Source organism: Bizionia argentinensis JUB59 (assembly GCF_000224335.1).
GTDB lineage: Bacteria > Bacteroidota > Bacteroidia > Flavobacteriales > Flavobacteriaceae > Algorimicrobium > Algorimicrobium argentinense.
In genome coordinates, this window is sequence record NZ_AFXZ01000032.1 from 1 (window position 1) to 57,671 (window position 57,671).

A 57,671-nucleotide genomic window follows, 5' to 3' on the forward strand; every position below is an offset into this window, starting at 1 on the left:
TGCGCTAAAATAGTCCACTGGACTATTTTTTAACGCTTGATCGCCCTTCAACTGAAGGGCGGAGCTAAATTGTTATTGTTTTTAAAACTAGAAACTAACTGGAAATCTTCCCATGTTCAAATTACTAAAATAGAAGTGAAAAAAGAGCGTGTCTGCTACTAGGCAGAAAACCAACTCCGCAACATTAAGAAGTCCCCTTTCTGGATTTAAGGGATTTTCCCTAAAGTCGCTTTAAAAATTCCTTAATCTTAAACATAAACCCTTTCTTCCCATCATCATGATAAGCATTTCCATAAACCCCATAGCCATAACCATAGCCGTAACCGTAGCCATAACCGTAACTCTGATTCGATTTATGCTTGTAGAAGTTTAATACAAAATTGATATTCTTAATTTCACCGGCGCGATACTTCGCATTAATCAATTGCAACATGCCTTTTTTAGTGTAGTCCAAACGCACCATAAAAATGGAGGTATCGGCATATTTTACCAATTCCAAAGCATCAGTAACTAATCCTAATGGCGGCGTATCTAAAACAATAATATCATAGGTTTGGCGAAGTTCGGCTATCAGCGATTCCAAATTGCCACTCATCAACAATTCCGATGGATTTGGAGGAATAGGGCCTGCTGGTACGACATCCAAATTATCAATATGAGTGTGATTTACTATAGACTCGAAATCAGCTTCACCAATAAAATAATTAACCATCCCAGTCTCATTAGTTAAGTTGAAATCGTCAAATATTTTAGGTTTACGTAAATCCAAGCCTAGTAAAAGGGTTTTCTTACCACTCAACGCATAAACAGTAGCTATATTAATAGAATAAAAGGTTTTCCCTTCTCCACTCACCGAAGAAGTCACCAATATAGTCCGCCCACCTGCTTGCGGGTTTTTATTAAGAATAAACTGTAGACTAGATCTTATAGAGCGAAACGACTCGGCAACAGCAGATTTCGGCTTTTCAAAAACCACCAAGTTATTATGGTAGCGGTATTTACCAATAAGTCCTAAAATAGGAATTTTGGATAGACGCTCCACCTCATCGGAGCCGTGAATGGTATGATCTAATATGAAGATGATGAAAATAAGAAACATGGGAATAAAAAATCCGAGCATCAACCCCATCATATAATTAAGCGATTTGTCCGGACCAATTAAGCCGCCTCCAATATCTTTAGCTTCGTCTACAATACTGATATCCGATACATTTGCTGCCTTTACAATAGCTGCCTCACTACGTTTATCCATATACAGATTGTAGGCTTCCTGGCTAATATCTAGCTTTCTTTGAATCTTTAAAAATTCCTGCTGATTCTCTGGTAAACTACTTAATTTCGATTCCAAATTGGCAATACTTCTGCTTAATGCGTTAACCAGAATTCTAATAGTACTTTTAGTTGCACTAATTGTTTCTAATAATACATTTTTTTCAGCATCAATCTGTCGATCTAAATCCTTAATGTTTTCAGATCCCTCTCGAAGCGTATATTCCTTACTTTGCCGCTCAATAGCCAAACCGGTAATTTTGGCAACACTACTTTGTATATTCGGTTCTTCAATTCCTACGGAAGTTGGTGCGGCAATACTGGTATAATCTTTTTTAGTGCGAAGGTAATTCTCTAAAGCATCCAAATAATTAAGCTTGGTTGATTCTGCTTCCTTCTGAAATTCCAAATCCTTGAGTTTAGTAGAAACATCTGTCATTTCTGTAGAAACATCAAAAACTTTATTCTCCTTTCTGAACGTATTCATTTCATCAGAAAAGTCTTTTAAGCTCGTATTTACTGCATGTAAACTACTGTCAATAAATTTAATCGTATTGGTGGCATATAAGTTTTTACGCTCCAATTCCGTTTCACTTAAAATAATAGCTGTTTTATTGAGATAATCGACTATTTTAGACTTGTTATTTCCCACTAAACTCAAGCGCAATACCGAGGCAGATGCATTACTAAAAGGGGCAACACCAATGCCATTTTTATATCCGTTAACCACGCCATCAAAATTACGAAACTGCATATAAAATTCTTGTCCCGCTTTTACAGTTCGGTTGTTTCGTAGATTAACAATACCATGAAAAAAAGGTAAGTTAATAACGGCACCAACTTTAAATTCATTTTGAAAAGGACCTAGCGGTAACGTAACTGGCATGCGCTCTTTAGTATCGTAACGTTGACCTGATCCGTTTTCCGATTCGAATGCCGTAAACACCTCAAAAGTCGTTTCAGATAAAAATCGAATCCCTATAAAATGACCAAGTACTTGTGGTTGCTCCAAATCGGGTTCAAAAACAAAAGGAGCATCTTTGTAAATATCAATTTTACGATACTTTCCTTCCTTAAAATAATTCATGTAGGATTTCAAGGAGTCTACAACCTTCTCATTATGTGTTCGCGTTTGTAATGTGGTAATAGTTTTACCCATTTTACCGGATACGCCACCCCAGTTAAAAGAAATACTGGTATTGGCTGTAAAAAAAGGATTTTGATCGGTTTCTACAGAAATAAGCGACTCCAGCTTATACACGTTCTGCTTTCTAACATTAATAAAATAAGCGATTATTAACGCGGCACCAATGCAGGCAATTACAAATTTCCAAAGATTGAGTGCTTTAAATAAATACCCTTTAAAGTCGAAGTTAATGCCAAAACCTTCACTTTGTTCGCTATCGTCATATTCGTATTCTGCCATAATTTACAACCTATTTATAAGTAATAAAGTGGTAGTAACTAAAGACAATGCCGTAACAATAGTTCCAATAGTTTGTATACCCGTTACACCGGTTCCCCATGATTTTTGCTTCAAAGGTTTGACATAAATAATATCATTCATCTGAATATAATAATAGGGAGAGTCCATAACCGCAACATCTAGTAAATTTAAATGATGGATTTGCTGCCCTTGCGGGTATTGCCGAATTATAGTAACATCTTTCCGATCACCTGTTACTAAAATATCACCAGCATTTGCTAGTGCCTCAAAAATATTAACACGCGGTTGGTAAAGGGTTTGCGTTCCCGTTCCTCCTACTTCCCCTGTTACCGTAAAACGTAAACCGGTAAGTTTAACCGTTACAAATATATTGGCTGCTTCTTTAAATTCTTCAGCGAGAATCCTGGTTTCTATTAGCTTCTCAATTTCTTCGGTAGTATAACCCAACACATTAATCTCCCCTAAAACAGGAATACGAATATTACCGTGCAAATCAACAGTAAAACCATCGAAAAAAGCTCTTTGATCTCCAGAGGCATTCAAATCACCTTCCCCAGCAGGGTTATAAATCTGTACACTTTCTTGATCCAATGCCTTTACTCGAATATTTAAAATATCATTTATTTGAACACGATATGGTTTTTGTTTTTCAGTAAGTACTTGAGTAGAATCGCTAGCTGCTTCTATATTCTGCAGATACACCAATTCCTTATTGGAAATACAAGACACAGAAAGCAAGACTAGTAAACCAACTAAAATATTATTTAAATGCTTCATTGGAGGGCGCGAGTTTCTTCACAAATATAGCTTTTCAGCAGGAATATCAAAACTTATCGTATAAAATTTGGTATTTTTGCGCTCTATTTAAAAATATACACGTTGAACTACCTTACTGTTGAAAATATATCGAAATCTTATGGCGAATTAACGCTATTTGAAAACCTGTCTTTTAGTATCCATAAAGATCAGAAAATTGCCTTCGTGGCTAAAAATGGAACGGGAAAAACGTCTATTTTAAATATGCTTGCGGGAAAAGACACACCCGATTCAGGACAGATCATTTACAGAAAAGGTATTACCGTTGCTGTGCTTTCTCAAGATCCTGATCTTAATCAAGAATTAACGGTTGAAGAGGCTATTTTTGACACCTCCAACCCCATTTTAGATATTATTAAAGATTATGAAAAAGCTCTAGAAAATCCTGAAGACGCAGACGCTTACCAAAAAGCGTTTGAGAAAATGGATGTCCATGAGGCTTGGGATTTTGAAACGCAATACAAACTGATTTTATCACAGTTAAAATTGGATAACCTCAACCAAAAAGTAAGTTCTTTATCTGGTGGACAGAAAAAACGTTTGGCTTTAGCCAACGCACTTCTTAAAAAACCGGATCTTTTAATTTTAGATGAACCGACCAACCATTTGGATTTAGAAATGATTGAGTGGTTAGAAGATTTCTTTGCAAAGGGGCAGATAACGTTATTTATGGTTACACACGACCGTTATTTTTTAGAACGTGTTTGTAATGAAATTATCGAGCTAGACCACGGACAGTTACATACCTACAAAGGTAATTACTCCTATTACTTGGAGAAAAGAGAAGCTAGAATTGAAAACGAAGCCACTGAAACCGGCAAAGCGAAGCAGCTCTTTAAAAAAGAATTAGACTGGATGCGGAAGCAGCCAAAAGCGCGTACCACCAAATCTAAGTCGCGAATTGAAGATTTTCACGATATAAAACACCGTGCCAATCAACGCCGACAAGATCACGAAATACAATTAGAGCTTAATATGGAGCGCTTGGGAAGCAAAATATTAGAGCTTAACAAGGTTAGTAAAAGCTATAAAGACAAAGTCATTTTAGATAAGTTTGAATATACGTTTAAAAAAGGCGAACGTATTGGTATTATTGGAAAAAATGGAACGGGTAAATCCACATTTTTAAATCTCATTACCCAATTGCAAGAACCAGATTCTGGAAAAGTGGTGATTGGTGAAACCGTGAAGTTTGGTTATTATACCCAATCAGGAATTACTATAAAACCCGATCAAAAAGTTATTGATGTTATTAAGGAATTCGGTGAGTATATTCCATTAAAAAAAGGGAAACAAATTAGTGCAGGACAACTGTTAGAACGCTTTTTATTTAGTAGAAAAAAGCAATATGATTTTGTTGAAAAATTAAGTGGTGGCGAAAGAAAACGTCTTTATTTATGTACGGTATTAATTCAGAATCCAAACTTTTTAATTCTGGATGAGCCCACCAACGATTTGGATATTGTAACACTTAACGTCCTAGAAAGTTTTCTATTGGATTTTCCAGGTTGCTTAATGGTGGTTTCTCACGACAGGTATTTTATGGATAAGATTGTGGATCACTTATTGGTGTTCCGAGGTGAAGGTGTTATTGAAGACTTCCCTGGAAACTACTCCGATTTCAGAACCTATGAAGACAGCCAAGAGCCAGAATCCAAAGACGATGATAAGAAGGAAAAAAAACAATGGAAAAAAGATGAAAGTCCAAAACTAACTTATAACGAACAAAAGGAATATAAAAATATTGAAAGTAAAATAAGTAGTTTAGAGCATGATAAGGTTACATTAGAAAAGCAATTCCTAAATCCTGAATTAGCGCCAGATGAAATTAATGCCCTTTCAGAAAAACTACAAAAAATACTTGACGAGATAGAGGAAAAAGAAATGCGCTGGTTTGAATTAAGTTCGAAACTGGAAGAATAGAGTTCGTTGTCAGTTTTCAGTATTGACAAATAAAACCACTTTAATCTTAAAATAAAAGCAAAATTATCAAATAACATGGAGTCATTGCGAGTGAGGCACGAACGCGGCACAACCTCATCAAATAAAGATTAGTTTTATTAAACTATTTTAATGCTAGTTGAAAATTGAATACGGATTAACGATTGTTGACAACAGACAACAGACAACAGACAACCAAACACCAAACCTTGTACCAACAAAAGCAATATATAAAATTCCTTTCTAAATCATCCAACCAACACGGAGTCCACTCCCCTTTTGTTTACAATCTCATAACAAAATGTTTTTATGACACGAAAAAAAAACCAGCTTATACAGCGTTAAAAAGTTACAGACAACAGCTTCTTAAAAACAAGCAGGAAATAAACATAACCGATTTAGGCGAAGGTTCTAAAAAAACAAAAAGTAATCAACGTCGCATTGCTGAAATAGCTAAAACATCCGGAACCCCTTTAAAACGATCCAAATTATGGTTTCGTTTAGTTCAGTATTTTAAACCACAAAACATATTAGAGCTTGGCACCTCATTAGGTCTTGCCACGCAAGCCATGCATTTAGGAAATCCTAAAGCGGAAATAACTACCATTGAAGGCTGTCCAAATATCTCGGCATTTACGCAAAAATCTTTATCGGCTTATAAAAACATCAACTTCTTAACGGGCGATTTCTTTCAGCATTTAAAAAACGGCGACCACCAATCTTGGGATCTTGTTTTTTTTGATGGCAACCATACCAAGGAAGCTACCTTAAGTTATTTTGAAACCCTTTTACCAACAACTCACAACGACTCCATTTTTATTTTTGATGACATCTACTGGTCAGAAGGCATGACAGAAGCCTGGGAAACCATTAAAAATCATCCAGATGTCACCGTAACAATTGATACTTTTTTCTGGGGTTTTGTGTTTTTCAGAAAAGAACAAGGCAAGGAACATTTTACGGTTCGGGTTTAGACACTGGCACTCTGCACATATTGTCACATTGAGCGCAGTCGGAAACTCGGTACGAAGTGTTTTAAAAATAATATCTCACGCGAAGGCTCGAAGGCGTTGAGTTGTTTGTTTTGTAATATTTAGTTGTGAGCCAAATTGATAAAATTTATGAAAGTTAGGCAGCTAATAAACTATGTGTATTTAGAATCTAATAGAATTTCCTGTTGTATATAATTATTACCAAACCTTAATTAATCATCACTTTTCAGCTCCTCCCTTTAGTTAAAGGGCGATTAAGCGTTGGATTTAATGCTAGATGGAGGGTTTGTTTTAATCCATCATTTAATCTATTAGCAAACTCCACTTTCTTTTTTAATTCAGTTAATTTTATAGCGAATTTCATCGCTATTCTACAAACTCCCCGTCCAAACTCTGTATGTCCACCCCTCTTCAACTGAAGAGTGGAGCTGGGAGCTGGAAGCTAAACAGTTAATGTTCCTATTAATATAACATATTTCCCAAAACCCACAACCTACTACCAACTACCTACTACCTACTACCCTCTAAAAAACAAACCAAAAAAATTCCTTTGCCCAATCCTCCATAACCTGTAACTTTGGTAAACAAATACAGTATTATGAAAATCTATACAAAAACAGGCGACAAAGGCACTACCGCATTATTTGGTGGTACTCGCGTACCAAAACACCACATACGTATTGACAGTTACGGAACCGTAGATGAACTTAATTCGCACCTAGGACTCATACGCGACCAAGAAATCGATACGCATTATAAAGAGATGCTTATGCACATTCAAGACCGTTTATTCACCGTTGGCGCTATTTTGGCCACCGATCCGAAAAAAGCCGTTTTAAAAAGTGGAAAAGAGCGTTTAAATATCCCTAAAATTTCCGAAGAAAATATAGAACGCCTCGAGCAGGAAATTGACAATATGAATGCAGACTTGCCACCTATGACAAATTTTGTATTACCAGGCGGACATCAAACCGTGTCATTCTGTCACATTGCTCGCTGTGTATGCCGTCGTGCGGAACGTTTATCTTCTGCCTTAAACGATTTAGAACCGATAGATCCGTTGGCTCTGACATATTTAAATCGTTTATCTGACTATCTTTTTGTATTGGCACGAAAATTGTCTTTCGAGTTGGACGCAGATGAAGTGAAGTGGATTCCTGAAAAGCAGTAAACATTTCAAAAATCCTGTAATTACCCTTTAAATTAAGTAAAACAACCATTTTAAGGGACGTTCTTGAATTTAATGTGTAATTAATTGATTTTTTTCTTGTGTATCTAAATTAAAAATTTATTTTTGCAAAAAATTAAAACGAATTACAGATGTATTGGACATTAGAATTAGCGTCATATTTAAGTGATGCACCTTGGCCAGCGACTAAAGACGAGCTTATTGATTATTCAATTAGAACGGGAGCGCCATTAGAAGTTGTTGAGAATTTACAATCTATTGAAGATGAGGGTGACTCTTATGAGTCTATTCAAGAAATCTGGCCGGATTATCCAACAGACGAAGATTACCTCTGGAATGAGGACGAATATTAATAATATTAAAATTTAAAAAGTCTCGTCTAGAGGCTTTTTTTATACATTATTATTTAAAAACTCCAACAAAAAAACGTTTTTTTGTAATCCGAAAGAACAAAACATATATTTAATATTAGTCAAAGTACTAATAGAACCATAAACACCTATCAGATGAGTTTTTTAGATTCAGTCCTTAAGGTTTTTGTTGGCGACAAGTCGAAACAAGACGTCAAAGCCATCATGCCCATAGTTGAGAAAATTAAAACATACGAAGCCGCTATTGAGAAGTTATCTCACGATGAGCTTCGTGCTAAAACGGCCTTCTTCAAAGAAAAAATAGCGGAAGCTAGAAAACCGCTGAATACAGAAATTGAAGATCTGCGTAAAAAAGCCGATGAAACCGAGGATATTGATCAGCGTGAAGATATGTATCTTGAAATTGATAAAATCAAGGATACCATTTATACAGTAACAGAAAATGTACTGAATGAAATTCTTCCTGAAGCCTTTGCTGTGGTTAAAGAAACAGCAAAACGTTTTGTTCATAATACAAGCATATCTGTTACAGCAAATACGTTTGATCGTGAAATTTCAGGTAGTAAAGACTATGTAACCCTTGAAAATGATCAAGCAGTTTGGGCAAACTCATGGGATGCTGCTGGAAAACCAATTACTTGGGACATGATTCATTATGATGTTCAGTTAATTGGTGGTGTTGCTATGCACCAAGGTAAAATTGCCGAAATGCATACAGGTGAAGGTAAAACGTTAGTGGCAACACTTCCCGTTTACCTAAATGCACTTGCTGAAAAAGGTGTGCATTTAGTAACGGTTAACGATTACCTTGCAAAACGTGATAGCGCGTGGATGGCTCCTATTTTTGAATTCCACGGTATGCGTGTGGATTGTATAGATTATCACCAGCCAAATTCTGCTGCACGTAAAGCTGCTTATTTAGCTGATGTTACTTACGGAACAAATAACGAATTTGGTTTCGATTATTTACGTGATAACATGGCACATTCACCAGACGATTTAGTGCAACGTCCGCATCATTTTGCAATTGTGGATGAGGTGGATTCTGTTTTAATTGATGATGCGCGTACGCCATTAATTATTTCTGGTCCAATTCCTCAAGGGGATCGTCATGAATTTACAGAATTAAAACCAAAAGTAGATAGTATTGTTTCCGTGCAACGTAAATACTTAACAGGTGTTTTAGCCGATGCAAAAAAACTAATTGCTGAAGGAGATACAAAAGAAGGTGGTTTCCAATTATTACGTGCTTACAGAGGTATTCCTAAAAATAAAGCGCTAATAAAGTTTTTAAGTGAAGAAGGAATTAAATTACTACTTCAAAAAACAGAAAACCATTACATGCAAGACAATAACCGCGAGATGCCAAAAATTGACGCGGAATTGTACTATGTTATTGAAGAAAAAAATAATCAGATTGAATTAACGGATAAGGGTATTGAGTTCCTTTCTGGTCAAGATGATCCCAATTTCTTTGTCATGCCAGAAATAGGTATTGAGATTTCTAAAATTGAAAATCAAAACTTATCATCGGAAGATGAAGCGAATTTAAAAGAAGATTTATTCAGAGATTACGGAATTAAATCGGAACGTATTCACACTTTAAACCAATTACTTAAAGCCTACGCGTTGTTTGAAAAAGACAACCAGTATGTAGTAATGGAAAATAAGGTAATGATTGTGGACGAGCAAACTGGTCGTATTATGGATGGCCGTCGTTATAGCGATGGTTTACACCAAGCGATTGAAGCTAAAGAAAATGTAAAAATTGAGGATGCTACGCAAACATTCGCAACCGTAACACTTCAAAACTTTTTCAGAATGTACCGCAAACTATCTGGTATGACAGGTACTGCTGTTACCGAAGCGGGTGAATTCTGGGAAATATACGAATTGGATGTGGTTGAAATTCCTACCAACAGACCAATTGCTAGAGATGATCGTCAAGATTTGGTTTACAAAACTAAACGTGAAAAATACAACGCGGTTATCGATGAAGTTACAAGACTTTCAGAAGCTGGTCGTCCTATTCTTATTGGTACAACTAACGTTGAAATTAGTGAGTTATTAGGAAAAATGCTTTCTATTAGAAAAGTACCTCATAACGTATTAAACGCGAAGCTTCATAAAAGAGAGGCCGATATTGTTGCCGAAGCTGGTCAGCCAGGTCAGGTAACTATTGCAACCAACATGGCAGGTCGTGGTACGGATATTAAATTATCTAAAGCTGTAAAAGAAGCTGGTGGTTTAGCAATTATTGGTACGGAACGTCACGATTCACGTCGTGTAGACCGTCAGTTACGTGGTCGTGCTGGACGTCAAGGAGATCCAGGAAGCTCACAGTTTTATGTGTCGCTTGAAGATAACTTAATGCGTCTTTTTGGTAGTGAACGTATTGCCAAAATGATGGATAGAATGGGATTAGAAGAAGGTGAAGTAATTCAGCATTCTATGATTTCAAAATCTATTGAGCGCGCACAGAAAAAAGTTGAGGAAAATAACTTTGGCGTACGTAAGCGTTTATTAGAATATGATGATGTTATGAATTCGCAACGTGAGGTTGTTTACAAACGTCGTCACCACGCTTTACACGGTGAGCGTTTACGTGTGGATTTAGCTAACATGATTTATGACACCTCGGAAGGAATTGCGGACACTAACAAGTCTGCAAACGATTATAAGAATTTCGAGTATGAATTAATTCGTTATTTCTCCATGAGTTCGCCAATTACAGAAGCAGAATTCGCGAAATTAAGTGTTCAAGATATATCTGGTAAAATTTACAAAGCTGCTTTTGAGCATTACCGAGCCAAAATGGAACGCAATGCTGAATTAGCTTTTCCAGTTATTAAAAATGTTTACGAGACACAACGCGAGAAATTTAAGCGAATTGTAGTGCCATTTACCGATGGTGTGAAAAGTATTCAAGTAGTAACCGATCTTGAAAAGGCTTATGAAACAAATGGTAAACAATTGATTAATGATTTTGAGAAAAATATTACATTAGCCATTGTTGATGATTCGTGGAAAACACATTTACGTAAAATGGATGAGCTGAAACAATCGGTTCAATTAGCAGTTCACGAGCAAAAGGATCCGTTGTTAATCTATAAGTTTGAAGCTTTTGAGTTATTTAAAGGCATGATTGACGAAGTAAATAAGGAAGTCATCTCCTTTTTATTTAAAGGTGAATTACCTTCGGAAACGACCGATGCTATTCAAGAAGCGCATCAGTCTAATAAAAGAGAAAATCTTCAAACTCAAAAAGAAGAAATTCAAAATTTAGATGAGCGTTCTGCGCAGAGCCGAGAAGCTGGAAATACGCAACGTCAACCAGAAGTAGTAGAAACAATTGTTCGCGACAGTCCAAAAATTGGGCGTAATGATAAAGTGACCATCAAGCACGTGATGAGCGGCGAAAGTAAAACCGTAAAATTTAAGCAAGCCGAACCACTTATTGCAAATGGTGAATGGGTATTGGTTAACGACTAAAGAGACAAGTCAAATATTTTATATAAAAAAATCCGAAGCAACCCTTCGGATTTTTTTTGTTTCGACATCATAACGGATTTTTACATAAGTTCAACGAAAAGCAACTGATTATCAATTATTTGTCAAACCTAATTCCTATTTTTACTTCGTTATCAAATAATTTTTTCGATTAATAGCATAAACCGAAAAAAATTATGATGTTAAACTTTACTCTCAAAAAAACCATACGTTTTATTGTCTTGACGTGTTTGGTTAGTTTTTTTTTACAAAATTTTAATGCTTACGGACAGACAATCAGTTTTGGCTCTTCCGGCTTAATAGGCGAAGGAGTTCTGAATCCAACCTCTTTAGATTTTGGACCAGACGATCGCTTATATGTTTCCCAACAAAACGGACTTATTTGGGCTTACACTATTGAGCGCGATACAGCAACACCAGGAAATGGCGTATATACGGTTACTGACACCGAAGAAATTTCTATTATCCGAACCGGAATTCCAAACCATAATGATTTTGGTATTCGTAATCCGAGTCAGCAACGCCTAGTTACAGGTATTCTAGCGGCTGGAACGGCCTTAAATCCCATCCTTTACGTTACCTCATCCGATTATTTATTGGGAGGCGGCTCTGGTGGAAATGATAGCAATCTGGATACAAACTCTAGTATGATATCTAAACTAGAAAAAACAAATGGTGTTTGGGAGAAAACCGATTTAGTACGTGGATTGCCACGTTGTGAGGAAAATCATGCCATTAACGGTCTAGATATGTTTGAAAAGGACGGTAACACCTATTTATTAGTCGCCCAAGGAGGACAGACCAATAAAGGCGCGCCTAGTAATAATTTTGCAGGAACACCAGAATACTTATTATCGGCATCCATCCTTATCGTAAATCTGACGCAGTTGGAAGGTATGACCGTTTATACCGACCCACGAACCAATACGGAGTACGTTTATGATTTACCAACACTAAACGATCCAACACGAATTGATATTGATAATTCGCATCCTGATTTCCCATATCCCGTCGGGCATCCTATGCGTAGTGCCATTATAGATTTAGACGATCCTTTTGGTGGAAATAATAGTTTAAACCAAGCGTTTGCAGAAGTTGGCGGACCTGTTCAAGTATTTTCTCCTGGCTATAGAAATGCTTACGATATTTTAATTACGGAAAACAATAGAATATACACGTCAGATAATGGTCCAAACGCTCTTTGGGGTGGTATGCCTAGAATTTATGACATTGCAACAGACACTTATTTAGGGGATGAAAGCACAATAACTTACGACTCAAACTTGCATTATATTACTAATGACATGAACGAAAGTGGTAGTGAGTTTGCAGGAGACCCTCTGCACTTTATCGGCACCACAGACGATGCTAATGGTACTTATTATGGCGGACACCCTAATCCAATCCGAGCATTTCCGTCGCGTGCCAAAGTTATTGTTAATGAGAAAATTAGTGGTTCTTGGGGAGCCACCGCCACTTATTTACTGGCCGATTTACTAGTGGGTTCCAAAGGGTATTTTAATGAATCATTTTCTATTGCCGATTTCCCGGATAATCCACAACATTCTGAATACCTAGTAGATGAACCACTTGGTAGTCCTAAAACAAATATTTTAGACATTATAACATCCTCTACAAATGGTATTGCAGAATACACAGCGACCAATTTTGGAGGTATAATGAAAGGGAATATTTTAACGGCTTCATTCAACGGAGATATTAATCGTTATATTTTAAATGCCGCTGGCGACGCCGTTATAAAACATGAAATTCCATTCAATGGTTTTGGAAGTATTCCTCTAGATGTTATTGCTTTGGGTGATGATACTATTTTTCCAGGAACGGTTTGGACGGTTACTTATGGCGCCAACAGTATAACTGTTTTTGAACCTTCAGATTTAATTTGCATACAACCCGGTGATATTGATTATGATCCTTTAGCGGATTATGATGGCGATGGTTACACCAATCAAGATGAAATTGATAACGGCACGAATATCTGCTCACAAAGTAGTCAACCGAAAGATTTTGATGGTGATTTTATTTCCGACTTAAATGATCCTGACGATGATAATGATGGCATTTTAGACGTTAACGATCCGTTCGCGCTAGATCCAGATAATGGCCTGACAAACAACCTCCCTGTAGATTACCCATTTTGGAATAACGACCCAGGAACTGGATTATTTGGTTTAGGCTTTACAGGGCTAATGCTAGATCCATCCGGAACAACTGATTATTTAGATCAATATAATGAGCAAGGCTTATCTTTTGGTGGAGCTGCAGGTAAAGCTACTATCGATGCGGTTTCAGCGGGTGATGTTTCGGAAGGATTAAACAATCAAGATAATGGTTTTCAATTTGCTATTAACGTAGATAGTAATTCAACACCTTTTACTGTGCATTCTAAAATAGAGTCACCTTATTTTGGCTCTGGCGGTATTGCAAATGACCCTGTAGATTATCAATCATATGGTATCCAAATTGGTACAGGTGATCAAGACAATTACTTGAAGTTTGTTTTAATGAATGGCATGGATAATAACGATACCATTAACGGCTTGCAACTCGTTTTAGAATCGAATGGAATCATTACTTTAAATTCAATTTTTGACATTCCTGACATTATTAACTCAGGATCAATAAATTTCTATATTTCAATAGAACCTTCAACAGGTTTAGCACAACCCTTCTACTCTACTGATGATGGCGAAACCTTAAATTTATTAGGTTCTACCATTCTTCTGCCAAATGAGTTTTTAGATCCAAATGATATTCATGGTATGGCGGTTGGAATCATTTCAACATCACGTTCTGATAACACAGCAAATCCGTTTACAGCCACATGGGATTTTATTAAAGTTTATGAAAATCAAAATGGCGTTGTTTCGGTCAATCCCACAAATCTAGATTTTGGAATGACACCTGTTAATAATACACAACGTAGAAAATATGTTTCATTAGAAAACGAGGGCGGACCAACAGACGACGTTATGACCATTACCGCTTTAAATTTCACAGGTACAGATGCCACATTATTTTTAACAGATGTTAGCCTACCTTTTACCATTAATCCAGGTTCGTCTGTTAAGATTCCTATCGATTTTATTACGGATAATATTACTGGTGAAAAAACAGCCAATTTAGAAGTCGTTCATTCCGGTATCAACTCACCTGTCTCCGTAGCTATTACTGGAGAATTAACCGATACTTTCACCCCAATTATTCGGGTTAACGCTGGAGGCGATTTGGTTTTAGCCACGGATGGCGGCCCTGATTGGGAAGATAACACCTCTGGTACAGGCGATTCATATACCGTTTCATCTGGTTCACCGTATTCAACAACCAATATAGTTTATGATAATCGGCATGCATCCATTCCTAATTACATTGATGCTAGCACCTATTATGACGTGATGCGTATTCAACGAAGTATTAGTGATCCGGCCTACCCAATGATTTTTTCTTTTGCATTACCCGATGGCGACTATATTGTAAACCTCTATTTTGCCAATCTATACAATGGAACCTCCGATCCTGGTGAACGCGTTTTTAGTGTTAATTTAGAAGAGGAACGACTAATTGAAGGTTTAGATATTTCAGCACAATTTGGTCATCGTCAAGCCGGAATGGTTCAGAATAATATTACTATTACTGATGGTATTTTAGAAATTCGCTTCTTTGAAAATATTCAACATCCCTTAATCAATGGTATTGAAATTTTAGGCATTGCTTATCCAGAGCTAGTATTGCAAACCATAGCGGATAGAACGAGTTGTGAATTAGAAATATCTGACTTCCAAGCCGAAGGTTCTGGAGGAGATCCTTTAAATAATTTAATGTACTCCATTAGTGGGCAGCCAGCAGGAACAGATATTGAGCCCACCAACGGACTTATTTTTGGAACCATTGATGAGACAGCCCCATCAGGTGGTCCAAATAACGATGGTATTTACAATGTAACTGTTACCTTAAGTAAAACTGGAAGTCAAGATGTAACAACAAGTTTTGAATGGACTATTCTAGATGATACCGAAGCACCTATAATTACATGTCCGACATCAATATTAGAGACTATTTCAATAGGAACAACAGAAGCAAACATAACAATCATAGAGCCGACCGCAACTGATAATTGCACCAGCACACTAACATTTACCGCTGTGCGGTCCGATGCGTTGGCGCTAGCAGCTCCATATCCTATAGGCGAAACGACTATAACATGGATAGCAACGGATGCATCTGAAAATGAATCTGCAAGTTGCGAACAGGTTATCACAGTTGAAATACCGGAATACGCGCTTGATTTAAACGTGAGTCTGCAAGGCCGATCTGACCATGCTGGCAACTACACCATTCAGCTCTTTATTTTAGCAGATCTAATAACACCCGTCTATACATTTACAGAAACAGCAGATGCTTCTGGCTTTATAAGTTTAAGCAGCACCATTAGTCAAGGTGATTACAAAGTATTAGTAAAACATCCAATGTTCTTACAACGTCTTAAATCTATTAGTCTATTAGAAAATCAAACTGAAACCTTATCAACTTTATTTGCAGGTGATATTGAAAATAATAATGCCGTAAATGTTAATGATTTAGGAATCCTGGCTGGGGCATTTAATGCTATTCCTGGGGATACAAACTATGATTCTAGAGCAGATTTCGATAATAACTTATTAATAGATGTCTTTGATTTGGGACTACTTTCAGGAAACTACCAAACTAATGGAGATACACAAAACGATTAAAACTATGAAAATTTTGAAACATAATATCACGTATGGTTTAGTAGTCCTTCTACTAACCACTTTAAGCGCTCAATCACAAACAGTAGAATTAGTTGCCAGTTTAGATGCATCACCCCCATTTAATAACGGTCAAACATTCAACTACTCCTTAATGTCTAAAGGAGGTCCATACCGAGCCATTCGGTTACATATTGAATATGATCCAAGTATCGTTCAACTTAACTCATTAACACAAGTTTTCCCCTTTGGTATCGTACTGATAAATGATTCTAATACGCCTGGAGTTATAAAATTTGAAGCTGCCTATTTCGTTTCAGATATCACAACAGATGAAGTACTTTTTAATGTTGAATTTGAAACTTTAGATAACACCCAAGATACGTCAATTGCTCATAACTATATTACATTGGGCACAGTAGTAGTAAGTGCCGACGGTGTAGATGTTTTAAGTAGTGCTAATGACATTTTTATAGCAAGGCTTTCAGTGAGCGATAACCCTAAAGAAAATGCGATAAAAATATATCCGAACCCTGTGAAAAGCGATTTATTTATTTCTTTAGGCAACTCAAATAAAGCCATTGAAACTATCGATATTTTTAGTTTAGCTGCTAAACGAGTTTATAAAAAATCGGTTGACACTGATATGCTTATTGACAATACCATCCGCATCCGCACCCATACGCTTCAAAACGGACTTTATTTTGTATCTTTAACTGATAGTGCGGGCAATAATCATGTACAAAAAATTGTAGTTAATCATTAAAACAATCTTCATAACAGTTTAAGGTCTGGACTATTTTCTTAAAACAGTCCAGACCTTTTTTTCTTGAAGACATCAATATAAATGGAAAAGCTTAATTTCTTTCATCATAAAAACTACAAAAAGATAGATTGTCGTAGGACAATCATAAAGTTTATTAAATTTTCATAAATAACTCTTAAATATATGTAATAGTGTTTTAATTAAAATAACATTTGAAGTATCTTTATGTCACAATAAAAATACCCTATGAATAAATTTTTTAAGTGGTTTTTAGGATGTCTATTTCTAATCGCCATCAGTTTGTCTTTATATTCATTTTTTGTGGATGGCAGTTTACTGGCACCTCGAAAAAGCCCCATTGATACAGTTTCTTTTTCCAAAAATGATTTGGAATTAGACATTGTTTACAACCGCCCTTCCAAACGTGGACGTGAAGTTTTTGGCGGATTAGTACCGTATAAGCAAGTTTGGAGAACGGGTGCCAACGAAGCAACAACTTTTAAAACCAATAAACCTTTAAGAATTAATAATGATTCCTTGCCTGCTGGAAAATACACTTTATGGACTATTCCAAATGATTCTACTTGGCAGGTTATGTTTAATTCCAAACAGTACCCATGGGGTGTTGATACTGAAATGAAACCGATGCGTGAAGTAGAGTTTGATGTTATTACTTTGAGCGTTCCGGTACAGCCAACAGGTATAACCGTTGAACAATTTACGCTTGGATTTGACAATGCACTAGATCATTTATCATTAACCATGGCTTGGGATGAAACCAAAATTGCCGTACCATTAGAATCTTTTGACAAAAAAATCAGCACAAAATAAAGCACTACAGGAACTAGCTGGGGTTGCACATTCTGAAACCACCAATAAAAGCGTTATTGCTGCGCTAAAAAAGCGTCGACAAACAAAACCGTCTACCGATCAACTTATTGGAAGTATTTTGCAAGGGAATATTACAGCGTTAAGTCGCGCAATTACTTTAATTGAAAGCACGAATAAAAATCATTCGGAACAAGCGCATGATGTCATTACTGGATGCTTACCTCATGCAAATAAATCGGTTAGAATTGGTATTACAGGCGTTCCTGGTGTGGGAAAAAGCACCTTTATAGAATCCTTTGGAAAACACCTTTCTAACTCCGGAAAAAAGATTGCTGTTTTAGCAATTGACCCGAGTAGCTCCATTACAAAAGGTAGTATTCTTGGCGATAAAACCCGCATGGAAGATTTGGTAAAGGATACTAATGTGTATATAAGACCATCACCTTCTGGAGAATCATTGGGCGGAGTTGCCAGAAAAACCCGTGAAACAATTATCCTATGTGAAGCAGCAGGTTTTGACACTATTTTAATTGAAACTGTTGGTGTTGGACAAAGTGAAACTGCTGTCCACAGCATGGTGGACTTCTTTTTACTGTTGAAACTAGCAGGTGCTGGTGATGAACTACAAGGTATTAAGCGCGGTATTATTGAAATGGCAGATTCTATTGCCATCAATAAAGCGGATGGAGAGAACATTAGATCTGCTAAAATTGCGAAAGTCGAATTTAATAGAGCTCTTCATTTATACCCCAAAAAAGAATCGGAATGGACTCCAAAAGTGCTTTTATGTAGCGCCTTACATAATAAAGGAATTGACACTATTTGGGAAATGATAGATAAATATGTGTCATTAACTCAAGAAAACGGTTATTTCGACCACAGACGCCACGAACAAAATAGGTTTTGGCTTATTGAAACTATTAAAGACAAATTGCACGCCGATTTTTTTAATAACGATGTGATTAAAAAAGAACTTAAACACCAAATTGAATTAATAGAAACCCAAAAAACAACGCCATTTGCAGCTGCAGATTATTTATTAAATTTAAAGTAAACCTGCCTGACCGCGAGACAGGAAATTAAGACCGCTGTGCTTATAGAATCTAGACTAGACCACAAAATTTTGATGTTTTAGATTTAAAAATTACTTTAATTCACATACTTCAATATGCATTTTATTAAGCAAGACATCTCCCTTATAACTCTAAAAACTCTTAATCAGACATCAATAACGAAACATTTATGGACTTAAGTACCATAGATCTTTTTAAAAAACAGGTAGAAAGTCTGTTACACTCATAAAATTTACATGAGTTTTTCCAGAACGAGCGAATCCGTGAAAATTAGTGAAATTGTTTTAGCAATTTTTAGAAGCTTGAGTACATAGTTTCACTTTAATTTGACACCAGTTTAAAAGTTGATTTATATAAAATTCTCCCGATACCAAGCTACCTGCTTCTCAACACCTTCTAATAATGTAGTTTGCGGATTATAATTAAGTAAACGACGTGCTTTATCAATGTTAGCTTTAGTTCGAAGTTGATCCCCAGCTCTGGCAGAAACATGATTAATGGCAATATCCATATCCATAACCTTGGCTACAGCATCAATACCTTCTTGTGTCGTATGTTCTACTTCGGTTCCTAAATTTAGGATTTCACCATCAACCTCATCTACAAAACTCATAATACTTACTACACCATCAACAATGTCATCCACGTAAGTAAAACTGCGTAAATGTGTTGAACTACCGTCATATAAAGGAAAAGATGCCTTATTAAAACCGCAAGCAATAAGTTTGGTATACATTTTTTCCGGACGTTCCCGCGGTCCAAAAACAGAATATAAACGAAGAGAACAGGACTTCATTTGTTTCTCACGTGATTTTTGAAGTACTAACTGCTCGGCTGCTAATTTTGTTACGCCATAATGCGAGGCCGGCTTCGGTGCATAATCTTCTGGAAATGTGGCTTCCAATCCGTAAATAGAGGATGTTCCAATATTCACAAACAACTTTAAGTCGTTCAGCTGCATGGCATAATCGATTAGGTTTTTAGTTGCAATGATATTATTGGTAAAATAATCTTCAAAAGTAGACGCGGTAGAAATACCAGGTTGGGCCGCAAAATGAAAGATAAAATCGATGTCTTTTGGTAAGTTTTCGCTTAAATCATCCGACCGTAAATCAAGTTTTAAAACTTTAATCCCTTTTTCCGTAAGTGCTTTTTCATTCAATTTCTTGAGCGCTTCGCTATAATAAGGCGAAAAATTATCAACACCAATCACATCATGACCCATTTTCTTTAAACGCTCGGCGGTATGTGAACCAATAAAACCCACGGCACCAGTTACTAATACTTTCATAATAATATTTTCAAATACAAAGAAACATTTTTTTTCTGTAAGTTTAGAATTCTATAAAAAAGAATACATTTGCAGTACAAGATTAGTTCTATGGATTACCAATTTACGATTATAGTTCCTGTATATAACGAAGAAGACAATTTAATACGTGTTGAACAGGAATTATTAGCTTATATGAAAATAGCCAGCAAGAAAACAAAAGTTCTCTTTGTTAATGACGGCTCCAAAGACAGCAGCCAAGAACACATTGAAGCCATTGCTAGCCGACACCCCGAATTTAAATATATTAGTTTTAAAGAAAACCGAGGTTTAAGTGCGGCTATAAAAGCAGGTTTTGATTATGCAGATACAGAGTTAGTTGGTTATATCGATTCCGATTTACAAACTGCTCCAGAAGACTTCAATTTACTTTTAGAACATATTAACGATTACCATTTGGTAACGGGAGTTCGTGCTAACCGAAAGGACAGTTTTGTTAAAAACATGTCGTCAACCATAGCAAACGGGATTCGTCGCACATTTACAAAAGATGGTATGGATGACACCGGGTGTCCGCTAAAAGTTATAAAGACAGATTATGCAAAGCGCATTCCAATGTTTGAAGGACTTCATCGTTTTTTGCCAGCAATGATTTTATTACAAAATGGTAAAATTATTCAAGTTCCGGTACAACATTTCCCTAGAGTAGCAGGACAAGCTAAATTTGGTGTTTGGAACCGCTTAATTGGCCCTTTAATGGATTGCTTCGCCTATTTGTGGATGAAAAAGAAGTATATTAACTATACGGTTGAAAAACAAAATTAATGAGTAACTGGGTCATTTATAGTATTGGATTTTTGGCGCAAATATTGTTCTCCTCGCGACTTATAATACAATGGTTGTATTCCGAAAAACAGAAACGTGTTATTACGCCTACTATTTTTTGGACTTTAAGTCTGCTAGCTTCTTTTTTATTATTTGTTTATGGTTACTTACGGGATGACTTTGCCATAATGCTTGGTCAAAGTTTAACTTACTTTATTTACATTCGTAATTTACAATTACAAAACCAATGGCAGAAGTATCCAAAATTCATGCGCTGGTTTTTATTATTAATGCCTCTATTTATTGCCGTTTTCTATTTTAACAATAATACGATTGATGTAGAGAAACTCTTTAAAAACGAAGCTATTCCGCTCTGGTTATTACTTTTAGGCATTGTCTCGCAAGTGGTATTTACGCTTCGTTTTGTTTATCAGTGGTTATATTCTGAAAAACAAAAAGAGTCGACCTTACCATTTGGCTTTTGGATGTTAAGCTTAATTGGTTCGCTTCTTATTTTAATTTATGCGATTTTTAGAAGAGATCCCGTTTTATTTATAGGCCATATTTTGGGTGCTATTATTTATATTAGAAATTTAATTTTATCTAAAAAGTATGTTATCCCTTCTTAAAAAACACCCCATTATTTTTATTTGTTTAGGAATAGCAGTCGTCTTGCTACCCAATTTGCATATTATGGATGTGACGATTATGGAAGCTAGAAATTTCATTACCGCTAGAGAAATGTTAACAGACAATAATTGGCTGTTAACTACTATGAATGGTGAAGCTCGTTATGAAAAGCCCCCTTTACCAACTTGGCTTACGGCAGTTTCTACTGCTATTTTTGGTGTAAAAAGTGTATTTGCTATGCGCTTACCAGCCGTTATTTTTATAATGATAGTAGCTGCATTTGTTTTTAAATTATCCAAAAAAATAAGTGATAGTCAATCTTTCGGAGTTTTATCTGCCATTATTGTTACAACATCTTTCTACGTAGTCGGGATTATGATTGAAGCACCTTGGGATATTTTTGCCCACGGTTTTATGTGTGTAGCTATTTACTACCTATTCGCCTTTTTTGAAGCCAAGAATACACAATGGAATTCCGCTATTTTAGCGAGCATATTTATTGGATTTTCTATATTAAGCAAAGGGCCTGTTAGCTTTTATGCGTTGTTATTACCTTTTTTATTAGCTTATGGCTTTACCTACAAATACAAGCAATTTAATAAAAAGTTTCTACCATCCATATTTATTTTAATATTAGCAATTGCCGTTGGTGGTTGGTGGTATTTATATGTACGCTTGGAAGATCCCACAACCTTTTTAGCGATTACTGAGAAAGAAACCGGGAACTGGAGTAATTATAACGTCCGGCCGTTTTATTATTATTGGAGCTTCTTTACACAAAGTGGTTTATGGACTATTCCAGCTTTTGTAAGTTTATTATATCCGTATTTAAAGACACGCGTTAAAAACCTGAAAGGCTATCAATTTAGCTTACTATGGACGCTTTTGGCTGTGGTACTGCTATCTATAATTCCAGAGAAGAAATCGCGCTATTTAATGCCTGTTTTAATTCCTTTAGCCATTAACTGTAGTTTTTATATTGATTATTTGATTCGTGAATTTAAAAACTTAAGCGATAAACGAGAAACACTTCCCGTTTATTTCAACTTCGGATTAATTGGTTTAATAGGAATAGCATTTCCCATTACTACGTTTATTTTTCTAAAAGATAATCTGCAAGGTTATTGGTTTAATTACATCCTAGCTTCCGTATTAGTTTTTAATATAGGTGTTCTTATTTTTATAAATTTGAGACGCAAAAACATTAAATTGGTGGTGACTTTTGCAGCAGGACTTTACGCAGCTTTATTATTAACAGCCTTACCTTTAAAAGAAGCGCTGAATAGTGATAGCTTCCATCCTATTTCTTCAAGTTTTACAGGCGATTTAAAACTCTATCAATTAAGTTATATAGCACCTGAAATGATTTGGGAATACGGTCAAAAAATCCCTCAAATAAAAAAGGACGATGGTAGTATTAGCTTTCCTAAAGATTTTAGTTTTGCTTTATTAGCTATGAACCTTAATGCGAAAGATTCCGAAGCTATTCAGCAATATTATACTATTGAAAAAATAACTACATTCGATTTAAATACGGTATCTAAAGAATCTAGACAATATAAAGATCGTCTTGTCGCAACTTATTACAAGATTATTAAAAAGTAATTACCTCACCCGAAAGCGGTCTTGTAAATAGATGTCTAATTTATAAAACATATAACCAGACAGTGCGCCAAATATCCATCCACAAATAACATCTAGTGGAAAATGTACACCAATATAAATACGGCTATAACCCATAGCAATAGACCATACGATCATAAAGAAAATGAAGTATTTGTATTTAAAACGCAGTAGCATACCACTAAAAATTGCTACAGCCATGGAATTAGATGCATGCCCAGAAAAGAAACCAAATTGCCCACCACAATGCGATTTAACCAAACGTACTAATCCGTCTAAAGTAGGATCGTGACACGGACGGAAGCGCATAACTAGCACCTTTTTAAATACGTTAGTCATTTGGTCTGTGAACAAAATCATCAGTGCTATAAGGACAACAGTAATTAAAAATAGCTTTGGTGTTCGCGTTCTAAAAATTATAAAAAGTAAAACGGCATAAAATGGAATCCAATAGAATTTGGTTGTATAAAACATCCAAAAGTCGTCCCAAGTGGTGGTACCTAAATTATTTAAATAAAGAAAAAGTTCGGTGTCAAGTTGTACTAATTGTTCTAACATAATTTAATCTTCGTAACGTTCAATTTCACGATCGTAAAAATCGTTTGCTTGCTGGATTAAACTTTCGGCCTCCATTTCTAATTCTTTTTGGTCGTGCTGATCAAAATCTTCCAACCATTCCACATCATCATTTTCTAAATTAATAATGAACCTAGGGAATTCGGTATGAATAACGAAAATTGCTTCCGGGTAATCCGTATTATCGCCTAGTAAAAATTTTGGAAATTCCATATGTATCTCTTAGTTGTTAGTTGTTTCTTCGTTTAATAAAATCAAACGTTTGGTAAGATAGTTAAATCGTATAAATAATAAAATTGCAGCTACTGTTAATCCCGCTATTAAACCCATCCATATCCCGAAACTAGCCAAACGAGATTCATCACCAAAGTAAATACTGATAGGGAAACCTATTACCCAATAGGAAATAAAGGTAATAATTGTAGGGATTTTAACATCCTGTAAACCACGTAACGCCCCAAGCATAACCACTTGAATACTATCACTAATTTGAAAAACGGCGGCGGCTATTAATAAACTGGATGCAATTGCTAATACTTCTGCATTATCAACAGCGTTTAATATATCGTTATTATCTAAATATACTTTTGGCAATTGATTATGAAATAAGAAAAAGAACAAGGCAAAACCAGTAGCTAAAATCATTCCTAATAAGAAAATAGAAAAAGCAATTCGACGTAATTCATGATATTTCTTCAAGCCTTTTTGATTTCCTACTCGTACCATTGATGCCACGCTTAAACCAGTAGCTATCATAAAAGTCATGGATGATAAGTTTAAAGCAATTTGATTGGCCGCCTGTGCATTCTTACCTAATAAACCGCTTATCCAAACAGCAGCGGTAAAAATACCGACTTCAAAAAACATTTGCATCGCGCTCGGCGTTCCTAAACTTGCAACTTTTTTAAGCATTAATTTATCGAGAACAAAAATCTTAATATTAGTGACATACTCTTTAGATTTTTCATGACCTTTTAACAACCACCATAAGAAAATCACCATTGCTACACGGGAAATTAACGTTCCGTATGCTGCACCAACAATACCCATTTCTGGAAAACCAAACTTACCAAAAATAAGTAAATAGTTTAAAATAACATTTACAACATTGGCTAAAATAGTCGCATACATTGGGTAACGCGTCATGGATAAACCATCACTAAATTGTTTAAATGCTTGGAATATAATTAGAGGCACTAATGAAAAAGCCACCAAATCCAAGTAAGGAATGGCTAGCTCGACAACCTCAATAGGTTGTTTCATTAAATACATGAGTGGTTGTGCAAATAGCAGTAGTATAAATAAAAATAAACCCAGCGATGTACATAGAAATAAGCCGTGTTTAAAAGCCGATTTACCCTTGGCGAAATTACCTTCGGCATCTGCTTCTGCTACTAAAGGTGTAATAGCTGTTGAAAAACCAATTCCCAATGACATGGCAACGAACATAAAACTATTTCCCAATGAAACAGCAGCCAATTCAGCCGTTCCTAGCTGTCCCACCATAATATTATCAACAAAACTGACAAATGTATGGCCTAACATCCCCAACATAACGGGCGCTGCAAGCTGCCAGTTATATTTAAATTCTTTTGTATAATCGCTTAAAACCATTTTGCAAAAATAGTATTTAGCTTTTGCCTATACTATATAAACTTCTGTTAAATTTAAACTGTAAATTTTGCTTAAAGAGAGGCCACCATTTTTTTAGCGTCTTCAAATTCAGTCACCATATCTTGAACGATTTCTGCAACTGGTTTAATATCGTTTATCAAGCCAGCTATTTGTCCAATTTCTAATTCACCATCCTCTAAATCACCTTCAAACATGCCACGTTTTGCACGAGCACGTCCTAATAATTCGCGAAGTTGCTCTGGTGTTGGTGACGACTTGTATAATTCTTGGATATCATTAAAGAATTTATTTTTTATGAGTCTAACTGGTGCTAATTCTTTTAAAGTTAATTGCGTATCACCTTCTTTGGAATTCACAACCACATCTTTAAAAGATTGATGTGCGGAACTTTCATTACTAGCTACAAATCGACTTCCAACTTGAACGGCATCTGCTCCCAAAATAATAGTCGCTAACATAGCTTTTCCACAAGCAATACCTCCTGCTGCAATTAGCGGAATATGTATTTGTTCTTTTACCATTGGAATTAACGTGAGTGTTGTGGTTTCATCACGACCGTTATGCCCACCTGCTTCAAAACCTTCAGCAACTACCGCATCCACACCAGCGTCTTGTGCTTTTAAAGCAAACTTCACGCTGCTAACAACATGCACAACCGTTATACCACGGTCTTGTAGCCACTTAGTCCAAGTTTTTGGGTTTCCAGCCGATGTAAAAACAATTTCCACACCTTCCTCCACAATAATATCCATAATTTCTTCCACGTTTGGATATAACATGGGAACATTCACACCAAACGGTTTATCTGTTGCCTTTTTACATTTCTGAATATGCTCACGTAAAACATCGGGATACATACTTCCTGCACCAATTAAACCTAAAATGCCTGCGTTACTTGAAGCCGAAGCCAAACGCCAACCTGAATTCCAGATCATCCCAGCTTGTATAATAGGGTATTGAATATTAAAAAGTTTGGTGATTCTATTAGTCATAATAAATTGAAATTTAAAAATGAAATATACTGATTAGAATAGATGACAGCAATTCGTGAGCATTGTTTTTTTCATGAAATAACGCCAGAACCAATAAGTTCGTCTTCCAAATACCAAGCAGCAAACTGCCCTTCGGCAACGGCAGATTGTGGATTATAAAACTCAATATACAATCCAGATTCCACACGATATAATGTGGCTTTCTCCAAAGGTTGTCGGTACCGAATACGTGACAGTACTTCCATAGTTTCACCTATTTTAATGGCTAAATCCTCACGAACCCAATGCAAATCATCATTAGTTATAAATAAGGCCGATTTATATAAACCAGGATGTGTTTTTCCTTGTCCAGTATAAATTACATTTTCATTTACATCGGTATCAATAACAAATAAAGGCTCTACCGTACCACCTACCGCCAAACCTTTTCGTTGTCCTTTGGTATAAAAATGAGCACCTTGATGTTTGCCTACAATTTTGCCATCTGTTGCTTTATAGTTTGCTTTTCTAGATAAATAAGCTAATTCAGATTCTTTCGTTTCGAAAGTTGGATTTGTATTTTCATAACCCGAATACGAACTGGGAATCTCGACAATAACACCTTCTTTCGCTTTTAATTGTTGTTGAAGAAATTCAGGCAAACGGACTTTACCTATAAAACATAAACCTTGCGAGTCTTTTTTATCAGCCGTTATTAAATCGAGTTTTGATGCTATTTCACGGACTTCCGGTTTCATAAGTTGGCCAATTGGAAATAGCGATTTTGCCAATTGCTCTTGAGATAATTGACATAAAAAATATGATTGATCTTTATTGCCATCCACACCCGCTAATAACTGATGAATCTCTTCGCCTTCTTTTTGAAATGTTCCTTTTCGACAATAATGACCTGTAGCTACAAAATCAGCTCCCAAATCGAGAGCAATCTTCATAAACACATCAAACTTAATTTCCCGATTACATAAAACATCAGGGTTCGGTGTTCTACCACTTTCATATTCCTTAAACATATAGTCAACTATACGTTCTTTATATTCTTCGCTTAAATCAACAGTTTGAAATGGGATACCGAGTTTATCGGCAACCAACATGGCATCATTACTATCGTCAAGCCAAGGACATTCATCAGAAATTGTTACAGAATCATCGTGCCAGTTTTTCATAAACAAGCCAATAACTTCATAACCTTCCTCCTTTAAAAGATAGGCTGCCACACTGGAGTCTACACCCCCAGATAATCCTACTATAACACGTTTTTTGTTTTCCATAATTGAGCACAAAGATAATGGAATTCACTCAATAATTCATAGTGTAAAACCCAATAGATTAATATACAAAAACAATAACTGTTTAATCTTTAAGCAAATAAACTAAACAAAATATTGTTTTATGTTTAATATTTTATTAAATTTGTTAAACAAACAAATAAGTATACATATGAAAACATTAACAGCTTTTAGAAGATTTTCGGCTACACTGTTTGTAGTCCTTTTTATCGCATCCTGCAGCAGTGATGATGATAACAACGAACCAATGAATCCACCACAAGCAAACAACATTGTGGATTTAGCAATTGAAACACCTGAGTTAAGCTCATTAGTAGCCGCGTTGCAAGCCGCAGATGGAAATTTAGTTTCTTTGTTACAAACAAATGGTCCTTTTACCGTTTTAGCACCTACAAATGATGCCTTTGCGGTATTTTTATCGGACAATGGTTTCGCTTCATTAAGCGATGTACCAACAGATTTACTTTCTCAAGTACTCTTAAACCACGTAATTTCTGGTTCTGTGTCATCTAATGATTTAGCAGGTATAGGAGCGGGTTACACCTCTACTAATGCAACTGGAGCAGGTGGGGCAAGCATGAGTTTATATTTTAACACCGCTAATAATGATGTGCGTTTTAATAATGTATCGTCTGTTTCTACACCTGATGTTTCAGCTTCAAACGGAATTATTCATATTGTTGACGGCGTTATTGGATTACCAGATCTAGTAGATCACGCAAGTGCAAATCCAGAATTCAGTAATTTAGTTGCAGCTTTAGGTACTGCCGACGGTGGTTTAGTGGCTCTTTTACAAGGCACAGGTTCTTTCACGGTATTGGCTCCAAATAATGACGCTTTCTCCACATATTTGGCAGATAACAACTTTTCAGGATTAGGTAATGTACCAACCGATGCCTTATCTCAAATACTTTTGAATCATGTGTTAACAGGTGTCACCTTTTCTGCTGATTTACTATCATCTGGTGCAGGCTACTCAAATACAAATGCAACTGGTGCAGGTGGGAATCCAATGAGCTTGTATTTTAACACGAGTAATCGTGTGAAATTTAATGGTGTTTCAACTGTAATTGCTGCAGACGTAGTTGCTTCTAATGGTGTAATTCATGCTGTAGACGCGGTAATAGGTTTACCAACTGTTGTTGATTTTGCTTTAGCTGATCCAACTTTTGATACTCTTATTGCGGCTTTAACCCGTTCTGATTTAACATTTGATTATGTAGGAACACTTTCAACACCTAACGGAACATCACCAGCACCTTTTACCGTTTTCGCACCAACAAATGAGGCCTTTGCTGATTTACTGACAGAATTAAATTTAGCGAGTTTAGCTGATATTCCTGAAGCAACTTTAAAGGCAACATTAGATATGCACGCTGTTGCAGGTGCGAATGTACAATCGTCAGTTTTAATGGATAATATGAATATAGCAACATTAGGTGGTAATATAACTGCTAATGTAACTGGCGGCCCAACTTTAACAGATGGAAATGGTCGTATTAGTAACATAATTGCTGTAGACGTTCAAGCTTCTAATGGTGTGATACATGCCATTGACATGGTTCTTTTGCCATAATTAAACTATCTTTATTGAGATAAAAATTGCTATGAAAATAAAACGCTGTTCATAAATTATGAATAGCGTTTTTTATTATATGGATTTTTGTATAGTAAAATTTATACCAAAAGAAAATTAAATAGACTTTTCACTTGTATTCATTTTAAATAATAAGTAGATTGCGTCTCTTATGTTTAGGTATTCCCCATTTTTGATTGATTAATAGCTTAAAATATTTAAAATGTATACCTAAAAAAGTAAAGCTCCTTAAGAAATTAAGGAGCTTTTATATTTTAGGTGTTTCCGGTATTTTTATTCTGATTTTTTATAAGGGTTTTTACTTATTACTGTAAAATCCTTTTCCTCTTTTAATTCGCCATTTTCATAGTATTTCCACGTTCCATGCTTCTGGTCGTTAAGATAATTACCTTCAGCCAAAATAGTTCCAAATTCATCAAAAAATTTAGCAGCACCATGCAAAGTATTCATTTTATAATGATACTCTTTAATAACCGTTCCGTTCTCGGCATACCACAAGGCATTTCCATTTAGTTTTCCATGTTCATAGAGCGACTTTTCAGCTATTTGCCCGCTTGGATAATAAATAAAGCGCGCACCTTCCAATAAACCTTTATTATTATAATGTTCTAAAGTCATTACTTGTGTACCACTACTATGGTAGTACTTCCAATCGCCTATGTAAAGTTTATCCATCATTAACCCTTCACTAACAACTTTTCCGTTACTCGCCAAAAAAGTAACTTTGGCCGTATCATTATTAGGGTTGAATTCACGTGTTGCCGTTAACACCGGCTTTCCTTGAACATTCTTATAGAATTTAAAAGTGCCTATCTCGTCGCCATGAGAAAATGTTCCTTCATAACGCACCACATCGGTGTTTTCAAAGTTTTTCTTCCATTTACCATCACGTTGTCCATTGGAGTCGAATTGATTTAATATTTGAGCAGAAACTGAAGAACCAGTCAGTAGAATTAAAACAAAAAATAGTTGTTTCATATTTAGAATCTGTAATTAGATGTTTAAACGTACAAATATATAAATTGTTGTATAAAAAAAGCTGCCCATTAAGGCAGCTTGATTATTTATTTCTTACGCTTTTCTTGCGCTTGTTTTTGTTGCTCGGCTTGCTCCATCATATCAGCCATTTTTTTCTGAAACTTATTTTGCTTTTTAGGTTTCTTCTTGTTGACCTGAATTTGAGCATGAATTTTATCTTCATCCAATATGTAGTTTTTAATAACTAACATAATACCTATACTAATAAGGTTAGAAATAAAGTAATATAAACTTAAACCAGATGCATAGTTATTAAAGAAGAATAACATCATTAATGGCGATAAGTAAATCATATACTTCATTAATTTAGCCATATCTGGCATACCTTCTTGTGTTGGTTGTGATGCCATTTGTTGTCCTGTTGTCATTTTCATATAAAAGAAAATAGCAATAGAAGCTAATATTGGGAATAAACTCACGTGATCTCCATAAAATGGAATCGTAAATGGTAAATCGGCAACAACATCATAGGATGATAAATCGTCTGCCCAAAGAAAACTTTTCTGTCTTAAATCGAAAGCAGATGGGAAAAATTGGAATAGTGCGTAAAACACAGGCAACTGTATCAAAGCCGGTAAACAACCACTTAATGGACTTGCCCCTGCCTTGTTTTGAAGCGCCATTGTTTCTTGCTGCGCCTTCATTTTGTTATCCTTATGTTTCTCACGAATAGCGTCCAACTCCGGTTTTAACACTTTCAATTTAGCTTGGGATAGGAATTGCTTGTATTGTACAAATGACAATAAAAATTTTATTAAAATAGTCATGACAATAATAGCCACACCATACGGTAAAAATCCAGCTAGAAAAGCAAATAACGGTACAAAAACGTAACGGTTTATCCAACCAAAAATACCCCAACCAAATGGAATACTATCTTCTAATCCAATATCATATTTCTGCAATACCTTATTATCAGTAGGTCCAAAATAGAATCCTAAATTCTGATTTAATTCACCCGCAGTCGTTTCTAAAGCAAATTTAGCCTGATACGATTTAGTGAAAACAGTATCAATATCTTCGTTTTCAACTAGATCAGTTGAATTTAGCTGAACGGATTTTAAAGGTGTTTTGGATATTAAAATACTACTGAAGAAATGCTGTCTATAAGATAACCAGTTTACATCGCTTTCAATTTCTTCATCTTCGCCAGTAGGACTTAATTTATCAATCTTACTCCCATTATATTGATACGTTAAACGTGTATAACGATTTTCGTAACTAATACTTTTATCATGACGATACGTATCTAACTGCCAATTTAAATTTATAGGTTGCGTGCTATTAATAACATTGCTTAACCCTTGAGAGCGAATAGTAAAATCAACCATATAGTTATTAGGTTGAATTTCATAGCGATATTCTAAAAACTGCTGATCAGACACTTTAAGCTTCATAGAAACTACCGTGTTCTCACCATTTTTAGTTACTGTTGGCTCAAAATATAAATCTTTGGTATTTAAAATACGACTATCAGATGTACCAAAATTGATATTAAAATTGGTATTCGCATCCTTTATTAAGTAAATAGGAATAGAATCATAATCAACAAACTCTTTCAGTTTTACCTCTGATAAATAACCACCTTTATTACTGAATTTTAAATCTAAAACTTCCGTATTTACTTCTGTTTCATTAGATGTTGCCGATGGTAACGTTGCTGAATAGGCAAAAGAGCCTAGTTTATTTTTTAAGGCTACAAGTTGTGTAGAATCTTGTGCATTGCCAGTTGAAAAATCATCAGCAGTTGTAACAACAGTTTCATTTTGCTTTACGGCTTGTTTTTCAGCTTCAACCTGCTCCTGTTTTGCTTTTTCTTGTTCAGCTACTTCTTCTGCGGATGGCTGATTAGTGTACATCATGTACACTAAAATTCCGAATATCAAGGCGAAGCCTATAATCGAATTAACGTCTAATTTCTTTTTTTCCATATATTAATTTGTTGTCTTTTAATGACTCTCAACCGTTTGGAAATCTCATTAATCGGTTTGCTTTCAAAAAAAAAACACTATAAAATTATCTAATAAATAGTTTTATGCTAATTACAAAAAACTCTCCAATATTATTTTTATGCCATACTGACACCTTGATTCTTTTTCTTATGCTTTAAAGCAGCTTTAACAAATGCTATAAAAAGTGGATGTGGATTGGCAACCGTACTCTTATATTCAGGATGATATTGCACGCCCATAAACCAGGGATGTTCTGGGATTTCCACAATTTCAACCAAGTTTGTTTCTGGGTTAATACCTGTAGCAACCATACCTGCAGCTTCAATTTGCTCTTTAAAACTATTATTAAATTCGTAACGATGTCTATGACGTTCAGCAATACTATTTGACTTATAAACTTTATGAGCCATACTGTTTACTTTTAAACTACAAGTCCAAGAACCCAAACGCATGGTGCCACCTTTTTCAGTAACATCTTTCTGCGATTCCATTAATGCAATGACGGGACTTGTTGTTTCTGGATCCATTTCTGTAGAATTAGCATCCTTTAAATTCAATACATTTCTTGCAAACTCTATAACTGCCATTTGCATGCCTAAACAGATCCCTAAAAACGGTATATTATTTTCGCGAACATATTTTACAGCTGCAATTTTTCCTTCAATACCACGCTCACCAAAACCTGGTGCAACTAAAACACCATTTAAGTGGGATAGCTTGGCGTGAATATTATCTTCATTTAAATATTCTGAATGAATTGGTTCTACATTAACTTTCACTTCATTTTCTGCTCCTGCATGAATAAAAGATTCTAAAATAGATTTATAGGAATCTTGTAACTCTACATATTTTCCAATTAAACCAATAGTAACTTCAGATTTTGGATTTTTATGACGTTTTAAGAATTCATTCCAACGTGTTAAATCTGGTGTATGACTTTCAAGTCCTAACTTTTTAAGAACAACAGTATCTAAACCTTGTTCAAGCATAAGATTTGGTACATCATAAATAGTAGAAGCATCAATAGATTGAATAACCGCTTCTTCACGTACATTGCAAAATAAAGCCAATTTTCTACGTAAATCCATTGGCAGTTCATGTTCTGTTCTACATACTAAAATGTCTGCCTGAACACCGCTTTCCATGAGTGTTTTAACACTGTGTTGGGTAGGTTTTGTTTTCAATTCGCCAGCAGCAGATAAATAAGGAACTAAAGTTAAATGAATAACCAAAGCATTTTTCTCACCTAAATCCCAACGCAATTGGCGCACGGCTTCAATATATGGCAAGGATTCAATATCCCCGACTGTTCCACCGATTTCGGTAATAACAATATCAAATTCGCCAGAACGACCTAGTTTTTGGACACGTTCTTTAATTTCATCGGTAATATGCGGAACTACTTGAACAGTTTTTCCTAAAAACTCACCACGACGTTCTTTATCAATAACACTTTGATAAATACGGCCGGTAGTTACGTTATTTGCTTGACTGGTTGCTACGTTTAAAAAACGTTCGTAATGTCCTAAATCTAAATCAGTTTCTGCACCATCATCCGTTACGTAACATTCGCCATGTTCGTAAGGATTCAATGTTCCTGGATCTATATTAATATAGGGATCTAATTTCTGAATGGTTGTGCGGTAGCCCTGTGCTTGCAAGAGTTTTGCTAAAGAGGCGGCAATGATGCCTTTACCCAGTGAAGAAGTTACTCCTCCTGTTACAAATATGTATTTTGTTGTAGTTGTCATGTTGCGTTGTTAAACGCCTGCGAATTTACGATATTAAGTTTAATACTTTGGAAGTTTAAGAGTTTATTTTGAAATTGAAATTACCGTAGGAAATTGTTGTCGATTTCAGTAAGCAAATGTTTGTTGTTAAATTGCTTTACACCAAATGCACGAATAAACACGAATTATTAAACGTTAAATATAATTAAAACTATAAATTTCGTGGGATTATATCGTGAAATTCTAAAAACCGCACCTGTTAGTGTAAACTGTGACTGCGACGGAATACTAACAACTAATTCTTCGGGAAATTTCTTCTAATATTTCTGATTAATTCTTCAAGTCCGTTAAGTTTTATTTCATAAATAGATTGAAGCATCTCTCCCAGTTTTCCTTTTGGAAATCCTTTATTGTGATACCAAACTACATAATATTCTGGAAGATCAATTAAGTAACGATCTTTATATTTGCCATAAGGCATCTTAGTATGAGCGAGTTTTATAAGAAACTCTTTGTCTGGCTGCATGAAAGGTGTAATGAATAAATAATTATACGCGTTTTAAATTAAGTTTATTTCCAGTTAAAAGTAATATTCTTTTCAATATCTGGATGCAAACTTTGTAATACAGGACAAGTTCTTCCCGTATTCTCTAATATTTTTTGCGTTTTGCTATCAGCTCCTTCTGGAAAACTTAAAATCACTTCTATTTTTGAAATGCGTCTAGGATTAGCAGACATGGTTTTAGTGACTTCAGCTTTTGTTCCAGCCATATCATAGCCAAAATCTATAGCTTTAATTCCCATAACAGTTATCATACAACTTGCTAGACCTGTTGCCACCGTATCAGTTGGCGAAAACGCTTCACCTTTACCATTATTATCAACAGGTGCATCGGTAACAAAAGTACTCCCCGATTTTACATGCGTGTTTTCAGTTCTTAAATCACCTAAATAAGTTACAGTTGCTGTCATGTTAATCTTGTTTAATTTCTATGATTTTTAAATCTTCGTATTTAACCAAATACACCGTATCATTATAATAACCACCGATTAAATTCTTTTTATAGGCGAATTTATTCTCAACATATTCTGTTAATGGCGCTTGGTTTACTGACTCGTAAAGATCTCCAAAATTCACTAAACGTAAGGCAACATCCATAGTAATATCAAAACCACGAACAGCAGTTTTACTAGGTGTTATACCAAAGCGCTTTTCGTATTCGATGGCGAAACTATTAACGTCATCTTCATTATAGGTTCTAGCAATTGCAGCAAACGTTAATTGCAAATTAGATAAGTGGTAGTTTGAAACCTCATCATCCTCAAAAGCACTTCCCATTTCGGTTGTGGCCAAAATAATTTGGCGGTCTTTAGATATTAAAGAGTTTAATTTACTACTCACATTAGATACGAAACCAGGATTTGAGGTTTCTAAAAAAACAATATTCTTACCCGGTTTTAACTTTGAAATAATATCCGTGTCATAAATATAAAATGCATCGTTTTCCTTTTTATCTTTTCTGGAGAATACTTGGGATGCATTTGGTAGATGACTTTTTAAATCGTTAGAAACTTCTATGCGACTCTGATCTGCAATTATGATAACCTGGTTTACAGTGGCATCACCTTTAACGTATCTAATCATTTTATCTTTTAGTAAGCTTTCGGAAGCCATAGATTGAAAGACATTATCTGAAAGCTCTAGCTCTGTTAAATTTGGTGAGATTAGAGCTACATTACTATTTTTTAAATGAGCGGCTACTTTTTCAAAACTAATAGGCATTAACGGCCCAATTACAGCATTTACATTTTCTAAATTTTTAGAAATAATTAAATTTGAAACTTCACTTAATTGGTTTTTTGTGTCATAAAAATCTATTTTTAGATTAACACCTAAATTTTTAAGTGAATCTAATGCTACCGTAATTCCTGAATAAAAATCTAATGACCTCCTTAAAAATACATCTTTCTGAATTTGTTCTTTCGTATCAGCTACAGAATCAACATTAACCTCATCCAATTTAAAAGGTAACATAAATGCAATATGTTTTTGCTGCTTACCTCTAATATTTTTTGTTAAATCGGTAATTTCTAATTTTTCATTCTCATCTTCTACACTTGCATTATAAGGCACTTTTAATATCATGCCAGCTTTGAGTCCGCTTTCAGCTAAATCTGGGTTTAAAATTTCCAATTCACTTTGCTCCAAACCTAATTTTACTTTAAGTCGGTAAAAACCTTCTTTTGGCAATACCTCGTAAAAAGAATACTGACTTTCTATTGGTTTTTCTTCGGTGTCTTCAATTTTTGGAACATTTATAACTTGACCTTCTATTAAATCTGGATTCATCCCAGGATTTAAAGCTTCCAACTCGGCAACCGTTATTCCAAACTTATAAGCAATACGCCATTTTCCTTCTTTTGGAAGAACCGTATAAGTTTTAGATGAATCATTTCGGGTTTCTTCAGGTTGAGAGATAGTTAATACTTTTTTATAAACTGGAATCTCTATTACATCACCTTTACGAAGGTTATTAGCGTATAAAGACTTGTTGTGCTTTTTAATTTCGTCTTGAGAAACATTATACTCTTTGGATAAGCTATATAGCGTTTCTTTACGTTTTACTCTATGCTTTTTAAAACCAGTCAATTCTTTCCCAATAGCGGCATGCGGCGCTGTTTGATCTATTTTCTTGTTTGGTATAATTAAAACCGTATTAAGTTTTAATCCTTTTTTTGCATCTGGATTTAGCGCGTATATATCAAAAGGCGTCACTTGATATGCTTTCGCAATACTTTCAATAGTTTCGTCTGATTTTACTTTATGCGTTTTATAATTTTGCGCTTGGGATGTAGAGCCACAGCTAAACAATAATAGGATACTTAAAATACAAAATAGTTTCTTCATAATATATATACGTTCGGATTTACGTTACCAATTGTAACGTTATCCTTTTTATTCTTTTTTAAATATAAACGCTATTTAAAGATTTAGTTTTAAGCACCCTATCTATAAATATACAGGCACCCAATTTTATCAATATACTTCAACTTAAAAATTGAGATATTCCACATTAAATCTCCTATTCTACTCCCATTCTATAGTTGCTGGTGGTTTTGAACTAATATCGTATACTACTCTATTAACGCCTTTTACTTTATTTATTATTTCGTTTGATGTTTTTTGTAAAAACTCATACGGTAAATTCACCCAATCAGCGGTCATACCATCGGTACTTTCCACAGCTCTAAGCGCCACACACTTTTCATAAGTCCGCTCGTCGCCCATAACACCAACACTATTAACAGGTAGTAAAATTGCACCCGCTTGCCATACGCTGTCATACAAATTCCACTTTCTTAAATTACCGATAAAAACGGCATCCACCTCTTGCAAAATACGTACTTTTTCAGCTGTAATATCACCTAAAATTCGAATAGCTAATCCAGGCCCAGGAAAAGGATGACGACCTAATAACTCCTTATCCATATCCATGGAAGCACCCACACGACGCACCTCATCTTTAAATAAAGCTTTAAGCGGCTCTACGATTTTAAGTTTCATAAAATCGGGTAAACCACCTACGTTGTGATGACTTTTTATTGTAACACTTGGCCCACCTGTTGCAGAAACACTTTCAATAATATCTGGATAAATGGTACCTTGAGCTAACCATTTAACATCTGAAATCTCATGTGCTTCATCATCAAAAACCTCTATGAATATACCTCCTATAGCTTTACGCTTTTCTTCTGGATCGCTTAATCCGGCTAGGGCATCCAAAAAACGTGCCGAAGCATCGACACCTTTCACATTCAAGCCCATACCTTTGTATTGCTCTAAAACTTCACTGAACTCATTTTTACGTAACAATCCGTTATTTACGAAAATACAATATAAATTTTCACCAATAGCTTTGTGCAATAACATCGCTGCTACTGAAGAATCTACGCCTCCCGAAAGTCCTAAAACAACGCGATCATTTCCTAATTTTTCTTTAAGTTCGGCTACCGACTCTTCAACAAAAGATTTTGGTGTCCAATCTTGTTCAACTTTAGCAATATGCACCAAAAAATTCTCAAGCAATTGACTACCATCGGTTGTATGGTAAACTTCTGGGTGAAACTGAATGGCATATGTTTGTTCTCCTTCAATTTTAAAAGCCGCATTTTTAACTTCGTCTGTACTGGCTAATAAAACACCGTTTTCTGGAAGAGTTTTAATAGTATCACTATGGCTCATCCAAACTTGGCTGCCGGTATAAATGTTATGAAAGAATTCTTCTTTTTCTTTTACGAAAGATAAATTAGCACGGCCGTATTCTCTAGAATCAGAAGGCGCTACCTCTCCTCCTGAAAAATGCGCTAAATATTGCGCACCATAACAAACGGCTAGCAATGGCTTTTTACCACGAATAGCTTTCAGTTCAGGATGTAAAACCGCTTCTCCTCTTACGGAGTTTGGACTTCCTGAAAGAATAACCGCTTTATAAATTTCTAAATTTTTCGGAATTTTATTGTAAGGATAAATCTCACAATAAATGTTGAGTTCCCTAACGCGACGCGCAATAAGCTGTGTGTATTGCGAGCCGAAATCTAATATAAGTACGTTGTTGTGTTGCATGCGTAAAAATAACAATTGATTATTGAATAACTATTTTAGCGGTGGAATTTTTTTATAATTAATTCATAGAGTCTAAAATCATTTTAATATCGTTTTCTGTTGTATCTGGATTAATAAAGCAAAAACGCGAAACGGTTTCAAACGTATCACCATTTTTCCACTTGGTAGGCGTCACTAAAGCAAAACCTTTTTCATGGTTTTCATAAGTCCAATGGGTATAATCTTCCGGTTCCCATCCAATACGTCGGTATAGCACACAAGATAAACTCGGTTCTCTTACCAATTCCACATTTGGATTTTCTTTAATCATTTTACCAGCAAGTTGCGCCAATTCCAAACCACGTTCTACAGCTTCTTTATATCTGTCGGTTCCGTGAGTTGCTAATGAAAACCATAATGGTAAGCCACGAACGCGACGTGTTAATTGAATTTGATAATCGGTTGGATTAAAGCCATGAGCACCTTCATCTTTAAAAATATCTAAATAAGATCCTTGTTGGGAATGTGCAGCTTTCGCTAATTCAGGGTTTCTATAAATAACGGCACCACAATCATAGGGTGAGAACATCCACTTATGCGGGTCGATTGTAATGCTATCCGCACGTTCAATACCGTTAAATAAATGTCTTACCGAGTCGGCTGCCAAAGCACCACCACCATAAGCAGCATCCACGTGAAACCATAAATTTTCTTTTTCACATACTTCTGCAATACCTTCTAAATCGTCAATAATTCCAGCATTGGTTGTTCCGCCCGTTGCTACTACAGAAAACAAACGTTTACGTTGGTGAAAGTTTAAATTATCAATAGTTTCGCGTAAAGCGGCACCTGTTAATTTTTCTTCGGAATCCACTAATAAAATATCCACATCGGCTACTTTTGCCATAGCTTTAATAGAAGAGTGCGCGCCAATAGACGTGATAATCAGACCTTTTTCACGTTTATACGTATCATCTAATCGCCAATTTTCACGCGCTGTAACAATTGCTGATAAATTTGCTGCTGTTCCGCCACTGGTAAAAACGCCGAAAGCACCTTCTGGTAATCCGGTTAAAGAAACAATCCAAGACATGGCTTCATTTTCGCAAAAAATACCGCCGGCACCTTCCATCCAGTAAGCTCCATGAATACTTGATGCCGATGTTACTAAATCGAACATAATGGCTGCACGTGTTGGAGACGCTGGTACAAATGCTAAATTTCTTGGGTGATCTACTGGAACGTTGGCTTTGGCTAAATGCTCTTTCCATAAATTGAAAGCATACTCACCACCGATCCCTTTTTCTGTAACGGTATCGCCAACAAGCGCTTTTAATTCCTCGTATTTTTTAGGTTTTCCTATTTGGTGTTCGGTAGATGAAATTCTACCAATGGCATATTTCATGACATCTAAAGTCATTTCAATAAGCTCTATATCAATTTTATGCATGAATTACTCTAAATTAAGTATTATAAACTCGTTTTTCAACGGTTGCAAATTTAACATTAACTGCTGAATTAATTGGTCTCCAAACTCTAAATAAAAGGTAGAAAAATTGGTTTGTCGTTCTTGTAAACTCTGGTTTGGAAATAAATCATCTTGCAATAACTTAACACGCTCTAAAACATCAGCTTGTTTCCGCTTTTGTGCTTTTAACAAACGTTTTTCTAAATGCTCCAATCCTTTTATTTGTTTGTGTTCTTGAGCAGAAACAGCTCCTTTAAAAGATTCATCTGTTTTTTGTGCTAATATATATAAATCTTCAAATTGTTTTTGAAGATGTTTTTTTTGTTTTGAAAGATCTATTTGAATTTCAGAAATGTCTTTTGTGACTTTCGTTAACAACTCATTTTGCTTTAAAAACAGGTCTTCATTTTTTAAGCCTAGCTTTTCTAGTTTGTTTTGTTGCTTGGACGTTGTCAGCAATACCGAGTTTCGCAATAACAATATTGGAAATGGTATTTTTTGCGATTCGAAATTAGATTTAAGTTGAAACCAATACGCCAATTCGCCACCACCGCCAATATAACAGAGATTTGGTAAAACAACTTCTTGAAATAGCGGTCGTAAAATTACATTTGGACTAAAACGTTCAGGGTGACTTTCAACTTCATCTAACAATTGACTTTTATTCCAAGAAATATCCGTTTCCAAAACTTGATAAACGCCATTTTCTTCAACAATGCGTTCCCGTAAACCTGGTTTAATATAGAATAGATTTATCTCACGTGGATTTACTTGAATTTTATAATTTTCAGGTAAGCTGTTTAGTTGTTCGTTGGTTTCTGAAACATTTTTAAAAGAACTCTGATTTACGAGTTCTTCTTTTACATAAGGAATAAACTCCTTTTTTAAGGCTTTATCATTTCCATCTAAAATAACTAATCCGTATTCTGAAAATAATTCGTTTACCAAATAGCGCGTAGCTTCGGTTAAATTATTATGGTTTACATATGTATTTTGAAACAAAGCAACAAGTTTATCGCCATTGATACTTTTAGGTAATTGTTTTGAAAACACTTCAAAAACATTTTTAAATCCCTCTAAATCTAATTCACCAACTGGTCCAGAGGCCTCGCGATTCCATTGTACTTTTTTCTCTTTAAAATTGAAGTAATTAATTTCCTCAAAATCATGATCTTCTGTTGCCATCCAATAAATAGGCACAAAATTAGTTTCGGGGTGTTTAACTTTTAATTCTTCACATAAATTAATTGTTGAAACAATTTTATACAAGAAATAAAGGGGGCCAGTAAAGATATTTAATTGATGACCTGTGGTAATTGTAAAGGTGTTATCATCTTTTAAAGATTCAATATTTCTTTTTGTTACAGATGAACTATTGACATTCTGATATTGTTCTTGTAAACTCGAAACCAAAACAGCTCTAGATTTTGAAGTGAAAGACGCTTTCTTTTCATCTATTTGATCTTTAAAATTATCCAGCTTTGGAAAGCGGTGATAAAAAGGTTTTAAAGCCGATTTCTCATCTAAATAATCACATATTAAACCTGAAAAATAGTTGGTATTTCTAAACGTTATACAGTCTGTTGGCATAGTTAAACATTGAATTTTTAAAAACGTAAATATACGGATTCTAGTCTTAAAAATAACTTAAAACATAAGCAGATAAGAGCTAGAAAGATTGCCTATATTTACCGAAAAAGTATTTATGTTAGGTTTAAAATTAGCTACAGATCCGCGATGGGTGGATATTGCAGAATCGAATTTGGAAGAAATATTAACCGATCACGCTTGGTGCGAACAAAAAGCTGCAACCAATGCCATTACTATTATTACACTTAATTCTCAATACACCGATTTAGTAACCGAGTTATTAGAGTTGGCAAAAGAGGAGATTGAACACTTTCAAATGGTTCATGATATTATAAAAGAACGCGGTTTTACATTAGGTCGCGAGCGCAAAGACAGCTATGTAAACGAGCTTTATAAGTTTATGAATAAAGGCGGTAGCCAAATTCAAGCTATGGTAGACAGACTCTTGTTTTCTGCAATGATTGAAGCCAGAAGTTGCGAACGTTTTAAACTCTTATCAGAAAACATTAAAGATCCAGAATTGGCTAAATTTTATCATGAGTTAATGATTAGTGAAGCGGGACATTACACCCTGTTTATAGGTTTTGCTAGAAAATACGGACAAGATGTGGATGTGGACAAACGCTGGAAAGAACTTATTGATTTTGAAGCGGAAGTAATTCAAAGGTACGGCAAATCGGAAACGATTCATGGTTAAAACCTTTCATCTAGAAACAATTACATTGAATATCTAGTTAAACTTTAAATAGCAAATTTTTACTGTTTGAAAAACTTGTCTTACTTTTATTTAATCTAAAAATGAATTAATCTTTCAAATACAAGTCACTTTAAAGTATTTTTCTTAAATTATAGTTCTATTCTTGTAATTATGAAAAGCTTTCAACAAATAAAACAAATTCTTTATTTACTTACCGTTTTCGGGACTTATATTTCTGGTTTTTCACAAGTAGAAGCCGAGGTTTTTATTGAAATTAGCGGTAAAGTCGTAGATAGTAATACAAAAAACGCTCTTGTTTTTGCCGATATTATAGTTTCAGATTCTAATATTGCCACTGTTTCAAACAACGAAGGTAATTACATACTAAAAATACCAGCCAATTTTAAAGATCGCTTTATAGTCGTAACCTATTTAGGTTATGCGGAAAAGAAAGTATCGATTGTTTCCGCACTTGAAAATAACGTTATAAAACTCCAACAAACAGTTACGCCACTTCAAGAAATCAGTATTATCCAGCCGAAAAATGCTGAAACGCTACTACGACTCATGCTGCAAAACATACCTGATAATTATGTAGAATCTAGCATGGAAATGACCGGTTTTTACAGAGAAACCATAAAAAAAAGACGTCAAAACGTATCATTATCAGAAGCTGTTATAAATATTTATAAACGACCAAACAGTCAAAACCGACGTGACGCTATAGAATTAGTGAAAGCTAGAAAAAGCACCAATTATGCTAAATTAGATACTTTAGCATTTAAACTTCAAGGCGGGCCTTTCAGTAATTTATATACCGATATTGTAAAATATCCGCAATATATTTTCAACGAAGATAATTTAAAAGTTTACAATTATACATTCGATGAATCAACCGTTATAAATGATCAATTAATATATGTCGTTAACTTTAAACAGAAACCGGAATATGAAATGCCTTTGTATTACGGGAAACTTTATATAGACTCTAAAACGTATGCCTTAATAAGTGCTGTCTTTAGTCTGAATGTTGAAAATCGTGAGTTGGCCAGCGAATTATTTGTAAAACAAAAACCTAGAAAAGCTAAAGTATATCCTACAGCAGCTAATTACCGTGTTAACTACCGTAATAGCAATGGTAAATGGTATTATAGTTATAGTAGTATTTCACTTACATTTAAAGTGAATTGGAAAGGCCGTTTATTTAATAGCGTATATACTTTAAATAGTGAAATGGCTATTACCAATTGGAACTATACAGATGAAAGGTATTCAAAAACAAAAAATAAAGAACAAGTTTTCAGGCCCAACAGTATTCTAATTGATGAAGCCTCTGGCTTTTCGGATCCCGAATTTTGGGGTGAATACAATATTATAGAGCCCGAGAAATCTATTGAATCGGCCATCGAAAAAATTCAAAAGCAGCTGGATAAAACTTAAAACAAAAAGTCAAAACCATAGATATTCAAATCGGTAATTTCATGTATACTTATATAGAATCAACTACTTCACGCCTACCAATTCGGAGAAAGCTGAAATCATTAAAACAGGTGTCGATGTATTATCATTCTAAAATCTTTTGCTAAATCAAAACCACTTTTCCCGGCAAATTAATGTTCAATAAAACACAACCGAATTGCGACTCATCAAGAGTTTTTTCAGCAAGTAAATCGTCATATACGGTTTCCACATCCATGTTCTCGGATAACAGCGCTTTTTTAATATTTCTATTAAGCTCCGGATCATCTTCTATAATAAGTATTCTTCTCACCTGACCAATAATTTTAGATCTGGCAAAATTAAGTAATATAAAATAGATGCCATATGCCAATTTTTAGTTTGGAGCTAATAGCCGGCTTTTAAATTATAAAACTTTCAAAAACTAAATAAAAATCATTCCTATTTAAGAAGAAAAGAACAAATGAGAATATTTACTAAAATTAAAGATTAGAGTTACATTTGTATGCAAAATGTAATTAAAGTTTCTAATTTCCCATTATATAATAATGGCGTTATTATTAATACGTTTTTAGAAAATATATCTTACAATTAATTATAAAAAAATGGGTATGCCAGTAACTGAAACTGATTATCTTGAGCTAATTAAAAACAAAAAATGGCGTGTTTTAAGGCGTGCGCTGCATGAATTAGATTCTCTTGAAGCTGCTGAATTGGTTGAAAACGCTTCCAAAGGAAATAAGGTAATCCTGTTTAGATTACTAACTAGAGAACAAACGAAAGATGTATTTAAGTTACTTCCGCACTCTGAACAAGAGGACGTTATTGAAGGTTTAGCCGAGAATTTTCAAAAGCTAGCAAGATTACTTAGCGACATTAAACCAGATGATAGAACAGCATTTTTTGAAGAGTTACCAGGAGATATTGCCCAGCGACTAATTCAAAAATTAACGCCAGAAGAACAGAAAATTTCCATTCAACTTTTAAGTTATCCAAAAGATAGTATTGGTCGTTTAATGACGCCGGAATTTGTGGCTATAAAAGCAGAATTTACGGTTGCAGAAGCTTTTGCTCATATTCGAGAACACGGAAAAGACTCGGAAACTTTAAATGTTATTTATGTTATTGACGATAATTGGAAGCTGATTGACGATGTCACCATCAAGGAATTAATTTTGGCACCTCCGGGTCAAATAGTCGACGACCTCATTAATCATCGTTTTGTATCCTTGAATGCTTTGGACGATCAAGAAACAGCTATTTCCGTATTTAAAGATTATGACCGAGTTGCTTTACCCGTTTTAAGCAAGGAAGGCGTCCTTTTGGGTATTGTAACCTTCGATGATATTATGGATGTTATTGAAGAAGAATCTACAGAGGATTTTCATAAATTCGGATCGGTACAAAATGCCAGTAAAAACCCATTAAAGGAACGTATTTTTAACCTATATAAAAACAGAATTGTTTGGCTCGTGCTTTTAGTTTTTATGAACATTTTTTCGGGAGCAGCTCTAGCCAGTTTTGAAGATGTAATTCAGTCTTTTGTTGCCCTCGTTTTCTTTTTACCTCTGTTAATTGATAGTGGCGGAAATGCCGGATCGCAATCAGCAACGCTTATGATTCGCTATTTGGCCTTGGGTGAAATTCAAATATCCGATTGGTATAAGTTAATTGGTAGAGAACTTTTAGTATCGTTTTTATTAGGTATTACTATGGCTATAAGTATTGCAGCAGTTGCTAGTTTTAGAGCGCCAGAAATTATTATAGTGGTGTGTATAGCCATGGTTATAAACGTTATGCTTGGTAGTTTAATTGGTCTACTATTACCGTTTATATTTACTAAATTAAAAATAGATCCTGCCACGGCTAGTGCGCCTTTAGTAACATCTTTATCTGATATATGTGGCGTATTGATCTACTTTTCTTTAGCAACCAGGTTGCTGGAGTTTTAAGTGGAATAAAAATAGATTAGGTTTTAAATTACACTTTGTCTCTATAAAAAATTCAGAGACAAAGTGTATAGTAATATTTAACGAACACTTTAACCAGAAAGATCAGGCGTGGTCTATTTGTAAAAAATCCAGGAAAAATTAAGCATGCACTTCTGCACTTACCACTTCCGCATACAAATCAAAATCTGCTGCTTCCGTAATAATTACTTGTGCGTATTCTCCCGTTTTTAAGTAAGTTTTTGAAGCTTCAATAAGCACTTCATTATCAACGTCTGGTGAATCAAATTCCGTACGTCCTACAAAGTATTCGCCTTCTTTTCTATCGATAACTACTTTAAACTCCTGACCGATTTTAGCTTGATTTAATTCCCAAGAAATTTGCGATTGGATTTCCATAATTTCATTAGCGCGTTCTTGTTTCACATCTTCAGGAACATCATCTTCTAAATTAAAAGCATGTGTGTTTTCTTCATGACTATATGTAAAACAGCCTAAACGCTCAAATCGCATAGCTTTAACCCATTCTTTTAACTCTTGAAAATGCGCCTCCGTTTCACCAGGATATCCAACAATTAGAGTTGTACGGATAGTCATTTCTGGAACGGCTTGTCTAAATTCTTTTAAAAGTTTAGTCGTTTTTTCATTAGTTGTTCCACGACGCATACTTTTAAGAATGTCGTCTGAAATATGTTGCAATGGAATATCTAAATAGTTACATATTTTAGGCTCACGCTTCATAACATCTAAAACATCCATTGGAAAACCAGTTGGAAATGCGTAATGCAAACGAATCCATTCAATACCTTCGACTTTCACTAAAGCCTCAAGTAATTCAGCTAAATTTCGTTTTTTGTATATATCAAGTCCGTAGTAGGTTAAATCCTGGGCAATTAGAATAAGTTCCTTAACACCGTTAGCTGCTAATTTTTCTGCTTCGATGACTAAATTTTCAATAGGTGTACTTTTATGTTTTCCACGCATAAGTGGAATAGCACAAAAACTACACGGGCGATCGCAACCTTCAGCAATTTTTAAATAGGCGTAATTTTTTGGCGTAGTTGTTAAACGTTCACCAATTAATTCATGCTTATAATCTGCACCTAAAGCTTTTAATAAAGCTGGCAATTCTGTTGTTCCAAAATACTGATCTACATTTGGAATTTCCTTCATTAAGTCCGGTTTATAACGCTCACTTAAACAACCGGTAACAAATACTTTATCAACTTCGCCGGCTTCCTTTTTCTGCATGAATTCCAAAATGGTATTCACACTTTCTTCTTTAGCGTTATTAATAAATCCACAGGTATTGATAACAACAACATTACCTTCTTCCTCATGTACCACGTCTTTTCCGCTAGCTTTAAGCTGGCCCATTAAAACTTCGCTATCGTAAACATTTTTACTACAGCCAAGTGTTATAACGTTGATCCTATTCTTTTTAAGTGTCTTTGTTCTCATACTCGTTTCCTATTAAAACAGGAATCTTTTTAATTAATATCTACTTTTTTACAGGATGCAAATATACAATATGTTTAGAAACAAAAAGACTTCAATCAAATTGAAGTCTTTTATTATTTTTTATATAATTGATCACCTTCTATTTGAAGAATGAATCTACAAACTCATATTTATTAAATACTTGCAAATCTTCAATACCCTCACCTACTCCAATATATTTAACCGGTATTTTAAATTGATCTGAAATTCCAATGACCACACCACCTTTGGCGGTACCATCTAATTTGGTAACAGCTAATGACGTAACTTCAGTTGCGGCCGTAAATTGTTTGGCTTGTTCAAAAGCGTTTTGTCCAGTTGAACCATCTAAAACCAATAATACATCATGTGGTGCATCTGCAATTACTTTTTGCATAACGCGTTTTACTTTGGTCAACTCGTTCATTAAATTGACTTTATTATGTAAACGACCTGCAGTATCAATGATAATAACATCGGCATTTTGGTTAACACCAGATTGCAAGGCATCAAAAGCAACAGAAGCAGGATCTGAACCCATATCTTGGCGAACCATTGGAACATCTACACGATCTGCCCAAACTTGAAGTTGCTCGATTGCAGCAGCTCTAAAAGTATCGGCTGCACCTAAAACGACATTCAAACCTTGTTTTTTAAATTGATATGCTAGTTTACCAATCGTAGTTGTTTTACCAACACCATTAACACCAACAACCATTAAAACATACGGTTTTTTTCCGGCTGGAATAGTATATTCGGTTTCTTCACCCGAATTGGTTTCACTTAAAAGACCAGCAATTTCTTCGCGTAGAATGACATTTAATTCTTCAGTACCTAAATATTTATCTTTAGCTACGCGTGCTTCAATACGCTCAATAATTTTCAGCGTCGTATTGACACCAACATCACTACTAACAAGAATTTCTTCCAGATTATCGAGAACTTCGTCATCAACTTTCGATTTTCCGGCAACAGCCTTGCTTAATTTCCCTAAAAACGATGATTTAGATTTTTCTAAACCTTTGTCTAGTGTTTCTTTTTTCTCTGAAGAAAATATTTTTTTAAAAAAACTCATTGCTCTTAATTTCTATACCAATTGATAACCAAAAGCCTTGCCTAATTTATCAGACTGCACTTTTGTGATTAGCTTATAAAGATAAAACAAAAAAAGCTGCTTTCGTATACCGAAAGCAGCTTGAATATTTTAAGCGTTAGAAAACTAATGTTTTGCTAACCAATCACTCACAGTTTCTGGAGCCATAACTGCTTCTACAAACGTGTAAGATCCCGTTTTAGGAGATTTTACCATTTTTATAGCTTTTGTTAATCTTTTAGATCCCGTCTGTAATGATGCTACTGATTTCTTTGCCATGTCTAAATGCTTTTAAAACATTGTCACTAAAGTGAAAACGTTATGATTTTTGATATTTAAAATTTTACTTTCGTAAAACCCCTAATTTATGAGATTCTACAAACTTAAAATCTCTAATTACTTAATTTCTTTATGAACAGTCACTCGTTTAAGAACAGGATTGAATTTCTTAATCTCCATTCTGTCTGGTGTGTTCTTTTTGTTCTTTGTTGTAATATATCTTGAAGTTCCTGGTTGACCAGACTCTTTGTGCTCTGTGCACTCTAGTATTACTTGTATTCTGTTACCTTTCTTTGCCATTATCCTATATTTTTTAAAATAAGCCTATTACTTAATAAATCCTTTTACTCTTGCTTCTTTTAAAGCAGCCGTAATACCGATTTTATTAATAGTCTTTAATGTTGATGTAGCAACTTTTAAGGTTACCCACTTATCTTCCTCTGGAATATAAAAACGTTTTTTAATAAGATTTGCATCAAATTTACGCTTTGTTTTATTCATTGCGTGAGACACGTTGTTTCCAACCATGGCTTTCTTTCCTGTAAGTTCACAAACTCTTGACATTGTTCTATCTTTAAAAGTGTTATTTCGCCTATTTTAAAACGGATGTTCCAAAACAGGCTGCAAATTTAGTAAATCTTTATAATATCAACAAACTAAATTCGTTACTTTTTTAAAATTTCTTTTTGAAGCATTTCAAACCCTTTATTTACGGCTTTCATAATCACTTTTGTTCGGTGATTTCCCAACTCAAATTTTTCAGAAAACACATGATCTTTGGTCGCAAGTGCAATATAAACAGTACCGATTTCAACATCCGAATCGCCCTTATCCGGACCTGCATTTCCAGTAGTTGCTATTGCATAATCAGTTTTAAATAATTCCCTAGCGCGTCTAGCCATCGCCTCTGTAACCGGTCCACTAACCACCGAATGCGCCTCAATCAAAGCTTCTGGCACCTGTAAAACATCTGTTTTAGATTCCGAAGCATATGTAACCACACTGCCTTTAAAATACTTTGAAGCACCTGGATTCTTGGTTATTAATTGAGCCATTTTCCCACCTGTACAACTTTCTGCTATGGATAAGGTTTTACCTAAACTAGTTAATTGCCTGCCTATTAAAACCTCAATAGATTCATCCGTTTCAAAACTCACAAAAACATCCTCAATTTGCGGGAGGAGCATTTTTACTTGCGCTTTCATTTCTGTTTCCACCATTTCCCTATCATTGGATTTGGCCGACAAACGCAAACGAACCCGGCCTAAACCAGGTAAATAAGCTAATTTAATAAAAGGAGGCAAATTGTCTTCCCATGCTTCAATGCGCTCAGCTAATGAGCTTTCACCTAAACCATGAGTTAAAATAGTAATATGTTCAATGTATGGAAATTGATAGGTTTCACGTAGTCGCGGAATCACTTCATCATCCATTAGCGCTTTCATTTCAAAAGGCACACCTGGCAAAGAAATAAAAACTTTACCGTTTTTTTCCATCCACATTCCTGGAGCACTACCATATTTATTCATGAGCACACTCGCTTTAGATGGTACTAAAGCTTGATCTATATTAACTTGTGCTAATGGCTGTTTAATATATGTTTTCCATATATGTTTTATGTTTTCCAAAACGGCTTCGCTTTGAACGAGGTGATCTTGAAAATAATCACATATAGTCCTTTTGGTAATATCGTCTTTTGTGGGTCCCAATCCTCCAGTTATAATGATGATGTCGGCGTTTTCTTCGGCCTCCTTCATAGACTTGATAATATGAGCCATATCATCTTGTACAGAGGTAATTTGATACACAGAAACACCAATTTTATTCAACGCTTTACTTATAAAGGCAGAATTGGTATCTAAAATCTGTCCAATGAGAATTTCATCGCCAATGGTAATAATTTCTGCTTGCATTATAAATTAAAGTCTAATTTAATTTCATCAACTGTATTGCTAATTGCTGCATCAACTTTTGCTAAACTAGCAGAAACATCAGTGTCTTTTTTTTTGAATTTACCCCATTCTTGAACTTCAATTAAGTCGTCTAAAACGCCTAATTCAAACAAATCAATTGTTGGTTTCATTTTATGAGCCGCTTGATAGGCAGATTCAAAATCATTCTTACTTACAGCCGTTTTAAGATTTTCTAAATCTTCAGGAACTTCCTCAAGAAATGCAGCGGCCAAAGCGGCTACAAACTCTTCATCATTATCCGCTAATTCACGAATTCGAAATAATTTATAATGCTTTTCCATTTATTTTGCTAGTATTGAAAACATTTGTTTTTTTTCTATAAATCCTGTTAACTGATCGTTAGCCTCTACTTTCCCTACTCCAGCTGGCGTACCTGTAAATATAATATCCCCAATCTTCAAAGTAAAATATTTAGAGACGTATTCTATTAATTCATCTATTTTCCAAAGCATGTGGCTAGTCTCTCCTTCTTGAACTAATTGGTCATTCTTTTTTAAAGAGAACTTAATATTATTAATATCTTCAAATTCTTCTTTTGATAACCAATTCCCTATTACAGCTGAACCATCAAATGCTTTTGCCTTCTCCCAAGGCAGTCCTTTTGCTTTTAATTGCGATTGCAAGTCGCGAGCCGTAAAGTCGATTCCTAATCCAATTTCATCATAATATTTATGCGCAAATTTCTGATCGATATACTTCCCTACTCTATTTATTTTAACTAAAATCTCCACCTCATAATGCACATCATTGGAAAAATCGGGGATAAAAAAAGGTTGTTTTTTTAGCAATACTGCCGTATCTGGTTTTAAAAAAACTACAGGCTCCGTCGGTTTTTCGTTTTCCAACTCCTTAATGTGTTCGGTATAGTTTCTTCCGATGCAGATAATTTTCATTGATGAATGCTATTTATTGTTTGTTATTAAGTTGACTAGCTGTATCGCTATTGGGAATAAAACCTAATCCAATTTATTATTAAAAGCTCTTAATTTAATAGCTGTCAAAACTTTTTTGGTATATAAAGGAAAATCGGCATTAAGCAACCAACCAAAATAGCCTGGTTCTGTTTCTAAAATATCCGTTACTAATTTTCCCTTATGTTTTCCGAAAGAGAAGCATTCTTCTCCTTTTTTATTGAAACTGATAAATCCAGCGAAATCTGCGAATTTTTTACGCGAGCTAAATTCTGCTAAAAATTTAGTATCATTTTCCAACTCCTCATATCTAGCTACCTGCGCTTTTAGCACTTGGTAAGTAGCATTGGTATCTGCTTCAGCTGTATGAGCACCTTCCAAAGTTTCATTGCAATAAAATTTATAAGCGGCACCCAATGTTCGTTGTTCCATTTTATGAAAAATAGTTTGCACATCTACGGATACACGATTTTTCATATCGAAATCGACATCAGAACGTAACATTTCTTCAGCTAAAAGCGGAATATCAAATCTGTTAGAATTGAAACCCCCTAAATCTGAATCTTTAATCACCAGACTAATTTCTTTTGCTATTTCTTTAAAAGTTGGAGCATCTGCCACATCTGCATCAGAAATTCCATGAATCTCGGTAACTTCTTTTGGAATAGGCATTTCAGGATTAACCAACCAACGTGTCGATTCTTCTTTTCCGTTTGGATGCACTTTTAGAATGGCTATTTCAACAACTCTATCTGTTGTAATGCTAATTCCGGTTGTTTCCAGATCGAAAAAACAAATAGGCTTGGTAAGATTAAGTTTCATGATTTTTATTTTGCACAAAGATAAAAAGATAATTAGAATTAAAAGGAAACCATCTAAAGATTGCCGATTACTTAACTTTTCAGAAGCAGTTCCTTTAATATTTATTGATTGTCCGTAACACATCATAATGCTATAAATCACCTTATTTTAATAACATATTTATTTCATCGCAAAAAACAAATGTTTGATTCCATTCTGCGTAAATCCGCGAAATCTGCGGGATAATTCTTCCCAGCACTAATCTTTAATTCCTGCTAATTACGCATATGCTCGCAGATTTTCTTGCTAGTATGTCAAAAACCGGATTCTCAAAAAATTATTCGAATTTCTTAAAAGAAAAGACGTTTCGTCCTTAAAATGATGCAGCTGGGGTTTTATTAATTCTAAAAACAATGTCATTTTTAGATTTTTGAAGAACACAAATAAATACAACTTCATGGAAGACATAATTAAAATCGCCATTTATATTCATGCTTTCTTTGGGGCTTGGGATTCATAATGGGAATTAGTAGCGCGATTATTAAAAAAGTAAGCAAACTCCATAAACGATTCGGCATTTTATTCTCAACTGGAATGATTACCAGTTCTCTTATTTCTATTCTAATTGCTTTTATGCAAAACCACGAAAATTTATTTTTGTTCTTAATAGCTTTATGCATTATTTACTTGGTTTTATCGGGAAACAAAGCATTAGCTTTCAAAACGAAGAATAGAAATATTTCAAATTGATAAAACAATAAAGATTACAGATGGATTTAATAATTGAAATATTCTTTAGAGGCCTTATAGTTGATTTACCTGGAGGCATTTCTCGATATCTGTTTTTTAAAATTATAGGTAAATCAAAATCAATGAAACACTTTACAACAGGAAGAAAAATTAAAGATAACAAAGCAATTTCTCAACATTTTCCTAATGTTATCGTGGGACTGGTTATGCTCTGTTTAATTTCTATACTTGGAGCATATTTATTCTTTGGCTAGACATAACAATTCAGAAAAGGTAAGATTAACCTAAATATAAAAGGTGATTGTGATTCAAATGTGATTGAAATAAAAAAGCACAATCTTCCGATTGTGCTTTTTGTCTTTAATTAAGATCCCTTTTTTTAAAGAGATTTTTTAGATCTCGCGATTAGAATCCCACGCCTCTAAATAATCTTTTACAGCTTTCACAAACTGACCTCCTAAGGCACCGTTTACAACTCTGTGGTCATAAGAATGCGATAAGAACATCTTGTAACGAATACCAATAAAGTCACCTTCTGGCGTTTCTATTACAGCTGGTACTTTTCTAATAGCACCTAATGCTAAAATACCTACTTGTGGCTGATTAATAATTGGGGTTCCCATGATACTTCCAAAAGTACCCACGTTTGTTACCGTATAAGTTCCACCTTGAATATCGTCTGGTTTTAATTGGTTTAACCTAGCTCTATTAGCTAAATCGTTAACCTTTTTAGCCATTCCAATTAAATTTAGTTGATCTGCATCTTTAATAACAGGAACTATTAAATCACCGTTACCTAAAGCTGCAGCCATACCTAGATTAATATGTTTTTTCTTAATAATGGTATCACCTTGTAAGGAAATATTCATCATTGGGAAGTCACGTAATGCTTTTGCAATGGCTTCCATAAAAATTGGTGTAAAGGTTAAGTTTTCACCTTCACGTTTTGCAAAACCATCTTTTACTTTTTTACGCCAGTTCCAAATTTTCGTCACATCGGCTTCAATAAAACTTTGAACGTGTGCCGATGTTTGAACTGAATCCACCATGTGATTAGCTATTAATTTGCCCATTCTGGTCATTTCAATAATCTCGTCATCACCGGAAGCAACAACTGGAGCTACTTTAGGTTTTTCTGGTTGTTTTGAAGCTGCTTGCTGTACTGGCTGCGCTTTCGACTCCATTTTTGGTGATGCTGAACGATTTTCTAAATACTTTAGTATATCATTTTTAGTAACACGACCATCTTTTCCTGTTCCAGAAATAGCATCTAAATCGCTTTGTGAAACACCTTCTTTTGTAGCGATATTTTTCACTAATGGTGAATAAAAGCGATCGTCTGAAGATTCCACAGGCGCCGATGTTTCTTTAGCTGCCGTTACTGTTTTGGAAACATTTGCTACTGCAGCTGCTTCTTTTGTTATTTCTGATTTTGGCGCTGCTTCAACCGCTGCCGAATCGCCATCTGTTTCAATAATAGCAATAGTTTGTCCAACTTGTACGACATCGTCCACGTTAAACATAATTTCAACTAATACACCGTCTACTTCACTAGGAACTTCACTATCCACTTTATCCGTTGCAATTTCAAGAACTGCTTCGTCTGCTTCAATTGTGTCACCCACTTCTTTTAACCAAGATGTAATGGTTGCTTCTGCTACACTTTCCCCCATTTTAGGGAGCTTTAATTCAAATTTTGCCATATCTGTAACTAAACCGTATGTTTTTAGATTTTGACTGCAAAATTAATGAAAAATCATCAATTTCATTGCAGTTTTATTGATTAATTCTTTGTTAATACTTGTATCTCTCCTCGATTTCTAGAACAATTACTACCGATAATAAAATTAGCATTATTTGGTAGAATTTTAAACGATACATCTGCGTTATCTTTTAAATCAGTAATATGTTCAAATATCTCTTTATAACTCATGCTATTGGCGTCAAAAATAACTTCTGTAAACGGATCAACTTTGGTTACTTTTGAAACTAATATAACTGGATTTCGTAAAGTTGACTCCAAAATATGCGATTTTTTTTCTGTTTGGACAACATAATTTTTTATTGCCATTTTAACAACTTCTGGTTCGGATCGCATTAAATAAGCGCTCCGAACACCAAACCATACCAAACCATTAAACACTAAATTACTCTTAAAATGTTTTCTATAAAAAATCTGCATCGCACCGTAAAAGCGCTGGGCGTAGTTGACGTCTTTCAGTGTACTTTCACCTTTATAATGAACAATAGTCATGCTACCATTGTAATAGTTTCTATATCCTGATTTTAAAACCCTGTAGGACAAATCTATATCCTCACCATACATAAAATAATCTTCATCAAATCCGCCTACCTCATCATAAACGGCTTTTTTCACTAACATAAAAGCACCAACAAAAACAGCTGCTTCACCAATATCATATTCGCTTAATTGATTAGCGTAATACAAATCTGGATTGCCTAAAAGTTTTTTTAGCGCCACCAATGGTTTCGGAATATTACGTTTACTTTCGGGTAAAAACTTTCCAGTACCATCCATTAATCGGCAGCCAACAATTCCTAGCCTATCTTGCTTATCGGCAAAATCTAAAAGAACTTTAAAAGTGTCTTCGGCAACAATGGTATCCGGGTTTAAAATACACAAATATTCTCCCTTTGCTGCTTTTACGCCTAAATTATTTCCTTTTGAAAAACCTTCGTTGGAAGGATTTTCAATTAATTTCACCTTTGGAAATAATTCTTTAACCATCTCACAGCTTTTGTCAGACGACCGATTATCAACAACAATTATTTCAGCATCTATATCAACTAGTGACTTTTCCACACTTTTTATGCAGAGCTCCAGAAAATAGCGAACGTTATAATTTAATATTATTACGGATAGTTTCAAAAACTTACGATTTTAGCGATGCTTCAAATGGAATCCGATTAACAATACTCCGGCCTAATGTAATTTCATCTGTATATTCCAATTCATTCCCAACAGAAATACCTCGGGCAATTGTAGACGTTACTACATTATAATCTTGAATTTGTCGGTAGATATAAAAGTTGGTCGTATCACCTTCCATAGTTGATCCCAAGGCAAAAATAAGTTCTTTTACTTCACCTTGTTTTACTTTTTCAACTAACGTTTGAATATTCAAATCCTGTGGTCCAATACCATCCATAGGTGAAATTTTACCACCCAAAACATGATATAAACCTTTAAAGGAACTTGTATTCTCAATGGCCATGACGTCGCGAATATCTTCAACTACACAAATAACATCACTAATGCGATTTGGATTAGAGCAAATTTCGCATAACTCCACATCACTTATATTGTGGCAACTTTTACAAAACTTAATATCCGAACGCATCGTTTTCAAGGCATCTACCAATTGAAAAGTTTGACTTTCAGGCTGATTCAACAAATGTAAAACCAAACGCAAAGCAGTACGCTTACCAATACCTGGTAATTGCGACATTTCGTTAACAGCTTTCTCTAAAAGTTTCGATGAAAATTCCATAAACGCGAATTTACGATTTTACATTTAAGAATTGCATATACAATGGTAATTTGTACTTTGCGACACATTTTTAAACCATTATGAGCCCAACGCAAATCATTCTTTTAATTGCCGCATATTTTGTAGTACTGATCCTTATCTCCTATTTTACAGGACAAGAGGATTCCAACGAAGCATTTTTCAAAGCAAATAAATCAGCACCTTGGTACTTGGTTGCTTTCGGTATGATTGGCGCATCCTTATCTGGCGTGACGTTTATTTCCGTTCCAGGCGCTGTTGAAACCAAACAATTTGGGTATTTACAGGTAGTTTTTGGTTACTTTTTTGGGTATTTGGTAATTGCGTATGTGCTTTTACCCTTGTATTACAAAATGAATTTAACGTCTATTTACACGTATTTACGTGATAGATTTGGTAATACAAGTTACAAAACCGGCTCGGTAGCATTTTTAATTTCCAGAACCGTTGGTGCCGCTTTCAGGTTATTTTTAGTCGCAAAAGTATTACAACTATTAGTATTTGATAATTTAGGGGTGCCATTTCCGCTTACTGTTATTATAACCATTGCGCTCATTTGGTTGTACACGTTTAAAGGTGGAATAAAAACTATTATTTTTACGGATACTTTACAGACACTTTTTATGCTGATATCGGTTGTGGTAACAATTTCATTTTTGGCTACAGCTTTAGATTTGAATGGTGTTCCAGAAATTTATTATAACGTAAAAGATAATGCCATGAGTAAGGTGTTCTTTTTTGATGATTCTAATGACGCACAATTCTTCATTAAAAGCTTTTTAGCAGGTATGTTTATCACTATTACTATGACGGGCTTGGATCAAGATATGATGCAAAAAAACCTGACATGTAGAAACTTAAAAGAAGCACAGAAAAATATGGTTACCTTTAGTATTGTGTTAATTTTTGTTAATATTCTATTTTTAGCCCTGGGGTTAATGTTAACGCAGTATGCACAACAACACGGTATTACTGCCGATAAA

General features: G+C 34.8%; 48 protein-coding genes (1 of these 48 running past the window's edge). 18 read left to right on the forward strand and 30 right to left on the reverse strand.

The window, feature by feature from the left end:
* Window positions 1-220: 220 nt before the first annotated feature.
* Together BZARG_RS08765 and BZARG_RS08770 are read right to left on the reverse strand one after the other, a co-directional pair.
* A complete protein-coding gene (locus tag BZARG_RS08765) occupies window positions 221-2,695 on the reverse strand; it encodes a GumC family protein (protein ID WP_008637479.1) in 2,475 nt (824 codons plus the stop codon).
* A gap of 3 nt (window positions 2,696-2,698) precedes the next feature.
* Entirely contained in the window at window positions 2,699-3,493 is a 795-nt protein-coding gene (locus BZARG_RS08770) for a polysaccharide biosynthesis/export family protein (RefSeq protein ID WP_008637466.1), read from the reverse strand.
* Between the two features lie 102 nt (window positions 3,494-3,595).
* On the opposite strand from BZARG_RS08770, the gene BZARG_RS08775 reads away from it, so the two are divergent.
* From BZARG_RS08775 to meaB, 9 genes are all read left to right on the forward strand, one after another.
* Window positions 3,596-5,455 carry an ABC-F family ATP-binding cassette domain-containing protein gene (locus tag BZARG_RS08775; protein WP_008637480.1) on the forward strand — a complete coding sequence of 620 codons (1,860 nt, stop codon included), beginning with the start codon at window positions 3,596-3,598 and terminating at the stop codon, window positions 5,453-5,455.
* A gap of 185 nt (window positions 5,456-5,640) precedes the next feature.
* Entirely contained in the window at window positions 5,641-6,447 is an 807-nt protein-coding gene (locus BZARG_RS08780; RefSeq protein ID WP_008637455.1) for an O-methyltransferase, read from the forward strand.
* A 616-nt stretch (window positions 6,448-7,063) separates the two neighbouring features.
* The gene (locus BZARG_RS08785; protein WP_008637446.1) at window positions 7,064-7,636 is read left to right on the forward strand and encodes a cob(I)yrinic acid a,c-diamide adenosyltransferase; all 573 of its coding nucleotides are present in this window, start codon (window positions 7,064-7,066) and stop codon (window positions 7,634-7,636) included.
* A 149-nt stretch (window positions 7,637-7,785) separates the two neighbouring features.
* Window positions 7,786-8,007: a DUF2795 domain-containing protein gene (locus tag BZARG_RS08790; RefSeq protein WP_008637498.1), complete on the forward strand. Its 222-nt coding sequence runs from the start codon at window positions 7,786-7,788 to the stop codon at window positions 8,005-8,007.
* A 153-nt stretch (window positions 8,008-8,160) separates the two neighbouring features.
* On the forward strand, window positions 8,161-11,517 hold the full coding sequence (gene secA, locus BZARG_RS08795) for a preprotein translocase subunit SecA (protein ID WP_008637458.1): 3,357 nt from the start codon (window positions 8,161-8,163) through the stop codon (window positions 11,515-11,517).
* A gap of 194 nt (window positions 11,518-11,711) precedes the next feature.
* Window positions 11,712-16,286 (forward strand): malectin domain-containing carbohydrate-binding protein, encoded by a 4,575-nt coding sequence (locus BZARG_RS15250; protein ID WP_083823841.1) that lies wholly within the window; start codon window positions 11,712-11,714, stop codon window positions 16,284-16,286.
* Window positions 16,287-16,290: 4 nt separating this feature from the next.
* Complete coding sequence (locus BZARG_RS08805) at window positions 16,291-17,049, forward strand: T9SS type A sorting domain-containing protein (RefSeq protein WP_008637540.1); 759 nt, start codon at window positions 16,291-16,293, stop codon at window positions 17,047-17,049.
* 246 nt (window positions 17,050-17,295) lie between these two features.
* Complete coding sequence (locus BZARG_RS08810; protein WP_008637511.1) at window positions 17,296-17,880, forward strand: DUF2911 domain-containing protein; 585 nt, start codon at window positions 17,296-17,298, stop codon at window positions 17,878-17,880.
* Window positions 17,855-18,934, forward strand: a complete 1,080-nt coding sequence (gene meaB, locus BZARG_RS08815) for a methylmalonyl Co-A mutase-associated GTPase MeaB (protein ID WP_008637515.1) — start codon at window positions 17,855-17,857, stop codon at window positions 18,932-18,934. The genes BZARG_RS08810 and meaB overlap by 26 nt, the downstream gene beginning before the upstream one ends.
* Before the next feature lie 368 nt (window positions 18,935-19,302).
* On the opposite strand, the gene BZARG_RS08820 is transcribed toward meaB, so the two are convergent.
* Complete coding sequence (locus BZARG_RS08820) at window positions 19,303-20,244, reverse strand: NAD-dependent epimerase/dehydratase family protein (RefSeq protein WP_008637527.1); 942 nt, start codon at window positions 20,242-20,244, stop codon at window positions 19,303-19,305.
* Between the two features lie 90 nt (window positions 20,245-20,334).
* Between BZARG_RS08820 and BZARG_RS08825 the strand changes: the two genes are divergently transcribed.
* The 3 genes from BZARG_RS08825 to BZARG_RS08835 are packed head-to-tail and all read left to right on the forward strand — an operon-like array spanning window position 20,335 to window position 23,283.
* A complete protein-coding gene (locus tag BZARG_RS08825; protein WP_008637462.1) occupies window positions 20,335-21,048 on the forward strand; it encodes a glycosyltransferase family 2 protein in 714 nt (237 codons plus the stop codon).
* Complete coding sequence (locus BZARG_RS08830) at window positions 21,048-21,677, forward strand: lipid-A-disaccharide synthase N-terminal domain-containing protein (RefSeq protein WP_008637493.1); 630 nt, start codon at window positions 21,048-21,050, stop codon at window positions 21,675-21,677. The genes BZARG_RS08825 and BZARG_RS08830 overlap by 1 nt, the downstream gene beginning before the upstream one ends.
* The gene (locus tag BZARG_RS08835) at window positions 21,661-23,283 is read left to right on the forward strand and encodes an ArnT family glycosyltransferase (RefSeq protein WP_008637539.1); all 1,623 of its coding nucleotides are present in this window, start codon (window positions 21,661-21,663) and stop codon (window positions 23,281-23,283) included. The genes BZARG_RS08830 and BZARG_RS08835 overlap by 17 nt, the downstream gene beginning before the upstream one ends.
* Here the strand turns inward: BZARG_RS08835 and BZARG_RS08840 are convergent, their stop codons facing one another.
* The 5 genes from BZARG_RS08840 to mnmA form a co-directional block, all read right to left on the reverse strand.
* A complete protein-coding gene (locus BZARG_RS08840) occupies window positions 23,284-23,859 on the reverse strand; it encodes a phosphatase PAP2 family protein (RefSeq protein ID WP_008637474.1) in 576 nt (191 codons plus the stop codon).
* Between the two features lie 3 nt (window positions 23,860-23,862).
* Complete coding sequence (locus BZARG_RS08845; protein WP_008637483.1) at window positions 23,863-24,090, reverse strand: hypothetical protein; 228 nt, start codon at window positions 24,088-24,090, stop codon at window positions 23,863-23,865.
* A 9-nt stretch (window positions 24,091-24,099) separates the two neighbouring features.
* Complete coding sequence (locus tag BZARG_RS08850) at window positions 24,100-25,491, reverse strand: MATE family efflux transporter (RefSeq protein ID WP_008637486.1); 1,392 nt, start codon at window positions 25,489-25,491, stop codon at window positions 24,100-24,102.
* 71 nt (window positions 25,492-25,562) lie between these two features.
* Window positions 25,563-26,504, reverse strand: a complete 942-nt coding sequence (locus tag BZARG_RS08855) for an NAD(P)H-dependent flavin oxidoreductase (RefSeq protein ID WP_040288320.1) — start codon at window positions 26,502-26,504, stop codon at window positions 25,563-25,565.
* 71 nt (window positions 26,505-26,575) lie between these two features.
* The gene (gene mnmA / locus BZARG_RS08860) at window positions 26,576-27,772 is read right to left on the reverse strand and encodes a tRNA 2-thiouridine(34) synthase MnmA (protein WP_008637519.1); all 1,197 of its coding nucleotides are present in this window, start codon (window positions 27,770-27,772) and stop codon (window positions 26,576-26,578) included.
* Window positions 27,773-27,941: 169 nt separating this feature from the next.
* Here mnmA and BZARG_RS08865 point away from each other — a divergent pair, with 169 nt between their 5' ends.
* A complete protein-coding gene (locus tag BZARG_RS08865; protein WP_040288338.1) occupies window positions 27,942-29,366 on the forward strand; it encodes a fasciclin domain-containing protein in 1,425 nt (474 codons plus the stop codon).
* Window positions 29,367-29,660: 294 nt separating this feature from the next.
* Here the strand turns inward: BZARG_RS08865 and BZARG_RS08870 are convergent, their stop codons facing one another.
* The 9 genes from BZARG_RS08870 to bshC all read right to left on the reverse strand — a co-directional run bounded on the left by BZARG_RS08870 (window position 29,661) and on the right by bshC (window position 41,768).
* A complete protein-coding gene (locus BZARG_RS08870) occupies window positions 29,661-30,365 on the reverse strand; it encodes a toxin-antitoxin system YwqK family antitoxin (protein WP_008637447.1) in 705 nt (234 codons plus the stop codon).
* A gap of 86 nt (window positions 30,366-30,451) precedes the next feature.
* The gene (gene yidC / locus BZARG_RS08875) at window positions 30,452-32,356 is read right to left on the reverse strand and encodes a membrane protein insertase YidC (protein WP_008637445.1); all 1,905 of its coding nucleotides are present in this window, start codon (window positions 32,354-32,356) and stop codon (window positions 30,452-30,454) included.
* A gap of 137 nt (window positions 32,357-32,493) precedes the next feature.
* Window positions 32,494-34,128 (reverse strand): CTP synthase, encoded by a 1,635-nt coding sequence (locus BZARG_RS08880; protein WP_008637448.1) that lies wholly within the window; start codon window positions 34,126-34,128, stop codon window positions 32,494-32,496.
* 274 nt (window positions 34,129-34,402) lie between these two features.
* The gene (locus tag BZARG_RS08885) at window positions 34,403-34,633 is read right to left on the reverse strand and encodes a DUF3820 family protein (protein ID WP_040288323.1); all 231 of its coding nucleotides are present in this window, start codon (window positions 34,631-34,633) and stop codon (window positions 34,403-34,405) included.
* A gap of 44 nt (window positions 34,634-34,677) precedes the next feature.
* Window positions 34,678-35,079, reverse strand: a complete 402-nt coding sequence (locus BZARG_RS08890) for an OsmC family protein (protein WP_008637516.1) — start codon at window positions 35,077-35,079, stop codon at window positions 34,678-34,680.
* A 1-nt stretch (window position 35,080) separates the two neighbouring features.
* Entirely contained in the window at window positions 35,081-37,015 is a 1,935-nt protein-coding gene (locus tag BZARG_RS08895) for a PBP1 and LysM peptidoglycan-binding domain-containing protein (RefSeq protein WP_008637482.1), read from the reverse strand.
* 180 nt (window positions 37,016-37,195) lie between these two features.
* Window positions 37,196-38,731, reverse strand: coding sequence for a glutamine-hydrolyzing GMP synthase (guaA, locus tag BZARG_RS08900; RefSeq protein ID WP_008637460.1), 1,536 nt, complete (start codon window positions 38,729-38,731; stop codon window positions 37,196-37,198).
* A gap of 58 nt (window positions 38,732-38,789) precedes the next feature.
* The gene (locus tag BZARG_RS08905) at window positions 38,790-40,160 is read right to left on the reverse strand and encodes a pyridoxal phosphate-dependent decarboxylase family protein (RefSeq protein ID WP_008637488.1); all 1,371 of its coding nucleotides are present in this window, start codon (window positions 40,158-40,160) and stop codon (window positions 38,790-38,792) included.
* Between the two features lie 3 nt (window positions 40,161-40,163).
* Window positions 40,164-41,768 (reverse strand): bacillithiol biosynthesis cysteine-adding enzyme BshC, encoded by a 1,605-nt coding sequence (bshC, locus tag BZARG_RS08910; protein WP_008637444.1) that lies wholly within the window; start codon window positions 41,766-41,768, stop codon window positions 40,164-40,166.
* Window positions 41,769-41,883: 115 nt separating this feature from the next.
* Here bshC and miaE point away from each other — a divergent pair, with 115 nt between their 5' ends.
* Window positions 41,884-42,465 carry a tRNA-(ms[2]io[6]A)-hydroxylase gene (miaE, locus tag BZARG_RS08915; RefSeq protein ID WP_008637470.1) on the forward strand — a complete coding sequence of 194 codons (582 nt, stop codon included), beginning with the start codon at window positions 41,884-41,886 and terminating at the stop codon, window positions 42,463-42,465.
* A 171-nt stretch (window positions 42,466-42,636) separates the two neighbouring features.
* On the forward strand, window positions 42,637-43,905 hold the full coding sequence (locus BZARG_RS08920; RefSeq protein ID WP_008637471.1) for a carboxypeptidase-like regulatory domain-containing protein: 1,269 nt from the start codon (window positions 42,637-42,639) through the stop codon (window positions 43,903-43,905).
* Window positions 43,906-44,047: 142 nt separating this feature from the next.
* On the opposite strand, the gene BZARG_RS08925 is transcribed toward BZARG_RS08920, so the two are convergent.
* The gene (locus tag BZARG_RS08925; RefSeq protein ID WP_157998028.1) at window positions 44,048-44,236 is read right to left on the reverse strand and encodes a response regulator; all 189 of its coding nucleotides are present in this window, start codon (window positions 44,234-44,236) and stop codon (window positions 44,048-44,050) included.
* Between the two features lie 298 nt (window positions 44,237-44,534).
* Between BZARG_RS08925 and mgtE the strand changes: the two genes are divergently transcribed.
* Entirely contained in the window at window positions 44,535-45,875 is a 1,341-nt protein-coding gene (gene mgtE, locus BZARG_RS08930) for a magnesium transporter (RefSeq protein ID WP_008637490.1), read from the forward strand.
* 138 nt (window positions 45,876-46,013) lie between these two features.
* On the opposite strand, the gene rimO is transcribed toward mgtE, so the two are convergent.
* From rimO to BZARG_RS08970, 9 genes are all read right to left on the reverse strand, one after another.
* Window positions 46,014-47,333 (reverse strand): 30S ribosomal protein S12 methylthiotransferase RimO, encoded by a 1,320-nt coding sequence (rimO, locus tag BZARG_RS08935; protein ID WP_040288325.1) that lies wholly within the window; start codon window positions 47,331-47,333, stop codon window positions 46,014-46,016.
* Window positions 47,334-47,472: 139 nt separating this feature from the next.
* A complete protein-coding gene (ftsY, locus tag BZARG_RS08940; protein WP_008637473.1) occupies window positions 47,473-48,426 on the reverse strand; it encodes a signal recognition particle-docking protein FtsY in 954 nt (317 codons plus the stop codon).
* A 144-nt stretch (window positions 48,427-48,570) separates the two neighbouring features.
* Window positions 48,571-48,723 (reverse strand): DUF4295 domain-containing protein, encoded by a 153-nt coding sequence (locus BZARG_RS15495; protein ID WP_008637517.1) that lies wholly within the window; start codon window positions 48,721-48,723, stop codon window positions 48,571-48,573.
* Window positions 48,724-48,840: 117 nt separating this feature from the next.
* Window positions 48,841-49,023: a 50S ribosomal protein L33 gene (gene rpmG / locus BZARG_RS08945; protein ID WP_027125348.1), complete on the reverse strand. Its 183-nt coding sequence runs from the start codon at window positions 49,021-49,023 to the stop codon at window positions 48,841-48,843.
* Window positions 49,024-49,050: 27 nt separating this feature from the next.
* Window positions 49,051-49,287 (reverse strand): 50S ribosomal protein L28, encoded by a 237-nt coding sequence (rpmB, locus tag BZARG_RS08950; RefSeq protein ID WP_008637548.1) that lies wholly within the window; start codon window positions 49,285-49,287, stop codon window positions 49,051-49,053.
* 101 nt (window positions 49,288-49,388) lie between these two features.
* Window positions 49,389-50,636 carry a CinA family nicotinamide mononucleotide deamidase-related protein gene (locus tag BZARG_RS08955; protein ID WP_008637492.1) on the reverse strand — a complete coding sequence of 416 codons (1,248 nt, stop codon included), beginning with the start codon at window positions 50,634-50,636 and terminating at the stop codon, window positions 49,389-49,391.
* Window positions 50,636-50,977, reverse strand: a complete 342-nt coding sequence (locus BZARG_RS08960) for an Hpt domain-containing protein (RefSeq protein WP_008637541.1) — start codon at window positions 50,975-50,977, stop codon at window positions 50,636-50,638. Before BZARG_RS08960 ends, BZARG_RS08955 begins: the two co-directional genes overlap by 1 nt.
* Window positions 50,978-51,589, reverse strand: coding sequence for a fumarylacetoacetate hydrolase family protein (locus BZARG_RS08965; RefSeq protein WP_008637489.1), 612 nt, complete (start codon window positions 51,587-51,589; stop codon window positions 50,978-50,980). It lies immediately after the preceding gene.
* 63 nt (window positions 51,590-51,652) lie between these two features.
* Window positions 51,653-52,429, reverse strand: a complete 777-nt coding sequence (locus BZARG_RS08970; RefSeq protein WP_008637538.1) for a 3'-5' exonuclease — start codon at window positions 52,427-52,429, stop codon at window positions 51,653-51,655.
* A 749-nt stretch (window positions 52,430-53,178) separates the two neighbouring features.
* Here BZARG_RS08970 and BZARG_RS08980 point away from each other — a divergent pair.
* Window positions 53,179-53,412, forward strand: coding sequence for a hypothetical protein (locus BZARG_RS08980; RefSeq protein ID WP_008637465.1), 234 nt, complete (start codon window positions 53,179-53,181; stop codon window positions 53,410-53,412).
* A 138-nt stretch (window positions 53,413-53,550) separates the two neighbouring features.
* Here the strand turns inward: BZARG_RS08980 and BZARG_RS08985 are convergent, their stop codons facing one another.
* The 3 genes from BZARG_RS08985 to recR form a co-directional block, all read right to left on the reverse strand.
* Window positions 53,551-54,861: a dihydrolipoamide acetyltransferase family protein gene (locus BZARG_RS08985; protein WP_040288329.1), complete on the reverse strand. Its 1,311-nt coding sequence runs from the start codon at window positions 54,859-54,861 to the stop codon at window positions 53,551-53,553.
* Between the two features lie 80 nt (window positions 54,862-54,941).
* Window positions 54,942-56,048 (reverse strand): glycosyltransferase family 2 protein, encoded by a 1,107-nt coding sequence (locus BZARG_RS08990; RefSeq protein WP_040288331.1) that lies wholly within the window; start codon window positions 56,046-56,048, stop codon window positions 54,942-54,944.
* Window positions 56,049-56,052: 4 nt separating this feature from the next.
* Window positions 56,053-56,670, reverse strand: a complete 618-nt coding sequence (gene recR / locus BZARG_RS08995; protein WP_008637537.1) for a recombination mediator RecR — start codon at window positions 56,668-56,670, stop codon at window positions 56,053-56,055.
* 80 nt (window positions 56,671-56,750) lie between these two features.
* On the opposite strand from recR, the gene BZARG_RS09000 reads away from it, so the two are divergent.
* On the forward strand, window positions 56,751-57,671 hold the 5' portion of the coding sequence (locus tag BZARG_RS09000; RefSeq protein WP_008637478.1) for a sodium:solute symporter. Its footprint extends 522 nt past the window's final position; the window shows 921 of its 1,443 coding nt (coding positions 1-921); the start codon lies at window positions 56,751-56,753; its stop codon lies off the right edge, out of view.

Excerpts from the sequence above, each read along its gene's own strand:
- BZARG_RS08765 (WP_008637479.1), bottom strand. The coding sequence starts at position 2,695 with ATGGCAGAATACGAATATGACGATAGCGAACAAAGTGAAGGTTTTGGC.
- BZARG_RS08770 (WP_008637466.1), bottom strand. The coding sequence starts at position 3,493 with ATGAAGCATTTAAATAATATTTTAGTTGGTTTACTAGTCTTGCTTTCT.
- BZARG_RS08785 (WP_008637446.1), top strand. The coding sequence starts at position 7,064 with ATGAAAATCTATACAAAAACAGGCGACAAAGGCACTACCGCATTATTT.
- BZARG_RS08790 (WP_008637498.1), top strand. The coding sequence starts at position 7,786 with ATGTATTGGACATTAGAATTAGCGTCATATTTAAGTGATGCACCTTGG.
- secA (WP_008637458.1), top strand. The coding sequence starts at position 8,161 with ATGAGTTTTTTAGATTCAGTCCTTAAGGTTTTTGTTGGCGACAAGTCG.
- BZARG_RS15250 (WP_083823841.1), top strand. The coding sequence starts at position 11,712 with ATGATGTTAAACTTTACTCTCAAAAAAACCATACGTTTTATTGTCTTG.
- BZARG_RS08805 (WP_008637540.1), top strand. The coding sequence starts at position 16,291 with ATGAAAATTTTGAAACATAATATCACGTATGGTTTAGTAGTCCTTCTA.
- BZARG_RS08810 (WP_008637511.1), top strand. The coding sequence starts at position 17,296 with ATGAATAAATTTTTTAAGTGGTTTTTAGGATGTCTATTTCTAATCGCC.
- BZARG_RS08820 (WP_008637527.1), bottom strand. The coding sequence starts at position 20,244 with ATGAAAGTATTAGTAACTGGTGCCGTGGGTTTTATTGGTTCACATACC.
- BZARG_RS08825 (WP_008637462.1), top strand. The coding sequence starts at position 20,335 with ATGGATTACCAATTTACGATTATAGTTCCTGTATATAACGAAGAAGAC.
- BZARG_RS08830 (WP_008637493.1), top strand. The coding sequence starts at position 21,048 with ATGAGTAACTGGGTCATTTATAGTATTGGATTTTTGGCGCAAATATTG.
- BZARG_RS08835 (WP_008637539.1), top strand. The coding sequence starts at position 21,661 with ATGTTATCCCTTCTTAAAAAACACCCCATTATTTTTATTTGTTTAGGA.
- BZARG_RS08840 (WP_008637474.1), bottom strand. The coding sequence starts at position 23,859 with ATGTTAGAACAATTAGTACAACTTGACACCGAACTTTTTCTTTATTTA.
- BZARG_RS08845 (WP_008637483.1), bottom strand. The coding sequence starts at position 24,090 with ATGGAATTTCCAAAATTTTTACTAGGCGATAATACGGATTACCCGGAA.
- BZARG_RS08850 (WP_008637486.1), bottom strand. The coding sequence starts at position 25,491 with ATGGTTTTAAGCGATTATACAAAAGAATTTAAATATAACTGGCAGCTT.
- BZARG_RS08855 (WP_040288320.1), bottom strand. The coding sequence starts at position 26,504 with ATGACTAATAGAATCACCAAACTTTTTAATATTCAATACCCTATTATA.
- mnmA (WP_008637519.1), bottom strand. The coding sequence starts at position 27,772 with ATGGAAAACAAAAAACGTGTTATAGTAGGATTATCTGGGGGTGTAGAC.
- BZARG_RS08865 (WP_040288338.1), top strand. The coding sequence starts at position 27,942 with ATGAAAACATTAACAGCTTTTAGAAGATTTTCGGCTACACTGTTTGTA.
- BZARG_RS08870 (WP_008637447.1), bottom strand. The coding sequence starts at position 30,365 with ATGAAACAACTATTTTTTGTTTTAATTCTACTGACTGGTTCTTCAGTT.
- yidC (WP_008637445.1), bottom strand. The coding sequence starts at position 32,356 with ATGGAAAAAAAGAAATTAGACGTTAATTCGATTATAGGCTTCGCCTTG.
- BZARG_RS08880 (WP_008637448.1), bottom strand. The coding sequence starts at position 34,128 with ATGACAACTACAACAAAATACATATTTGTAACAGGAGGAGTAACTTCT.
- BZARG_RS08885 (WP_040288323.1), bottom strand. The coding sequence starts at position 34,633 with ATGCAGCCAGACAAAGAGTTTCTTATAAAACTCGCTCATACTAAGATG.
- BZARG_RS08890 (WP_008637516.1), bottom strand. The coding sequence starts at position 35,079 with ATGACAGCAACTGTAACTTATTTAGGTGATTTAAGAACTGAAAACACG.
- BZARG_RS08895 (WP_008637482.1), bottom strand. The coding sequence starts at position 37,015 with ATGAAGAAACTATTTTGTATTTTAAGTATCCTATTATTGTTTAGCTGT.
- guaA (WP_008637460.1), bottom strand. The coding sequence starts at position 38,731 with ATGCAACACAACAACGTACTTATATTAGATTTCGGCTCGCAATACACA.
- BZARG_RS08905 (WP_008637488.1), bottom strand. The coding sequence starts at position 40,160 with ATGCATAAAATTGATATAGAGCTTATTGAAATGACTTTAGATGTCATG.
- bshC (WP_008637444.1), bottom strand. The coding sequence starts at position 41,768 with ATGCCAACAGACTGTATAACGTTTAGAAATACCAACTATTTTTCAGGT.
- miaE (WP_008637470.1), top strand. The coding sequence starts at position 41,884 with ATGTTAGGTTTAAAATTAGCTACAGATCCGCGATGGGTGGATATTGCA.
- BZARG_RS08920 (WP_008637471.1), top strand. The coding sequence starts at position 42,637 with ATGAAAAGCTTTCAACAAATAAAACAAATTCTTTATTTACTTACCGTT.
- mgtE (WP_008637490.1), top strand. The coding sequence starts at position 44,535 with ATGCCAGTAACTGAAACTGATTATCTTGAGCTAATTAAAAACAAAAAA.
- rimO (WP_040288325.1), bottom strand. The coding sequence starts at position 47,333 with ATGAGAACAAAGACACTTAAAAAGAATAGGATCAACGTTATAACACTT.
- ftsY (WP_008637473.1), bottom strand. The coding sequence starts at position 48,426 with ATGAGTTTTTTTAAAAAAATATTTTCTTCAGAGAAAAAAGAAACACTA.
- BZARG_RS15495 (WP_008637517.1), bottom strand. The coding sequence starts at position 48,723 with ATGGCAAAGAAATCAGTAGCATCATTACAGACGGGATCTAAAAGATTA.
- rpmG (WP_027125348.1), bottom strand. The coding sequence starts at position 49,023 with ATGGCAAAGAAAGGTAACAGAATACAAGTAATACTAGAGTGCACAGAG.
- rpmB (WP_008637548.1), bottom strand. The coding sequence starts at position 49,287 with ATGTCAAGAGTTTGTGAACTTACAGGAAAGAAAGCCATGGTTGGAAAC.
- BZARG_RS08955 (WP_008637492.1), bottom strand. The coding sequence starts at position 50,636 with ATGCAAGCAGAAATTATTACCATTGGCGATGAAATTCTCATTGGACAG.
- BZARG_RS08960 (WP_008637541.1), bottom strand. The coding sequence starts at position 50,977 with ATGGAAAAGCATTATAAATTATTTCGAATTCGTGAATTAGCGGATAAT.
- BZARG_RS08965 (WP_008637489.1), bottom strand. The coding sequence starts at position 51,589 with ATGAAAATTATCTGCATCGGAAGAAACTATACCGAACACATTAAGGAG.
- BZARG_RS08970 (WP_008637538.1), bottom strand. The coding sequence starts at position 52,429 with ATGAAACTTAATCTTACCAAGCCTATTTGTTTTTTCGATCTGGAAACA.
- BZARG_RS08980 (WP_008637465.1), top strand. The coding sequence starts at position 53,179 with ATGGATTTAATAATTGAAATATTCTTTAGAGGCCTTATAGTTGATTTA.
- BZARG_RS08985 (WP_040288329.1), bottom strand. The coding sequence starts at position 54,861 with ATGGCAAAATTTGAATTAAAGCTCCCTAAAATGGGGGAAAGTGTAGCA.
- recR (WP_008637537.1), bottom strand. The coding sequence starts at position 56,670 with ATGGAATTTTCATCGAAACTTTTAGAGAAAGCTGTTAACGAAATGTCG.